Origin of the sequence: Azohydromonas caseinilytica, from assembly GCF_012927045.1 — a bacterium.
Taxonomy (GTDB): domain Bacteria; phylum Pseudomonadota; class Gammaproteobacteria; order Burkholderiales; family Burkholderiaceae_C; genus Azohydromonas; species Azohydromonas caseinilytica.
Window position 1 is genome coordinate 54,985 of the sequence record NZ_JABBFW010000020.1, and the last position, 41,875, is coordinate 96,859.

41 protein-coding genes (1 of these 41 cut by a window edge) are annotated in these 41,875 nt (G+C 72.9%); 16 read left to right on the plus strand and 25 right to left on the minus strand.

All coding sequences use genetic code 11. From position 1 onward, the window contains the following. The 7 genes from HHL10_RS21880 to ssuE form a co-directional block, all read right to left on the minus strand. A protein-coding gene (locus tag HHL10_RS21880) for an RBBP9/YdeN family alpha/beta hydrolase (protein ID WP_169162525.1) crosses the window boundary here: on the minus strand, positions 1 to 178 show its beginning. 404 nt of this gene lie to the left of the window's left edge; 178 of the gene's 582 nt are visible here — the first part of the coding sequence; the start codon lies at positions 176 to 178; its stop codon lies off the left edge, out of view. Next, entirely contained in the window at positions 175 to 393 is a 219-nt protein-coding gene (locus HHL10_RS21885; protein WP_169162526.1) for a TOBE domain-containing protein, read from the minus strand. Before HHL10_RS21885 ends, HHL10_RS21880 begins: the two co-directional genes overlap by 4 nt. A gap of 30 nt (positions 394 to 423) precedes the next feature. Further along, positions 424 to 1,263, minus strand: coding sequence for an ATP-binding cassette domain-containing protein (locus tag HHL10_RS21890; RefSeq protein WP_169162527.1), 840 nt, complete (start codon positions 1,261 to 1,263; stop codon positions 424 to 426). 30 nt (positions 1,264 to 1,293) lie between these two features. Then, positions 1,294 to 2,100, minus strand: a complete 807-nt coding sequence (gene ssuC / locus HHL10_RS21895; protein WP_375138972.1) for an aliphatic sulfonate ABC transporter permease SsuC — start codon at positions 2,098 to 2,100, stop codon at positions 1,294 to 1,296. A 58-nt stretch (positions 2,101 to 2,158) separates the two neighbouring features. Next, on the minus strand, positions 2,159 to 2,578 hold the full coding sequence (locus tag HHL10_RS21900; protein ID WP_169162529.1) for a VOC family protein: 420 nt from the start codon (positions 2,576 to 2,578) through the stop codon (positions 2,159 to 2,161). 26 nt (positions 2,579 to 2,604) lie between these two features. Further along, entirely contained in the window at positions 2,605 to 3,582 is a 978-nt protein-coding gene (locus tag HHL10_RS21905; protein ID WP_169162530.1) for a sulfonate ABC transporter substrate-binding protein, read from the minus strand. 104 nt (positions 3,583 to 3,686) lie between these two features. Continuing rightward, entirely contained in the window at positions 3,687 to 4,247 is a 561-nt protein-coding gene (gene ssuE, locus HHL10_RS21910; RefSeq protein ID WP_169162531.1) for an NADPH-dependent FMN reductase, read from the minus strand. A 284-nt stretch (positions 4,248 to 4,531) separates the two neighbouring features. Between ssuE and HHL10_RS21915 the strand changes: the two genes are divergently transcribed. The 4 genes from HHL10_RS21915 (at position 4,532) to HHL10_RS21930 (ending at position 10,738) form a co-directional block, all read left to right on the plus strand. Next, positions 4,532 to 7,447: a molybdopterin oxidoreductase family protein gene (locus HHL10_RS21915; protein ID WP_235971713.1), complete on the plus strand. Its 2,916-nt coding sequence runs from the start codon at positions 4,532 to 4,534 to the stop codon at positions 7,445 to 7,447. Positions 7,448 to 7,578: 131 nt separating this feature from the next. Further along, positions 7,579 to 8,247 carry a 4Fe-4S dicluster domain-containing protein gene (locus tag HHL10_RS21920; protein ID WP_375138973.1) on the plus strand — a complete coding sequence of 223 codons (669 nt, stop codon included), beginning with the start codon at positions 7,579 to 7,581 and terminating at the stop codon, positions 8,245 to 8,247. Next, positions 8,244 to 9,182 (plus strand): dimethyl sulfoxide reductase anchor subunit family protein, encoded by a 939-nt coding sequence (locus HHL10_RS21925; protein WP_169162534.1) that lies wholly within the window; start codon positions 8,244 to 8,246, stop codon positions 9,180 to 9,182. The genes HHL10_RS21920 and HHL10_RS21925 overlap by 4 nt, the downstream gene beginning before the upstream one ends. Before the next feature lie 269 nt (positions 9,183 to 9,451). Next, a complete protein-coding gene (locus HHL10_RS21930; protein WP_235971714.1) occupies positions 9,452 to 10,738 on the plus strand; it encodes an acetate kinase in 1,287 nt (428 codons plus the stop codon). Positions 10,739 to 10,807: 69 nt separating this feature from the next. On the opposite strand, the gene HHL10_RS21935 is transcribed toward HHL10_RS21930, so the two are convergent. From HHL10_RS21935 to HHL10_RS21955, 5 genes are all read right to left on the minus strand, one after another. Continuing rightward, the gene (locus tag HHL10_RS21935; RefSeq protein ID WP_169162535.1) at positions 10,808 to 11,779 is read right to left on the minus strand and encodes a hypothetical protein; all 972 of its coding nucleotides are present in this window, start codon (positions 11,777 to 11,779) and stop codon (positions 10,808 to 10,810) included. Between the two features lie 18 nt (positions 11,780 to 11,797). Beyond that, a complete protein-coding gene (locus tag HHL10_RS21940; RefSeq protein WP_169162536.1) occupies positions 11,798 to 12,508 on the minus strand; it encodes a C39 family peptidase in 711 nt (236 codons plus the stop codon). Beyond that, entirely contained in the window at positions 12,505 to 12,915 is a 411-nt protein-coding gene (locus HHL10_RS21945) for a hypothetical protein (RefSeq protein WP_169162537.1), read from the minus strand. The genes HHL10_RS21940 and HHL10_RS21945 overlap by 4 nt, the downstream gene beginning before the upstream one ends. Positions 12,916 to 12,978: 63 nt before the next feature. Next, the gene (locus tag HHL10_RS21950) at positions 12,979 to 14,763 is read right to left on the minus strand and encodes a serine-rich family protein (protein WP_169162538.1); all 1,785 of its coding nucleotides are present in this window, start codon (positions 14,761 to 14,763) and stop codon (positions 12,979 to 12,981) included. A 532-nt stretch (positions 14,764 to 15,295) separates the two neighbouring features. Next, entirely contained in the window at positions 15,296 to 16,630 is a 1,335-nt protein-coding gene (locus tag HHL10_RS21955; RefSeq protein WP_169162539.1) for a sigma-54 dependent transcriptional regulator, read from the minus strand. A 308-nt stretch (positions 16,631 to 16,938) separates the two neighbouring features. On the opposite strand from HHL10_RS21955, the gene HHL10_RS21960 reads away from it, so the two are divergent. From HHL10_RS21960 to HHL10_RS21970, 3 genes are all read left to right on the plus strand, one after another. Further along, the gene (locus HHL10_RS21960; protein WP_235971715.1) at positions 16,939 to 17,637 is read left to right on the plus strand and encodes a Crp/Fnr family transcriptional regulator; all 699 of its coding nucleotides are present in this window, start codon (positions 16,939 to 16,941) and stop codon (positions 17,635 to 17,637) included. Positions 17,638 to 17,728: 91 nt separating this feature from the next. After that, the gene (locus HHL10_RS21965; protein ID WP_169162540.1) at positions 17,729 to 17,920 is read left to right on the plus strand and encodes a YgaP family membrane protein; all 192 of its coding nucleotides are present in this window, start codon (positions 17,729 to 17,731) and stop codon (positions 17,918 to 17,920) included. 125 nt (positions 17,921 to 18,045) lie between these two features. Next, positions 18,046 to 18,816 carry a 5'-methylthioadenosine/adenosylhomocysteine nucleosidase gene (locus tag HHL10_RS21970; RefSeq protein WP_169162541.1) on the plus strand — a complete coding sequence of 257 codons (771 nt, stop codon included), beginning with the start codon at positions 18,046 to 18,048 and terminating at the stop codon, positions 18,814 to 18,816. A gap of 8 nt (positions 18,817 to 18,824) precedes the next feature. Here HHL10_RS21970 and HHL10_RS21975 read toward each other — a convergent pair whose 3' ends face one another. Further along, the gene (locus HHL10_RS21975; RefSeq protein WP_169162542.1) at positions 18,825 to 19,178 is read right to left on the minus strand and encodes a DUF2917 domain-containing protein; all 354 of its coding nucleotides are present in this window, start codon (positions 19,176 to 19,178) and stop codon (positions 18,825 to 18,827) included. Positions 19,179 to 19,287: 109 nt separating this feature from the next. After that, positions 19,288 to 19,614: a DUF2917 domain-containing protein gene (locus tag HHL10_RS21980; protein WP_169162543.1), complete on the minus strand. Its 327-nt coding sequence runs from the start codon at positions 19,612 to 19,614 to the stop codon at positions 19,288 to 19,290. A 151-nt stretch (positions 19,615 to 19,765) separates the two neighbouring features. Between HHL10_RS21980 and HHL10_RS21985 the strand changes: the two genes are divergently transcribed. The 3 genes from HHL10_RS21985 (at position 19,766) to HHL10_RS21995 (ending at position 23,077) form a co-directional block, all read left to right on the plus strand. After that, a complete protein-coding gene (locus HHL10_RS21985; RefSeq protein WP_169162544.1) occupies positions 19,766 to 21,211 on the plus strand; it encodes an aminotransferase-like domain-containing protein in 1,446 nt (481 codons plus the stop codon). Between the two features lie 25 nt (positions 21,212 to 21,236). Continuing rightward, a complete protein-coding gene (locus HHL10_RS21990; RefSeq protein WP_169162545.1) occupies positions 21,237 to 22,682 on the plus strand; it encodes an aminotransferase-like domain-containing protein in 1,446 nt (481 codons plus the stop codon). Between the two features lie 131 nt (positions 22,683 to 22,813). Continuing rightward, a complete protein-coding gene (locus tag HHL10_RS21995; RefSeq protein WP_169162546.1) occupies positions 22,814 to 23,077 on the plus strand; it encodes a hypothetical protein in 264 nt (87 codons plus the stop codon). 36 nt (positions 23,078 to 23,113) lie between these two features. Here HHL10_RS21995 and HHL10_RS22000 read toward each other — a convergent pair whose 3' ends face one another. The 3 genes from HHL10_RS22000 to HHL10_RS22010 form a co-directional block, all read right to left on the minus strand. Further along, on the minus strand, positions 23,114 to 23,329 hold the full coding sequence (locus tag HHL10_RS22000; protein WP_169162547.1) for a hypothetical protein: 216 nt from the start codon (positions 23,327 to 23,329) through the stop codon (positions 23,114 to 23,116). Positions 23,330 to 24,153: 824 nt separating this feature from the next. Beyond that, the gene (locus HHL10_RS22005; RefSeq protein ID WP_169162548.1) at positions 24,154 to 25,128 is read right to left on the minus strand and encodes a metallophosphoesterase; all 975 of its coding nucleotides are present in this window, start codon (positions 25,126 to 25,128) and stop codon (positions 24,154 to 24,156) included. Positions 25,129 to 25,222: 94 nt separating this feature from the next. Next, the gene (locus HHL10_RS22010) at positions 25,223 to 25,759 is read right to left on the minus strand and encodes a DUF2244 domain-containing protein (protein WP_169162549.1); all 537 of its coding nucleotides are present in this window, start codon (positions 25,757 to 25,759) and stop codon (positions 25,223 to 25,225) included. Between the two features lie 352 nt (positions 25,760 to 26,111). On the opposite strand from HHL10_RS22010, the gene ppsA reads away from it, so the two are divergent. From ppsA to HHL10_RS22030, 4 genes are all read left to right on the plus strand, one after another. Further along, on the plus strand, positions 26,112 to 28,547 hold the full coding sequence (ppsA, locus tag HHL10_RS22015; RefSeq protein WP_169162550.1) for a phosphoenolpyruvate synthase: 2,436 nt from the start codon (positions 26,112 to 26,114) through the stop codon (positions 28,545 to 28,547). Further along, on the plus strand, positions 28,544 to 28,954 hold the full coding sequence (locus HHL10_RS22020) for a CBS domain-containing protein (RefSeq protein ID WP_169162551.1): 411 nt from the start codon (positions 28,544 to 28,546) through the stop codon (positions 28,952 to 28,954). The genes ppsA and HHL10_RS22020 overlap by 4 nt, the downstream gene beginning before the upstream one ends. Before the next feature lie 438 nt (positions 28,955 to 29,392). After that, positions 29,393 to 30,124 (plus strand): winged helix-turn-helix domain-containing protein, encoded by a 732-nt coding sequence (locus tag HHL10_RS22025; RefSeq protein ID WP_169162552.1) that lies wholly within the window; start codon positions 29,393 to 29,395, stop codon positions 30,122 to 30,124. 28 nt (positions 30,125 to 30,152) lie between these two features. Continuing rightward, complete coding sequence (locus tag HHL10_RS22030; protein WP_169162553.1) at positions 30,153 to 32,219, plus strand: ATP-binding protein; 2,067 nt, start codon at positions 30,153 to 30,155, stop codon at positions 32,217 to 32,219. Positions 32,220 to 32,226: 7 nt separating this feature from the next. On the opposite strand, the gene HHL10_RS22035 is transcribed toward HHL10_RS22030, so the two are convergent. Together HHL10_RS22035 and HHL10_RS22040 are read right to left on the minus strand one after the other, a co-directional pair. Further along, on the minus strand, positions 32,227 to 33,024 hold the full coding sequence (locus HHL10_RS22035; protein WP_169162554.1) for a Crp/Fnr family transcriptional regulator: 798 nt from the start codon (positions 33,022 to 33,024) through the stop codon (positions 32,227 to 32,229). 131 nt (positions 33,025 to 33,155) lie between these two features. Then, on the minus strand, positions 33,156 to 33,668 hold the full coding sequence (locus tag HHL10_RS22040) for a Rossmann-fold NAD(P)-binding domain-containing protein (protein WP_169162555.1): 513 nt from the start codon (positions 33,666 to 33,668) through the stop codon (positions 33,156 to 33,158). A 210-nt stretch (positions 33,669 to 33,878) separates the two neighbouring features. Here HHL10_RS22040 and HHL10_RS22045 point away from each other — a divergent pair, with 210 nt between their 5' ends. Continuing rightward, positions 33,879 to 35,441: a L,D-transpeptidase family protein gene (locus HHL10_RS22045; RefSeq protein WP_169162556.1), complete on the plus strand. Its 1,563-nt coding sequence runs from the start codon at positions 33,879 to 33,881 to the stop codon at positions 35,439 to 35,441. Further along, entirely contained in the window at positions 35,438 to 35,989 is a 552-nt protein-coding gene (gene mepK, locus HHL10_RS22050; RefSeq protein WP_169162557.1) for a peptidoglycan L,D-endopeptidase MepK, read from the plus strand. The genes HHL10_RS22045 and mepK overlap by 4 nt, the downstream gene beginning before the upstream one ends. Before the next feature lie 101 nt (positions 35,990 to 36,090). Here the strand turns inward: mepK and HHL10_RS22055 are convergent, their stop codons facing one another. The 6 genes from HHL10_RS22055 to HHL10_RS22080 form a co-directional block, all read right to left on the minus strand. Next, positions 36,091 to 36,549, minus strand: coding sequence for a universal stress protein (locus HHL10_RS22055; protein WP_169162558.1), 459 nt, complete (start codon positions 36,547 to 36,549; stop codon positions 36,091 to 36,093). A gap of 123 nt (positions 36,550 to 36,672) precedes the next feature. Beyond that, a complete protein-coding gene (locus HHL10_RS22060; RefSeq protein ID WP_169162559.1) occupies positions 36,673 to 37,128 on the minus strand; it encodes a universal stress protein in 456 nt (151 codons plus the stop codon). 143 nt (positions 37,129 to 37,271) lie between these two features. Further along, positions 37,272 to 39,797: a magnesium-translocating P-type ATPase gene (gene mgtA, locus HHL10_RS22065; protein ID WP_169162560.1), complete on the minus strand. Its 2,526-nt coding sequence runs from the start codon at positions 39,795 to 39,797 to the stop codon at positions 37,272 to 37,274. Positions 39,798 to 39,910: 113 nt separating this feature from the next. Continuing rightward, positions 39,911 to 40,750 (minus strand): universal stress protein, encoded by an 840-nt coding sequence (locus tag HHL10_RS22070; protein ID WP_169162561.1) that lies wholly within the window; start codon positions 40,748 to 40,750, stop codon positions 39,911 to 39,913. 15 nt (positions 40,751 to 40,765) lie between these two features. Beyond that, positions 40,766 to 41,194, minus strand: a complete 429-nt coding sequence (locus HHL10_RS22075; protein WP_169162562.1) for a hypothetical protein — start codon at positions 41,192 to 41,194, stop codon at positions 40,766 to 40,768. Then, positions 41,191 to 41,709 carry a hypothetical protein gene (locus HHL10_RS22080; protein WP_169162563.1) on the minus strand — a complete coding sequence of 173 codons (519 nt, stop codon included), beginning with the start codon at positions 41,707 to 41,709 and terminating at the stop codon, positions 41,191 to 41,193. The genes HHL10_RS22075 and HHL10_RS22080 overlap by 4 nt, the downstream gene beginning before the upstream one ends. Between the last annotated feature and the right edge of the window lie 166 nt (positions 41,710 to 41,875).

Genomic DNA, 41,875 nt, shown 5'->3' on the forward strand with positions numbered 1-41,875 from the left:
GGCCGGCCTGCCGCAGCGTCGCCGCGATGGTGTCGGCCCAGCGCTCCAGTTGCGGGTCGTCCCAGTCGGCCTGCCGCACGCGCAGCGCGCCGCGATGGCGCGACTGCAGCCAGCTCTGCCAGTGGCCCGGGCCGCTGTCGTGCAGGCCCGGCACGATCAACAGGCGAGCGGCGCTCATAGCGTGGCAATCGACACTTCGGTGGACTTCACCAGCGCGATGACCTCCTTGCCCGGCACCAGGCCCAGCTCCTTGACGGAGCGGCTGGTGATGACGGAGGTGACGATCAGCCCGCCGGGCGTCTCGATATCGACCTCGGACACGACCGGCCCGGCAATGACCTCGATCACCTTGTCGCGGAACTGGTTGCGCACGTTGATGGCGGCGATGGACATGCTTCTCCTCCTGAAAACGGGGCCGCCGGCTCAGACGGCGGTGGCTTCGGCCAACGCCCGGGCGGGCGACGGGCGCAGCAGCCGCTGCAGCACGCGGTCCTCGAAGGCGGCGAAGGCGGGGTCGGCGCGCGAGCGCGGGCGCGGCAGCGGCACGTGCTCGTCGAAGGCGATGCGGTGATCCTCGATCAGCACCACGCGGTCGGCCAGCGCCACGGCTTCGGTCACATCGTGCGTGACCAGCAGCGCCGTGAAGCCGTGCTCGTGCCACAGCGCCTCGATGAGCTGCTGCATCTCGATGCGCGTGAGCGCGTCCAGCGCGCCCAGCGGCTCGTCCAGCAGCAGCAGCCGCGGCTCGTGCACCAGCGCGCGCGCCAGCGCCACGCGCTGGCGCTGGCCGCCGGAGAGCACCGAGGGCCACTCCAGCGCGCGCTTGACCAGCCCCACCTGCGCCAGGGCGCGGCGCGCGCGCTGGCGGCCCTCGCGCTGCGGCAGCCCCAGGGCGACGTTGTCGAGCACGCTCTTCCAGGGCAGCAGCCGCGCGTCCTGGAACATGATGCGCGTGCCCTGGCCGTCGGCGTCGCCCGCCACGCGCAGCGTGCCGGCGTCGGGCTGCTCCAGCCCGGCGACATGGCGCAGCAGCGTGCTCTTGCCGCAGCCGCTGCGCCCGACGATGGCGACGAACTCGCCCGGGGCCAGGCGCAGCGTCACGTCCTGCAGCACGGGGCGCCCGCCGTAGCTCTTGCCCAGGTCCTGCACGATCACTTCCGCGCCGCGCGCCGAGGCGGGGCGCGCGTCGTGCCCGCCGGCCGGCTGCTGCGCAACGAAGGCGGCGCGCGGCACGGCGCCGAAGGGAATGGCTTCGAGTTGCATGGGAAGTCCGTTCGGAAAAAGAGGTGCGGATCAGCGCTGCTGGTGGGCCGGGTGCCAGCGCAACCACCAGCGCTCCAGGCCGCGGGCGGCCAGGTCGGCGGCCTTGCCCAGCAGGGCGTAGAGCACGATGCCCACCAGCACCACGTCGGTCTGCAGGAACTCGCGCGCGTTCATGGTCATGTAGCCGATGCCCGACTGCGCCGACAGCGTCTCGGCCACGATCAGCAGCACCCACATCAGGCCCAGCGAGAAGCGCAGGCCCACCAGGATCGACGGCAGCGCGCCGGGCAGGATCACGTGGCGGTACAGCGGCCAGCCGCTGAGGCCGTAGCTGCGCGCCATCTCGATGAGGCCGCGGTCCACCGAGCGGATGCCGTGGAAGGTGTTGAGGTAGATCGGGAAGAACACCGCCACCGCCACGAGGAACAGCTTGGCGCCCTCGCCGATGCCGAACCACAGGATCACCAGCGGGATCAGCGCCAGCGGCGGGATGTTGCGCAGCATCTGGAAGGTGGTGTCCAGCAGCGTCTCGGCGCGCCGGAAGCTGCCGGTGAGCAGCCCGAACAGCAGTCCCAGGCTGCCGCCGATGGCCAGGCCGGCGAAGGCGCGCCCGGTGCTCACCACCACGTGCTCGCCCAACTCGCCCGACAGCAGTAGCGTCCAGAACGCCGTGAGCACCGCCCAGGGCTCGGGCAGCACCCGGCTGGACAGCCAGCCGCTGCGCGAGGCCAGCTCCCAGGCCACGACGATGAACAAAGGCACCAGCCACGGCAGCGCGTGGCGCCAGGCCGGGTGGCTCCCACTCTTGCGCGACGTGCCGGCTGTGGACTGGAGCACCCGGTCGCCAGCGGGCTGGGGCCGGACCGCCGGCTCCTGGGGCTGCGCGGGCGGGACTTCAGAGGGAAATGCGCAGTTGCGTGACATGGTGTTCTTTGACGTGCAGAAGGGGTTCGGGCGGCAGCGCGATCAGCTCCAGCCGGTTGCCGAAAGGGTCCTCGGTGCTGGCGCGGCCCTCGTCGGCCAGCGCCCAGGCGTCCACCGGGTGGCCGCCGGCGCGCAGCCGCTCCAGCACCGCGGGCAGCTCGCGCAGGCGCAGCGCCAGGTGCGCCTGCGGCGCGACACCGGTGTAGCGGCCCTCGCTCAGGTCCCGGGTCAGGCCTTCGAGCCCGAAGCGCAGCACGCGCGCGGGTTCGGCCTGGGCGGTGTTGAGCTCGTGCAGGCCCAGCACGTCGCGGTAGAAGCGCCGCGCCTGCGCGGCGCCGCCGGGCGGCACGGGCAGCTGCACGTGGTCCAGGAAAGGGCGGCTTGGGATCATGGTCGCTCCGTACCCGGTGCGAGGTTTCAGAGCGCGCCGCGTGCCGCCACCGCATCCGCGATGCGGATGGGCTTCGGGATCAGCCTGAGCGCGTGAAAGGTGTCGGCGATGCGCTGCTGGCGCGCCACCACGTCGGGCGTGAGCGGCGCGACCTTGAACTCGTAGCGCTGGATGCTGGTCTTGACCACCTCGCGGTCCAGGCCCTGCAGCGGCGCGATCAGGGTGGCAGCCTCGTCCACGTGGCTCTTGAGCCATTGGCCGCGTTCCACCAGGTCCTCGAACAGCGCCTGGATCACCTTGGGGTTGTGCTCCACGAACTTGCGCTCGGCCAGGTAGAAGTTGAAGTTGTCCACCACGCCGCGACCGTCGGCCAGGCTGCGCGCGCCGATCTGCTTCTCGGCGGCGGCCAGGAACGGGTCCCAGATCACCCAGGCGTCCACCGCGCCGCGCTCGAAGGCGGCGCGCGCGTCGGCCGGGGCCAGGAACACCGGCTGGATGTCGCTGTACTTCAGGCCGTGCTTCTCCAGCACCTTGACCAGCAGGTAGTGCACGTTGGAGCCCTTGTTGAGCGCCACCCTGCGCCCGCGCAGCTCGGCCACGCTCTTGATGGGCGAGTCCTTGGGCACGACCAGCGCCTCGGCCGTGGGCGAGGCCGGGTCGTTGCCGATGTAGATGAAGTTGGCGCCGGCGGCCTGGGCGAAGATGGGCGGCGCCTCGCCCACGTAGCCCACGTCCACCGAGCCCACGTTCAGGCCTTCGAGCAGCTGCGGACCGGCCGGGAACTCCACCCACTGCACGCCCGCGCCCAGCGCGGCCAGGCGCTTCTCCAGCGTGCCCTGCGCCTTCTGCAGCACGAACAGGCTGGCGGACTTCTGGTAGCCCACGCGCAGCGTGACGGCAGGTTGCGCGCGCAGCCACTTGGGGTTCATGCCCAGCACCAGGGCGGCGAGGGCGCCGCGCTGCAGGATGCGGCGTCGATGGGAGGACTTGAGTTCGGGAAGCATGGTCGGGTCCTGGGAGTTATGAGGGTGTGGCGCCGCGGCCGCCGGGCCGCGGGCGGGGAAGAGGGGCGTGGGCGCGGCGAGGCGCCTTCAGGGGCAGGCGAGGCTCAACAGGACGCCACGCTCGCCGGCTCGGCCCGGCGCTGCGCCGCCGCTTCCAGCAAGGGGCCCAGCGAGCGGGTGAGGCGGGCAACGATCTCCGCGTCGGGCACGTAGCCCAGGTCGGGGTGCTTCTGGAACTGGCCGTCGGTGGCGAACACGGCATCGAGCACCTGGCGCGCGCCCAGGGCGTGCAACACCGGGCGCAGGGCGTAGTCCAGCGCCAGCAGGTGCGCCAGGCTGCCGCCGGTGGCCAGCGGCAGCACCTGCTTGCCGCGCAGGCCGTCCTGCGGCAGCAGGTCCAGGAACACCTTGAGCAGGCCGCTGTAGGCCGCCTTGTAGATGGGCGTGGATAGCAGCACCACGTCGGCCTGCGCCACGCGCTGCAGCGCGTCCTGCAGACCGGGGTGGGCGAAGTCCGCCTGCAGCAGCGCCGTGGCCGGCAGCTCGCGCAGCGCGATGGAGTGGATGGATCGGGCGCTCGCCGCCAGCTGCACTTCACACCAGCGCAGCAGCGACGCCGAGCGTGAAGAGGCGCTGGGACTTCCGGAGAGGGTGACGATGTTCATGGGCTGCACGATAGGCAGCACCGCTGCAACGCGGAACGAATGAGTGCGGCTATGGATATCCGCGAGCTGCATATGAAGCCCCCCGGGGCAGCGTCCGGGCATGGCGCGCAGGCTGCGTTGCGGACGCAATCACTTGAAGCCGGCAAGGCTGCCCGGCGCGCTTTTACTGCTTGCATATGCGCATCCGTGATTTGCGCCGCGCCAGGCCAGCTTCCTACGATGGCCTGCCCCGCCGCGCGGCGCCCTTACGGGCAGCGCGTGGCGGTGTTCACAAGGAGAGCCGGTTGAACGATCCCGCCTGTGCCGCCGTACCGCACGCGCCCGAAGATCCCCTCGCTTCTTCCGAGATCAGGACGACCACCTGCTGCATGTGCGCCTGCCGTTGCGGCATCCGCGTGCACCTGCGCGACGGGCGGCCGCTCTACATCGACGGCAATCCCCGACACCCCTTGAACCGGGGCGTGATCTGCGCCAAGGGCAGCGCCGGTCTCATGAAGCAGTTCTCGCCGGCCCGGCTGACGCAGCCGCTGCGGCGCAAGGCCGGCGCGGAGCGCGGCGCCGGCGAGTTTGAGCCCATTTCATGGGACGAGGCGTTGGCGCTGCTCACCGAGCGGCTGGGCCGCATCCGGCGCACCGACCCCAAGCAGTTCGCCTTCTTCACCGGGCGCGACCAGATGCAGGCATTGACTGCCCTGTTCGCGCGCCAGTTCGGCACGCCCAACTACGCCGCGCATGGCGGGCTGTGCTCGGTGAACATGGCGGCGGGCATGATCTACAGCATTGGCGGCAGCTTCTGGGAGTTCGGCGGGCCGGACCTGGAACGCGCCCGGCTGTTTGTGATGATCGGCACCGCCGAGGACCATCACAGCAACCCGCTGAAGATCGCGCTGGGGCGTTTCCGTCAGCGCGGCGGGCGCTTCATCGCCATCAACCCGGTGCGCAGCGGCTATGCCGCCATCGCCGATGAGTGGATTCCCATTCGCCCAGGCAGCGACGGCGCGCTGTTCATGGCGCTGCTGCACGAGCTGCTGGGCGCGGAGCTGATCGACCGCGCCTTCTTACAGCGCTGCACCAACGCGCCGCAGCTGGTGGTGCTGGACGAGGGCGAGCGCGAGGGGCTGTTCGCCTTCGACCCCGCGGCCGGCCGGGCGCCGGACGGGCGCCATCCACACAACAAGCTGGCCTGGGACAAGCTCACTCAGAGCGTGGTGGCCGCGTACCCGCAAGGCGTCGAGGCCGCGCGCGACCTGGCGCTGGAAGGGCATTTCAATCTGCCCGACGGCACGCGCGTGGCGCCCTCGTTCCAGCTGCTGCGCGAGCGCGTGGCGGACACCACGCCGGAATGGGCGGAAGCGCTTACCGGCATCCCGGCGGCGCGCATCCGCCGCCTGGCGCGCGAGTTGGGCCAGACCGCGTTGATGCACGACGACAGCCTGCCCATTCCCTGGACCGACGCCTGGGGCCACGCGCATGCCGGCGTGCCGCTGCGGCCGGTGGCCTTCCATGCCATGCGCGGGCTGGCGGCGCATTCCAACGGCTTCCAGACCGTGCGCGCGCTGTCGGTGCTGATGAGCGTGCTGGGCACCATCGACGCGCCCGGCGGCTTCAGGCACAAGGCGCCGTACCCGCGCCACATCGTGCCCAACTACCGGGCCTTCAACGACCCGGACAAGCTCAAGCCCGACACGCCGCTTGACGCGCAGCCGCTGGGCTTTCCGGCCAGCCCCGAGGAGCTGGCGGTGCAGGCCGACGGCACGCCGCTGCGCATCGACCATGCCTTCTCCTGGGCCTACCCGCTGGCGGTGCACGGGCTGATGCACAACGTCATCGCCAACGCCGCGCGCGGCGATCCCTACCGCATCGACACGCTGCTGATCTACATGGCCAACATGGCCTGGAACTCCAGCATGGACCCGCTGGCGGTGCGCGAAGCGCTCAATGCCCGGGACGAGCACGGCGAGCACAAGATCCCCTTCGTCGTGGTCTGCGATGCTTTCCAGAGCGAGACCGTGGCCTACGCCGACCTGGTGCTGCCCGACACGACGTACCTGGAGCGCCACGACGCGATGAGCCTGCTCGATAGGCCCATCTCCGAGTTCGACGGGCCCATGGACTCGGTGCGCGTGCCGGTGCTGCCGCCCATGGGCCAGTGCCGGCCGTTCCAGGACGTGCTGGTGGAGCTGGCCTCGCGGCTGCGCTTCCCGGCTTTCACCCACGCCGACGGCACGCGCAAGTACGCCGATTACGCGGACTTCGTTGTGCGCTACGAGCACCAGCCGGGCATCGGCTTCCTGATGGGCTGGCGCGGCGAGCAGGGGAACGAGTTGCGCGGCGCGCCCAACCCGAAGCAGTGGGAGGCTTACGCGCGCAACGACTGCGTGTTCCACCACCGCCTGCCCGAGGGCCTGCAGTACCGGCGCAACTGGAACCGCGCCTACCTGGACTTCGCCAAGGCCATGGGCTGGCGCCAGCGCGACTGCCCGATCCAGCTCTCCGTTTACGCCGACACGCTGCAGACCTTCCGCCTGGCCGCGCAGGGCAAGCGCCCGGGGCGCCAGCCGCCTGAAGCGTTGCGCGAGCGCGTGGTGGCCTGGTTCGACCCGCTGCCGTTCTGGGCGCCGCCGCTGGAGGACGGCGTGACCGACGCGCAGGCCTATCCGCTGCATGCCGTGACGCAGCGGCCGATGGCCATGTACCACTCCTGGGACTCGCAGAACGCCTGGCTGCGCCAGCTGCACAGCCACAACGCGCTGCACGTGCACCCGGCCACGGCGCGCGCCGCCGGGGTGGAGGATGGCGCGATGTGCTGGGTGGAGAGCCGCTGGGGGCGGGTGCGATGTCGCATCCGCTGCAGCGAGGCCGTGGAGCCGGGCACGGTCTGGACCTGGAACGCCATCGGCAAGGCGCCCGGCGCCTGGCAACTGCCCGCGGAGGCCGACGAGAGCCGCAAGGGTTTCCTGCTGAACCACCTGCTCAGCGCCACGCTGCCTTGGGGCGAGGGCCACATTGCCAATGCCGACCCGGTCACGGGCCAGGCGGGCTGGTACGACGTGCGGGTGCGACTGCGCCCCTGCGAGCCCGGCGAGCCGGATGAGCCCTTCCCGCGGGTGGAGACCGTGCCGGCGCCGCCGGGCGTGCTGGGCATCGGCGCCGCACTGCGGCTGGTGGTGGCGCGGCTGACGGGCGGGAGGCGGTCATGAAGCTGGGCCTGGCGCTCGAAAGCTGGTGGTCGGGGCTGTGGCGGGAGAGCGGCGAGGCGCCGCGGCAGCCCCTGGCGCGGCCCGTCGCGGCGGAGCCGCAGAAGTCCGGGGCCGCCGCCCGGAGTGACACCCTGGCGCGCCAGCTGGCGCTGGTGATCGACCTGGACGCGTGCGTGGGTTGCCAAGCTTGCGTGGTGTCGTGCAAGCAGTGGAACAGCAGCGGCAGCGCCGGGCTGCCGCCCGATCCCGGCGCCTGGGAGGCCTCGCCGCACGGCACCTTCTTCAACCGCGTGCAGACCTGGGAGGCGGGCCGCTTCCCGCACACGCAGACGCTGCACCTGCCCAAGAGCTGCCTGCATTGCCAGGACCCGCCCTGCGTGCCGGTGTGTCCGACCGGCGCAAGCACCAAGCGCGCCGAGGACGGCATCGTGCTCATCGATGCGGACAAGTGCATCGGCTGCAAGTACTGCAGCTGGGCTTGCCCTTACGGCGCGCGCGAGTACGACGAGGCGCGCGGCGTGATGACCAAGTGCACGCTGTGCGTGGACCGCATCCATGACACGCAGCTGCCGGCGGAGGACCGCCAGCCCGCCTGTGTGAAGGCCTGCCCGACCGGGGCGCGGCTGTTCGGCGACGTCAACGATCCGGGTTCCGAGGTGTCGCGCGCCGTGGCCAAGCGCGGCGGCTACGCGCTGATGCCGGAATGGGACACCCGGCCCGCCAACCGCTACCTGCCGCGGCGCGGCCCGGCTGCCGCCGGCGAGGCCAGCCAGCCCGAGGGCGAGGAGGGCGCTGAATGAACCCGTCCTTCGCCATCGTGCTGTTCACCACGCTGGCCGGGAGCGCCCAGGGGTTGAGTGTGGCGCTGGCGTTCGCGGCGCTGGCCGGCGTGGCGCCGGCGCCGGGCGTGCTGCTGCTCGCGCTCGGGGTGGCGCAAGCGCTGCTGCTGGTCGCGCTGGCTTCGGCCTTCGCGCACCTGGGCCGCCCGGAGCGGGCCTGGCGCGCGGCGGCGATGTGGCGCACGTCGTGGATGTCGCGCGAGGTCATCGTGTTGCCCGCCTTCATGGCCGCCGTGGCGGGCTGGGCGTTGGCAGTGTGGTGCCAGGCGCCGGCCGGTGCGCAGGCGCTGCTGGCGGCGGGGGTGCTGGCCCTGGCGGCGCTGCTGTGGCTGTGCACGGGGATGATCTATGCCTGCCTGCGCATGGTGCGGGAGTGGGCGCATCCGCTGACGGTGCTGAACTACGCGCTGATGGGCCTGTGCTCCGGCGCGGTGCTGGCCGGGGCGCTGGCGGCAGCCGCGGGCGAGGGCGCCTTCGCCAGGCGCCTGCAGCCCTGGGCGCTGGCCCTGACGCTGCTGGCCTGGGCCGGGCGGGCGCTGGCGCTGCGGCGCAATGCGGCGCTGGTGCCGCGCTCCACGCCGCAGTCCGCCACGGGGCTGCGCGGCGTGCGCGTGGTGCAGCTGTCCAGGGGCTTCACCGGCGGCAGCCACAACACGCGGGAGTTCTTCCATGGCGCTTCGCCTTGGGCCGTGCGGCAGGTGAAACCGCTGTTCCTGATGCTGGCCTTCAAGCTGCCCGCGCTGCTGCTGGCGCTGCCGTGGATAGGTGTGTGGGACAGCACCTGGATCTGGGGGCTGGCTGTGCTGCTGCAGACCCTGGGGCTGCTGGCCGAGCGCTGGTTCTTCTTCGCCCACGTGCGCCACCCGCAGAACCTGTACTACCAGGCGGTGGCCTGAGCCCGTGCCGCGGCGAGCTCCCCGATGGCGGAGCTTGCCGCGCCGCGCCTGCGCGCGGGGCTCAAACGTGGGGTCCACAGGAGCCGGTACAGCCGGGATAGTTGAAGAAGACAACGATCAGCACTCGTGCCTGATCCTGTCCGGGTGCCTGTCAGGGGAGACTGGCCGCAACGCAGCCTGTCAACGGCCAGGGGCCGGGTTCCTGGCGAGCGGCTGCGCGGGCCCTTCACCTCAGCGGCACCCCTTCAGCAAATCACCAAGGGAAGTCGATGACCAAGCCGCGTATCGCGCAATTGTCGTGGCCTGCCGTGTCGCTCTGCCTGCTGGCCGGTGCGGCCGCCTCGGCCGGCGAGCCGGAGGGCGAGGCCCAGTCCAGGCTGGACGCGCTGCAGCGCCAGATCAACCAGCAAATGGAGCAGCTGCAGGTGCTGCAACGGACCATGGCCCAGGAGCAGCGCCGCCTCAACGAGATCAAGGAGGCGCTGGGCCTCACGGCGCTGGACGCCCAGCGCGGTGCCGGGACGGCGGCCGGTGCCGCGCAGCCCCAGCAGACGGCCCAGGCCGCGCAGGCCCAGCCCGCCGAGCCCGTGGGCCAGGCGCCGCAGGCCGACAACCGTGCCGCCCAGGTGGCGCAGATCTTCGAGCAACCGGGCGTGCTCACCCCACGCGGCAAGATGGTGCTGGAGCCCTCGCTGCAGTACGCCTACTCATCGAACAACCGCGTGGCGCTGGTGGGCTACACCATCATCCCGGCCATCACCATCGGCGTGATCGACGTGCGCGAGGTCAAGCGCAGCACCTTCACCGCGGCGCTCACCGGGCGCTACGGCATCACCAACCGGCTGGAGCTGGAGGCGCGCGTGCCCTACACCTACCGCACCGACGACAGCATCGTCAGCGAGATCACGCCGCGCACCGAAAGCCTGCCCTTCAGCGCCTCGGGCCACGGCATCGGCGACGTCGAGCTCACCGCGCGATACCAGCTTACCGACGGCGGGGTCAACAAGCCCTACTACATCGGCAGCCTGCGCTACAAGTCGCGCACCGGCAAGGACCCCTTCGAGGTCGTCACCACGCCGGGCCAGACCCGCTACTTCTCCGGCTACCAGAACGAGCTGCCCACGGGCTCGGGCTTCCATGGCCTGCAGCCCGCGCTCACCGTGCTGTACCCGTCCGATCCGGCGGTCTTCTTCGGCTCGATCAGCTACCTCTACAGCCTCCCGCGCAACAACATCACGGCCCACTACAGCGACGGGCCGGTGATGATCGACCGTGTCGCTCCGGGCGGCGTGTTCGGCTTCAACTTCGGCATGGGCTTGGCGCTCAACGAGAAGTCGTCGTTCAGCCTGGGCTATGACCACAGCTCGGTGGGCCGGACCAAGACCACGGTGGGCGGCGTGACCAGCGAATCGCTGCGCACGCAGCTCGGCACGCTGATACTGGGCTACTCGTACCGGCTCAGCCCGGAGCGCAGCCTCAACGTTTCGCTCGGTGTGGGCGTCACGCGCGACACGCCGGACGTCACTCTGACGGTGCGCATGCCGATGACCTTCTGAACGAGCGGTCGGGCCCGAGGCCCGACCGTCGTGTGGCGCGCCGGCGCGCTGCAGACTTGGCCCGCGGCTTCAGCGCCGCAGCGCGTCGGTGATGGCGCCGCGCACGTTGCGCTCCAGGTCCAATGACTTCAGCACGCTCAGGCTGTTGGCCGTGGCGTTGATTACGGTCATGGTCTGGATCTTCTGGCCGTTGAGCGTGTTCTGGATCACGGTGCCGATGGCCGCCGGCCCCAGGTTGTTGAGCACCGTGTTGCCGGCGCCGCTCTGGATCAGCGCGATGCGCGTGCCGGCATCGGCCAAGTCCAGCGAAGCGCCCTTGCCCGCTGACAGGGCGCCCAGCTCGGACAGGTTCAGGCTGGTCGTGGTGACGAGGTTGCCGTTGACGTACACGGCCCGTTCGATGCCGAAGGAAATCTTCAGCCCACCGTCGCCGATGAAGCCGCCGCGCATGGTGTCGAGCGTGCTTTCATCGAGGGCCGCCACGACTTGGGCGCCTGTACGGAAGCCCGCCGGTGCCGCTGGCGCGCGGGCCGCGTCGATCGGGGCGGGTACGGTGGGCGTGGCGGCCAGGGCCGCCTGCCTGGAAGGCGCTGCCGCGGCATCGGAGAGCACGGGAGGCTGCGCCGTCGGCGATACGGTCGCCGGCCCTGGCGCCGATACCTGTGCAACCGGCTCGCTGCCCGGCGGCTGGCGTTGTGCCTTCTCAGGGGCCGATGCAAGCCCGGCGGAGCTGAAGGCCACTGTGGGCTCTTGCGAGAAGCCCATGATGTTGCGGACCTGCCGTTCTTCCTTTGATGCCGGCTCGGCACTGCGCATGTCCGTGGGCGCCGCCGTGGCCATCGCGGCCGCTGGCCGCGGTACGGAGGGCGCGGGCGTGCCGCCCAAACCCAGTGCCTGGCGCACGGCTTCGGCGGCGTCGCGCGGGAGCTGTTGCGTCAGGCCCTGGCCGGCCTGCTGGGCATGGGCCCGCAGGCCCGGCATGGCGCAGGCCGCCCCCAGTGCCGTACTCAACAGCAGGGTCCGGCTCAAACATCGTTTCATGGCGTGAGCGGTCCTGCGTCAGAAGTCCGAGGGGCCCAGGCGCGGCAGCACGATGCCGCCCAGCCCGTCGCGTTGCACACCATCGCCCAGCGAAGCCACGGGCGCGACGCGCCAGTCTTCGGGCGCGTTGAAGCGGGCGGCTTCCTGCCGGTTGCTGATGACGAACAGGATGCGGTTGACCCAGATCGTCTCGAAGTCCGATTGCGCCATCGAGCGCGTGCCACCCGAAGGGTCGCCGATCAGGATGCGGCCTTCCTGCAGCCCCTTGACGACCACGAAGTGGTTGTAGCCGTTGTCGTTGATCAGCACGATGGCCGGGATGCCGGCCTGACGCAGGGCGTCCAGCGGCGCCTCGAAGCCGTTGGCCTCGAAACCATGGTGTTCGAGGTAGCGCTTCATGTCGAGCAGCGAGAAGCCCTGCTGCCGGATCTTGGCCTGGTCACCCTGACGGAACATCTCCTCGAACGCCGTCTGCTCCGACACCGCCACGCCGTAGTGGTAGGTCAGGAGCGTGGACAGCGCGGCCGAGCCGCAGCTGAAGTCAAACTGCTGGCGCATCGTGGTGCTGAAGCGGGCTTCCTGCAGGCTGCGTGTCGGTACCGCAAAGGCGCCGCCGATCTGCACGGGCAGCTCGACGGAGCCCGCATGCGCGGTACCCGCGCCGGCCAGGACCAGTGCGGCGGCGAGGCCGGCGAGCCGGCCTCGGGCAAGGCGCGGGGAAAGGCTCATTTCAGCTGTACGTTCACGATGGTGGCGTTCTGGATGAGCACGTTGTTGCCGCTGTTCTGGACCACCATGGGCAGCCCCGCGGCGTTGGCGAAGGCGCCGTCGCTGATGGCGTTGTTGCCGGTGGCGAGGTTGCTGGCTTGGTTGCCGCTCACGACGCCATTGAGCTTCATGTCATTGATGGCGGTGCCGCCTCGATTCGCGGCCAGCACGTCGGCCGCGACAGGCTTGCTCCCGAGCGGGCCCGGGCGGGCGGCGGGCGGCGTGGCCGCCGTGGCGGCTGCGGCCAAAGGCGGGTCGGATGGCGGCGCTTCAGCCGGCGCATCCGACGCCTGGGCCGACCCTGCCCACTGCAGCAGCGCCAGCAGGGCCAGGGCGGCGCCGGGCGCCTGCCGGAAACCGTTGAGCATGTAGCCTCCTTGGGTGGTTCGGTGGAAAAGGGCTGTCAGGGGGCCCTGACAGCCCCCGCAGGCTCAGCGGCCCAGCCTCATGTTGGCCTGGACGTTGACGCTCTGCTGCACCAGCGCACCGATGCCCGAGTTCTGGCTCAGCACCATGATGCCGGCGGCGTTCTGCGCCGTACCGCTCATGTTGTTGGACATGTTGAACGCGCCGGTGGTCACCGAGTGGTTGCCGCTGCTGCCGCCCGCGCCGCCCATGGCGCCGTTGCCCGCGCCCGCCGTCGCCATGCCGCCAACGCCGTTGCCGCCGCCGCCGTTGCCGCCGCTGGCGCCGTTGCCGCCGTCGCCACCCGCGGCGCCGCTGCCGCCGCTGGTGCTGCCGGTGGACGCGGTCGAGGTCACTGCGCCACTGCCGGCGTCACCGCTGGTGGCCGTGCCGCCCGCCGCACCGTTGCCGGCCGTGTTGGTGGCCGCGCCTCCGGCGCCCGCGGTGGCGGTGTTGCCGCCGGTGGTGGCGGTGCCCGTGGCCGTGCCGGCGCCGGCGGTGGACGTGGCCGCGCCATTGCTGCCCGCGCCGGCCGTGCTGGTGGCCGAGCCGCTGGTGCTGCCTGAGGAAGCGGTGGAGGTATTGGTGCCGGCCCCGCCGGTGGCGGTGCCCGTGCCGGTGGCGGCACCCGCGGTGCTGGTGCCGGTACCCGCGCCGGCCGTGCTCGTGGCGCGGCCGGTGCCCGTGGCAGCGCCGGCCGTGCTGGTGGCCGTGCCCGCGCCCGCCGTGCCGGTGGCCCGGCCGTCCGCAGTGCCTGCACCGCCGGTGCTGGTGCCGCGGCCCGCGCCGGCCGTGGCGGTTGCCGTGGAGGTGTTGCCGCTGGCGTCGCTGGTGGAGCGGTTGCCGGAGCCGCCGGCCGTGGGCGTGGCGCTGGCCGTGGAGCTGCTGTAGCCGCCGCGGCCCGTGGCGGTGGAGGCGCCGCCGGTGGACGAGGTGTCGGCGGTGGTGGTGTTGGCGCCGCCCCGGCCGGTGGCCGTGGACGCGCCACCCGTGCTGCCCTGGGTGGCGGTGGCGGTGCTGGTGCCGCCGGTGCCCGTGGCGCTGGAGCGTCCGCCCGTGGAGGTGTTGCTGGCGGTGGCCTCGCCGCCGGTGCCCGTGCCGCTGGCAGTGGCCCTGCCGCCGGTGCTGGTCTGCGTGGCGGTGGAGGCGCCGCCGCGGGCGGTGCTGGTCAGCGAGGAATCACCGCCCGTGGCCGTGGTGGTCTGGTTGGCATTGCCGCCGGAGGTGGTGGCCGAGCCGCCGTTGGCGCCCGTGGCCGCCCCGGTGGAGCCACCGGCGCCGCCCGCGCCGGCCGTGGCGGTGCTCCTGCCGCCGGTGGAGCTGGCGTCGCCCGTGCTGGCCGCGCCGCCGCTGGCGGTGCCGCCCGCGCCGCCGCCGCCGCCGGCGCCGCCGGCGCCGCCCGCCGCGCCGTCGCCCCGCCCGCCCGTGCCCGATCCGCCGTTGGCCGTGCCTCCCGTGCCGGCACCGCCGGCGCCGCCGGCGCCGCCGGTGGAGGTGCCCTCGTTGGTGGCGTAGTTGCCGATGTTGGAGATCCGCAGCCCGGTCACGGTGCCGTTGAGCGTGCTCCTGGCCACGGCCGTGCTGGTGTTGAAGGCGTTGCTCACGTTCGAGGTGGCGGTCGCGCCGTTGAGGGCCGCCGCAGCGCCGGCAGCCGAGGCCGTGGCGGTGCCGCTGTTGCTGCGGGAGGAGGTCGCCGTCTGCGTCACTCTCGACTCGCCTTGCGTCGTGCCCGTGCTCGTGGAGGGCTCATCCGCGAATGCCGGTACGGCGAAGGCCACGCCCAGGGCGGCAGCCAGGATTGTCTTTCTCATCAGTTCACTCCTTGAACAGTCTCAAGCGGAGGCGGTCCGGCCCCATCGCCGGCTCACTCCGGACGGGAGCATCGCAACTTCGATGTCTTCTCGACAAATCATCAACAAGTAACTGTCGCGACTGAAGTTTTTCAGGTTCTGGCGGCCGACGGCGAGGGCAACCCAAACGGGTGTCGAGGCGCCGTCTGTCACATCGGTGAAACGCCTCCAACGTGCCCAAGTCGTTGCCAGGACAACCTTTGCAGAGTGAAATGGTGACCGATACCGGCATACCGGCTCCATGGCGCAGGCGTCACGCGGATGTGACACCTGCGTCCCAGTCGCCGGCGGTCGGACAGGACTGCGGCGGCTGCAAGGCCGTGGGAGCGCATGCAGCCGTCCACCTGATCCGGGGAGGGGCTTTGTTGCGGCCAGGGAAGGGAAGTGGCTGCACACGCCCTCAGGCCGCCCCCTGCACGGCAGGGCGGCGGCGTGGTGGCTTCGGTCTTCAGGCCGGCGGGCGGATGCGCTGAGAAGGCGCCGCCGGCGGTGTTCAGTGGCGGATGCCGTGCTTGGCCATGAGCCGGTACAGCGTCATGCGCGAGATGCCCAGCTCCCGTGCCGCCTGGGTCACGTTGCTGCCCGCGCGCCGCAGGCTGGCAAGGATGGCGTTGCGCTCGGCGGCCGTGCGCGCCATGTCGAGCGCGTCGGCCGGGTCAAGGGACGGTGCCTGTTCGAAGCCGAGATCCTCGGGCCGGATCAGCCGGCGGCTGGCCATCACCACGGCACGGCGAATGCGGTTGTTGAGCTCGCGCACGTTGCCGGGCCAGGCATGCGCCTGCAGACTGGCCAGCGCCCCGCGGCTGAAGCCGCGCAGGCCCGGGCGCCGCTCATGGGCATACAGCGCGTAGAAATGCTGCGCCAGCAGGGCGATGTCCTGCGGGCGCTCGCGCAGCGGCGGCATCTGCAGGTGCAGCACGCTCAGCCGGTAGTAGAGGTCCTGGCGGAAGCGGCCGGCACGGGCGGCCTCCTCCAGCTGCACGTGCGTGGCGGCGATGACGCGCACGTCCACCTCGATGTCCTGGGCGGAGCCCGGCCGGTGGATGCTGCGCTCCTGCAGCAGGCGCAACAGCGCAATCTGCAGGCCCGGCGGCAGGTCCGCCACCTCGTCGAGGAACAGCGTGCCGCCATTGGCCGCCTGCAGGTGGCCGCCCAGGTGCTGGAGCCCGGCCGCGGCCTCGCCCCGGAGCGGACCTGCGGGCTCGGCGGGGAACAGCGGGCTTTGGAGGCTGCCGCAGTCCAGCGCCACGAAGGGGCCGTCCCGCCGCGGCGAGCACAAGTGGATGGCGTGGGCGGCGAGCTCCTTGCCGGTGCCGCTCTCGCCCTGCACCAGCACGGGCGCGTCCACCCGGGCCACGCGCCGGATCTGGGCCAGCAGCTGCCGGGTGGCCGGGCTGCGCCCGACGATGCCCACGTCGGCCTGCTCGCTGGCCAGGTTGCGCCGCTCCTGCCTCAAGGCGGCCAGCCCGTGGGCATGGCCCAGCGTCGCCAGCAGCCGCGGCATGTCGGGGGGCAGATGGTGATGGTCGAACAGGCCGCCGAGCACAAGGTCCAGACAGGCCGGCTGCCTCAGGGCCTGGCGCTGCAGCAGCGCCACCCACACCAGCTCGGTGGCCTGCACGAACTCGCCCGCGCGCGCCCATGCCGCCTCGTCCTCGGACGTGGACACGAGCAGGCCCACCGTGATGCTCGTGTCGCGCAGCGTGCGCTCGGCCGCGGCGAAGTCCGGGACGCTGTACACCTGCCAGCCCGCCTGGGCCAGGCCGGCCTGCAGCGCTTCCAGACGCTGACCGACACACAACAGCCGGCGCGGCGGGCCGCTGTCCATGCGCTGCTTCAAGGGTGTTTGCCGGCCTGCGGCGCCCGGGCTCTCGCCATCGCCGCCGGCTTTCAGCCTCGCGGGCAGCGATATGGCCTCGTCGTCCATTGGTTCTCCCACTTTCTTATTTGTTTCGCCAGCCCAGGTACAGCCACTGCACTGCCTGACGACGGGAGGTTGAACTTAGCCCGGACACCCTCTGGCGGCGTACGCGGACTTTGGGGGATCGGCTGCCAGGGCGCCGCCGCAGCCGGGTGGGCGGCCGGGTCCGGCGTGGGCCGGCGGGTCCGGCTGTGACAGTTGTTTACAGTTGCTGCATGAGCAATATCAATAACGATCCGACGGGTGCCTTGAGCCTGATGGGCCGCCTGGCAACGTGCTATCCCGAGCTGCCGCTGCCGCCCGAGGCCGGCCAGGCCGGGACGCCCTTCGCGCTGCCGGCGCCGGTGACGGTGCCCGCCGGCGTGGTGCTGTTCGACGAGGCTGCCCCCTGCGGCGGCTTCCCGCTGGTGCTCGATGGCGAGGTGCGCGTGGCGCGCGGCACGCCGCGGGGCCGCTCCATCGAGCTGTACCGCGTCGGGCCCGGCGAGATCTGCGTGGTGTCCACCGCGTCGCTGTTCGGCTCCGCACCCATGCCGGCCCATGGCGTGACGGCCGTGCCGACCCAGCTGCTGCTGCTGTCGCCGGCCACCTTCGAGGCCTGGACCGGCCACCTGCCTTTCCGCCGCCACGTGTTCGGCCTGTTCGCGGAGCGGCTGTCCGACGTCATTGCGCTGGCCGAGGCCGTCGCGTTCCAGCGCCTGGACCAGCGCCTGGCCGCCGCGCTGCTGGGCCATGGTGCCGTGGTGGCGCTGACGCACCAGGGCCTGGCCGACGAGCTGGGCACCGTGCGCGAGATGGTGACCCGGCTGCTGCGCCGCTTCGAGCGCGCCGGCTGGGTGGCGCTGGGGCGCGAGCGCATCGAGGTGGCCGACGCCGCGGCGCTGCGCCGCGTGGCCGAGGGCGAGCCGGCCTGAGCCTTGGTGACTGCGGTCACAGACGGCGGGCCTCTCCTGGACCAACATTGCCGGCATCCGGCTGCGGGCCGGCATGTCACAGGAGGCTCAAATGACGAAGAACGAAGGTTCCCTGGATCGCGCCCTGCGCGCGCTGGCCGGCGTGACGCTGATCGGCCTGGCCGCCATCGGCACCATCGGGGCCTGGGGCTGGATCGGCGTGGTGCCGCTGGCCACGGCGGCCATCGGCTGGTGTCCGCTCTACCGGCTGCTGGGCATCAACACCTGCGGGCTCAGGCGCTGAGCGCCGCGCCGGGCGGCCTGCCGCGCGTGGCCGATACTCCCGCCCGCGCCGGCCCGGTGGCGGCGCGGGACGGTCGTCCCTTCATCCATCGATTGACGCGGGACAGCCGCGGGAAGGTTCGAGTTATGGGACGCCTGGCCATCGTGAGCGCCATGGAATCGGAACTGCGCGGGCTGCTGGCCTCGCTGCCGCAGGCCGAATGCGTGCGGCGCGCGGGGCGCGAGTTCTGGGTGGGGTCGCTGGGCGGCCACGAGGTGGTGCTGGTGCGCTCGCTCATCGGCAAGGTGGCCGCGGCCACCACCGCGGCGGTGCTGCTGGAGCATTTCGGCGTGGAATCGCTGCTGTTCACCGGCGTGGCCGGCGGATTGGGCGCCGACGTCCGCATCGGCGACATCGTCGTCGCCGGCGACCTGCTGCAGCACGACATGGATGCCTCGCCCATCTTCCCGCGCTTCGAGGTGCCGCTGTACGGCACCGACCGCTTCACGGCCGACGCGGCGCTGTCGGCGCGGCTGCACGCCGCCTGCGAGGAGGTGCTGACGGCCATCGAGGCCGGGCGCTGCGAGGAGCTGTCGCGCGCGCAACTGGAAGACTGCGGCGTGCGCCACGCGCCGCGCGTGCACCGCGGGCTGATCCTCAGCGGCGACCGCTTCGTCAGCAGCGCGGCCGAGGCGCGCGCGCTGCAGGCTGACCACCCGGCGGCGCTGGCCGTGGAGATGGAAGGCGCGGCGCTGGCGCAGGTGGCCCACGACTTCGGCGTGCCCTGCGCCGTGATGCGCACCATCTCCGACCGCGCCGACGACTCGGCGCACGTGGACTTCAACCGCTTCATCGCCGACGTGGCCAGCCGCTACACGCACGCGGTGGCGATGTCGCTGCTGGGCATGGCGGGCTGAGAAGCGGCTCAGCCGTTGCAGCCCCCGTCCAGCGCCTTGAGGTCCGGCGCCGCCGGGCGCAGCACCGGCCAGCGGGGCAGCCGCCGCGCCAGTGCCGCCAGGGCGCGGCCGGCCCGCGCGAACCAGCCGGCCTCGACCGGTTCCAGCCGCAACCGGGCGGCCACCGGGCCGTCGCACTCGATCACCGCGCCCGGCCCCAGCCGCAGGGCGTGGCCGGCGCTGACGAAGAGGTCCTCGCCGTAGCCGCTGCAGGTCAGCCACACCCGGCCCCGCAGCACGAAGAGTTCGCGGCCGTCGGCATGGTCCAGGCGCCGGGCGGTGCCGGGCGCCAGCTCGAAGCAGGAAGCGGCGATGGTGTCCATGGTGTTCTCCAGGCTCGGGGCGGCGGGATGCCGCGCGGGGAAGGGGGCCCTGCCGGTGCAGTGCCGGGCCGCCCGGTCGTGCTCTGTTGCGGCCGGCCCGGTTTGGGGTTCAAACCCGGCGCGGTGCGGGCGCCAGTTGCACGCCCTGCAGCCGAAGCGCCAGCCGGGCCAGCGCCCGGGCGGTCAGCGCGGCGGCCCACCACAGCCGGCCATGCGCGGGCAGCAATTGCAGCCGCGCGGCGCCGGGGCTGTCGCATTCGATGACGGCGCCGGGGCCCAGGCGCAGGCGGTCGCCGGCGCTCAGGAACAGGTCCTGCGAGCCGCCGTCGCAGGTCACCCAGAGGCGGCCGCTGAACACCAGCAGTTCGCGGCCGGCGGCGTGGGACAACCCCAGCGCGCTGCCGGGGGCCAGATCGAAGGTGGAGGTGGTGTCCATGGCAACCAATGTCGGCGCCGCGGCCCGACCCGCACAGATGCAGATCGCGACCAATACAGCAAGGACAGCGCCGTGCCGGGCGCGACTGTGCCGGTCGGCTGCAGCGGTATCTGTACTGCTCCGGATGTGAGGGACCGGTACAGAATCGGGCATGGACCGTACCCCCGACACCCTGTACCTGCGCATCGCCGACCAGCTGGCCGGCTCCATCCGCTCCGGCACGCTGGCGCGCGGCGAGCGCATCGCCTCCGTGCGCGAGCTGGCGCGCCAGCAGGGCGTGTCGATGGCCACGGTGGTGCAGGCCTACCGCACGCTGGAGGACGCGCGGCTCATCGAGGCCCGGCCGCGCTCGGGCTACTTCGTGGCCGGGCGCGCGGGGCGGCGCCCGCCCGAGCCCGACACCACGCCGCTGCCGGCGCAGTCGCACGCCGTGGCGGTGAGCTCGATGGGCGCGCGCGTGTTCCGCATGGCGCAGGACCCCGAGTTCGTGTCTTTCGGCGCCGCCACGCCCGGGGAGGCGCTGTTTCCGCACGAGCGCATCCGCCGCGCCGTCAGCCGCGCGGCGCAGCGGCATCGCGCGTCGATGAGCCACTACCCGCTGGGCACGGGCACGGCCGAGCTGCGCCGCGCCATCGCGCGCCAGGCGCTGACCATGGGCTGCCAGCTCGACCTGCGCGACATCCTGGTCACCAACAGCTGCCTGGAATCCGTGAGCCTGTGCCTGCGCGCCGTGACCAAGCCCGGCGACGTGGTGGCGCTGGAGTCGCCCACCTACTTCGGCTTCCTGGAGATCCTGGAGAGCATGCACCTGCGCGCGCTGGAGATTCCCACGCACCCGCGCCAGGGCATGTCCGTGGACGCGCTGTCCCTGGCACTGGATACCCAGCCGGTGAAGGCGGTGCTGGCGGTGCCGACGCTGTCCAACCCGCTGGGCTCGTGCATGCCGCTGGCCGAGCGCCGGCGCCTGGCGCAGCTGGTGGCGCAGCGCGGCGTGCCGCTGATCGAGGACGTGATCTACAACGCCCTGTGCGAGCACGACGAGCAGCGCCGCGCCGTGCGCAGCTACGACGACACCGGGCACGTGATGATCTGCGGCTCCTTCTCCAAGACCGTGGCGCCGGGGCTGCGCGTGGGCTACGTGGACGCCGGGCGCTGGTCCGAGCCGGTGCAGCGCCTCAAGGCCGTGCACTCGGGCAGCCACACCGAGTTCCTGGAGCAGGCCGTGGCCGACCTGCTGACGCAGCCCGGCACCGAGAGCGCCTACCGCCAGCTGCGCAACACGGTGGCCGCGCGCGTGGACGAGGCGCGCGACATCGTCGCCGAGAGCTTCCCCAGGGGCACGCGCGTCACCGACCCGCCCGGCGGCTACATCCTGTGGGTCGAGCTGCCGGCGGGCAGCGACTCGATGGCGCTGTTCGAGGCCTGCCTGCGCGAGCGCATCTGCATCGCGCCGGGCACGATGTTCAGCACCACCGGGCGCTACCGGCACTGCATCCGCCTGGGCCTGGGCGGACGCTGGGATGACGCCGCGCGCGCCGCGCTGCGCCGCGTGGGCGAGCTGGCGCACCGGCCGGACGTGGCCGGCGGCGCGGACTGACGCGGCATCGGACGAAGAGCTCCCCATGGACCGTGCCCCCGACACCCTGTACCTGCACCTGGCCGACCAGCTCGCCGGCTCGATCCGCGCCGGCACGCTGGCGCGCGGCGAGCGCCTGGCCTCCGTGCGCGAGCTGGCGCGCCAGCGCGGCGTGTCGGTGTCCACGGTGGTGCAGGCCTACCGCACGCTGGAGGACGCACGGCTGATCGAGGCCCGGCCGCGCTCGGGCTACTTCGTGGCCGGGCGTGCCGGGCGGCGTCCGGCCGAGCCCGACACCACGCCGTTGCCGGCGCAGGCGCAGCTCGTGGCCGTGAGTTCGCTCGCCGCCAAGGTGATGGCGCTGGCGAACGATCCGGACGTGCTCTCCTTCGGCGCCGTGTGCCCCGACGCCGAGCTGTTCCAGCAGGAGCGCGTGCGCCGCGCCGTGAGCCGCGCCGCGCAGCGGCACCGGGCCTCGCTGTGCCGCTATCCCTCGGGCAGCGGCGCGCTGGAGTTCCGCCGCGCCGTGGCGCGCCAGGCGCTGGCCCTGGGCTGCCAGCTCGACCCGGAACGCATCGTCTCCACCACCGGCTGCCAGGCCGCCATCAGCCTGTGCCTGCGCGCCGTGACCCAGCCCGGCGACGTGGTGGCGCTGGAGTCGCCCACCTCCTTCGGCTTCCTGGAGCTGCTGGAGAGCCTGCACCTGCGCGCCCTGGAGATTCCGACACACCCGCGCCAAGGCATGTCGGTGGACGCGCTGTCGCTGGCGCTGGACACGCAGCCGGTCAAGGCGGTGCTGGCCGTGCCCACGCTGTCGAACCCGCTGGGCTCTTGCATGCCGGTGGGCGAGCGCCGGCGCCTGGCGCAACTGGTGGCGCAGCGCGGCGTGCCGCTGATCGAGGACGTGATCTACAACCCCTTGTGCGGGCCCGAGCACCGCCGCGCGGTGCGCAGCTTCGACGGCAGCGGGCACGTCATGCTGTGCGGCTCCTACTCCAAGACCATGACGCCGGGCGTGCGCGTGGGCTACGTCGAGGCCGGGCGCTGGACGCCGGAGGTGCGGCGCCTGAAGACCGTGCACTCGGGCAGCTTCACCGAGCTGATGGAGCTGGCGCTGGCGGACCTGCTGTTGCAGCCCGGGCTGGAGAGCGGCTTCCGGCAGCTGCGCACCGCCGTGGCGGCGCGGGTGGACGAGGCGCGCGGGATCGTGGCCGAGAGTTTCCCGAAGGGCACGCGCGTCACCGACCCGCCCGGCGGCTTCATCCTGTGGGTGGAGCTGCCCCCGGGCAGCGACGCGATGGCGCTGTTCGAAGCCTGCCTGTGCGAGCGCATCTGCATTGCCCCGGGCGCGATCTTCAGCACCACCGGCCGCTACCGGCACTGCCTGCGCCTGGGCCTGGGTGGACGCTGGGACGAGGCGCAGCGCCGCGCGCTGCGGCGCGTCGGGGAGTTGGCGCACCGGGTGCTGCCCGAGGCCGTGAGCACCGGCTGAACCAAGGGCAAACCCAGCCCGGGCACGACCCGGGCGCGGCCTGCGTCGCGGGCCGGGTGGTTCCCCGGGCCGTGAGGGACGACCATGGCAGACCCGTCCCTCCACCAGGCCCGCCCGGCCCGGAAGCACCCATGCAAACCCGCCTCGTCGATGCCGCCCCGTCCACCGATGACCTGCTGATCGAGAAGCTGCAGTCCCTGCGCTGGCCGCTGCAGCCGGGCGAAACCATCCGTGTCGGCATCGAGGACGCGCAGGGACGGCTGTACCGCGTCATCGAAACCAGCAGCGTGGTCGAGGCGGTGCACGTGTTCGAGCTGCTGCACGAGCTGGGGCTGGTGGCGCGGGAGCCGGGCGGCGATGGATCGCTGACGCGGATTTACCGAGGCGAGGGGTGATTTGGGTTTCTTCGAAAGACCGCGGGCGCGAACATCTCACTCGCTGACTGCCTGAATCATTTTCCTGGTGTCGGCGTATTCGCTCAGCGAGCCCGTGGCGGCGGAAACCTTGGGATCGACGCTGAGTTCCTGCATGGCAAGCCGTCCGACATGCTCAAAGCCGGTTCTGATGGCCTGCTCACCGCCATTGTGAAATCCGATCGCCGCACCAAATCTTTTCGGTCCTTGCCCGCTGTGGAATCGGCGACGCACCGGCCGCCGCCAGAATCAAAGCCAAAAACGTTGGCTCACGAATATCCCCCGGGGGTTGGACGGAAAAGGCAGTTTAACGATGAGACCCTATGGCCGGGAAGAGCGCAAATTTTTGCTGGTCAGTCGTGGAATGGCGAATCGAATATGGCCTACTGCCCAGGCGCACCTGGTTTTTCACATCGCGCATCCTTGTAAGGGCCACTGATCCTTTTCCATCCGTCCCCAAGGGATGTCTGGGCGCAGAATTCCTTGCCATCGAGCTTGCTGCGCCACAGGTACCAAGGGGCCGGCGCAGCGGTGACGGAAATGCAGAGCAGGGCCGATGCGGCCGCAATGGCAATTCTCCACTTCATATTTCTTTTCTGAACCATACTCAACGTCCGTAATCAACGGTCTACTCGGCTCGTGGCGCAAGCCGACGGACCCCTAACCCCCGCCGTTGATCGGGCCTGCCGAGCTTTCCAAGCCTGATGCGACCCAAATCATTCAACCGCGCCATCATCCCCCAGACGCGGTGTCCAGACAAGATTGTCCCGTTTGGTTTTCCATCCGGGCTTGAGTTTGATTCGCCCGATCGCTTGGAAAAAGGGTGCAAGGCAGCGACGCAGATGCCGGTATCCGCTGCCTGGATGCCCTGGCGTTTGATCTGGATAGCAATCAATTGGACCTGGCGGACGGTTTTTCGGCCGCGAAGCCAAGCCCGATATCTGAATGAGTTGGCGTGAAATGCATCACGCAATCACTGTCCGGATCGTCGGTGAATCGAATCCTTTTGCCGTAGCACAAAGCCGAGCCAAGGTGGCGCAGTGGTTTCTTCACGCCGCCTATGCCCCGCCTCCCGCCCGCACCAGCCGATGCACCGTGACCTCCGGCCGGCAGTTGAAGCGCACGTCCAGGATGGAGGAGCCGCAGCCCACCGAGGTGTAGCCGCGCATGCGCCCGTAGCGCCAGGGCCCGCGCGCCAGGGCGCGGGGCGCGTCGGAGTCGGTGAGGATCGGGATGCCGCCGGGCAGGCAGATCTGCCCGCCATGGGTGTGGCCGCAGAGCATGAGGGCGAAGCCGCAGTGCGCCGCCTGCCGGTACGGCTCCGGCGTGTGCGACAGCAGCACCGTGCAGGCCTCGGCCGGGATGCCGTCGGCGGCCTTGTGCAGCCCGTGCGCGCGGAAGTAGTGGGCGTCGTCGATGCCGGCGATGTAGACCGCCTCGCCGCCGCGCTCCAGGCGCGCCGATTCGTTCATCAGCACCTGGATGCCCAGCGCCTCCATCGGCGGCACCATGCGCACCGTGTCGTGGTTGCCCAGCACCGCGAACACCCGCGGCCCCAGGTGCGGCCGCAGCGCCGCCAGCGCCGCCATGGCGGGCTGGTGCGGCCCGGAGGTGCGGAAGCGGAAGTCCCCGGTGAGCACGCAGGCGTCGTGCTCCACGCCGCGCACGCGCTCGATCAAGGCCGCCACGAAGGGCTGGCCCACGTCCAGGTGCAGGTCGCTCAGGTGCAGCAGCCTGAAGCCGTCGAAGGCCGCGGGCAGCCGCTCCAGCGCCACCTCGTGCCGGCGCAGCTCGATGCGCAGCGTGTTGCCGCGTCCGCGCCCGCGCAGGCCCAGCAGCGTCAGCAGCCCGTGCAGCACGGCCGGCAGTGCCAGCCAGTTCTCCAGGTGCGGAAAGTGCGTGCGCCGGCGCCGCACCCGCGCCTCGTCCTCGCCTTCCAGCCCCAGGCGCTGGAGCAGGTGCGCCCGCCCGATGCGCAGGCGCAGGCGCTCCAGCGCCGCCTGCTCCTCGTCGCTCAGCTCGGACCACTTCATGGCCGCTCGCCGGCCGCGGGCGGCATGGCTGTCGTCAGGCGGGCGGGATCGCGGCGGGCCTCGCGGCCCCAGCCGCCTGCCGGGCCGCGGCGGCTCACGGCGCCGGCGTGCCGCCCGGCGGCCGGTGCGCCAGCGCCAGCGCGCGCCGCAACTCGCGCGCCATGAGCGGCCGCTGGGCCGGGCACAGGTGCCGGCCCACGCACACGCTGACGCTGCCCGCGCTCAGGCGCAGCAGCGCCGCCGGGCTGTCGCCATCGGGCTGCACGCGCACCCAGGCAGCGGGCAGCTCGACGCGGCACACCCGGGTGCCGCAGTGCTGCTCCACGCACAGGCAGTCCGCCGCCAGGGTGATGGTTTCGCGGTCGCAGGCGTGGCGCGCATGGACGAGCAGCGCCACGCCCAGCGCCAGCACCTCCAGCCCGGCGAACAGGCCCACCAGCGGAAAGCCCGCCGCCCAGAAGGCCAGCGCCAGCAGCGCCTGGAACACGCACACCGCCGCGAAGCTCGCGCCCAGCTGGGCCGGGGTGAGGCGGCAGTTGCGGCGCAGCTGCCAGCACAGCGCGCCACCGCAGGCCTGCGGCACGCACGCGGGCTGCACGGGCGCGGGCAGGTGGTCGGGCAGGGTGGCCATGGCGCCGGACATCGGCCGGGGGGTCAGCCCGGCGGACAACGTGGACGCCGCCCCGGCGCGAACGGCCTGGTGAAGGAAGTGCCGGCGCTGGGCACGCCGGCGCCACCGGTGGAGCTCGGCGGCCGTGCGGGTGCGTGCATGGTGGCGGTGTCCTGACGGGTACTGGCAACGGCGGTGGCGGCGCTGAGGCCGCGGCGCAAGGGATGGCCGCAGTTGAGCAAATCCATCGCCCGTCCGGGGTCCGGCGGCGCGGCTTGTTGCAGTTGATGCCGATCAAGAACGCGATCCGCCGCCGGTCCATGCTCGCTTTCGTGGTGCCGCCTGCCGGGCGCGGGCCGTGGAGGAGCCGTCCATGAAGTACATCCGCTGGTTTGCCGAGATCGGCAACGACGACGTGCCGCTGGTGGGCGGCAAGAACGCGTCGCTGGGGGAGATGGTGCGCGAGCTGGCCCCGCGCGGCGTGCGCGTGCCCAACGGCTTTGCCGTCACCGCCGAGGCCTACCGGCATGTGCTGGACCAGGCCGGGGCCTGGCCCCGGCTGCGCGAGGCGCTGGCGGGGCTGAACCCCGACGATGTCGAGGACCTGGCGCGGCGCGCCCGGCGCGCGCGGGAGATCGTGCTGGGCGCGCCGCTGCCCGCCGACCTCGTGAGCGAGATCGGCGCCGGCCACGCCGGCCTGCGCCGCGAGTACGGCGAGCATGTGGAGATGGCCGTGCGTAGCTCCGCCACCGCCGAGGACCTGCCCGGTGCGAGCTTCGCCGGCCAGCACGACACCTACCTCAACATCAGCGGCGAGGGCTCGCTGCTGGACGCCCTGCGCCGCTGCTTCGCCAGCCTGTTCACCGACCGCGCCATCCGCTACCGCATCGACAAGGGCTTCGACCACTTCAAGGTGTTCCAGTCGGTGGGCGTAATGAAGATGGTGCGCGCCGACCGCGCCGCCAGCGGCGTGATCTTCACGCTCGACACCGAGTCGGGCTTCCGCGACGTGGTGTTCATCACCGGCGCCTACGGCCTGGGCGAGAACGTGGTGCAGGGCACCGTGGACCCGGACGAGTTCTACGTCTTCAAGCCCACGCTGCGCCAGGGCCGGCGCGCGGTGCTGCGGCGCAAGCTCGGCGGCAAGGAGATCCGCATGGTCTACGCCTACGGCGCCGGGCGCGACACCACGCGCAACGTGCCCACGCCGAAGGAGGAGCAGATGCGCTTCTGCATCGGCGATGACGAAGTGCTGGCGCTGGCGGACGCGGCGGTGGTGGTGGAAGACCACTACAGCCGCCGCGCGGGGCGGCCCACGCCCATGGACATCGAGTGGGCCAAGGACGGGCTGGACGGGCAGCTCTACGTCGTGCAGGCCCGGCCCGAGACGGTGGCCTCGCAGCGGCCGGTCGGGCTGGTGGACGAGTACCGCCTGGGCGCCAAGGGCCAGGTGCTGGCCAGCGGGCGGGCCGTGGGCAGCCGCGTCGCGACCGGGCCGGCGCGCGTGGTCACCGACGTGGCGCAGCTGGGCGCCTTCAAGCCCGGCGAGGTGCTGGTGGCCGACACCACCATGCCCGACTGGGGCACCGTCATGAAGACCGCCGCCGCGCTGGTCACCAACCGCGGCGGGCGCACCTGCCACGCCGCCATCGTCGCGCGCGAGCTGGGCATCCCGGCGGTGGTGGGCTGCGACGACGCGACCACGCGGCTGCGCACCGGCGCCGAGGTCACCGTGTCGTGCGCCGAGGGCGCCACGGGCCGGGTCTACGAGGGTGCGCTGCCGTTCACGCGCACCCGCACCGATCTGTCCACGCTGCCGCGCCCGCGCACGGAAGTGATGGTCAACGTCGGCAATCCCGACACCGCCTTCCAGACCGCGCTGCTGCCGGCGGACGGCGTGGGCCTGGCGCGCATGGAGTTCATCGTGGCCGAGCACATCCGCGCCCATCCGATGGCGCTGGCGCATCCCGAGCGGGTGCAGGACGCGGCCGAGCGCGAGCAGCTCCAGCGCCTGACGCGCGGCTTCGAGCGCCCGGGCGACTTCTTCGTGCGCCAGCTCTCCGAGGGCGTGGGCACCATCGCCGCCGCCTTCCACCCGCGGCCGGTGATCGTGCGCCTGTCGGACTTCAAGACCAACGAGTACGCGCAGCTGCTGGGCGGGCGCTGGTTCGAGCCGCACGAGGAGAACCCCATGCTCGGCCTGCGCGGCGCCTCGCGCTACACGCACCCGTCCTACGCCGACGGCTTCGCGCTGGAGTGCGCGGCCATGCGGCGCGTGCGCGGCGAGATGGGCCTGACCAACGTGAAGCTCATGGTCCCGTTCTGCCGCCGCGTCGAGGAGGCCGAGCGCGTGCTGCAGGCGATGGCCGCGCAGGGGCTGGAGCGCGGGCGCGACGGCCTGGAGGTGTACGTGATGTGCGAGATCCCGAACAACGTCATCCAGATCGACGCCTTCGCGCGGCTGTTCGACGGCTTCTCCATCGGCTCCAACGACCTGACGCAGCTGGTGCTGGGCGTGGACCGCGACTCCGGGCTGGTGGCCTTCGACTTCGACGAGCGCGACGAGGGCGTCAAGACCATGATCCGCATGGCCGTGGAGGGCGCGCGGCGCAACGGGCGCCACATCGGCATCTGCGGGCAGGCACCGTCGGACTATCCGGACATGGCGCGCTACCTGGTGGAGCTGGGCATCGACTCGCTCAGCGTCACGCCCGACACGCTGCTCGACGTCACGCGCGAGGTGCTGGCCGTGGAGGAGCGGCTGGGCCACGCACCGCGCGGTGCCGCGACGCGGGAGGCCCGGCCATGAACCGCCCCGTTTCCTCGCTGATGCAGCGCTGGGTGTGCAGCGTGGACATGGACACGGCGCTGGCCGATGTCGAGGGCCTGTTCGCGCGCGAAGGCCTGTCCTGGGTGCCGGTGCTCGACGAGGCGCGCACGCCGGTGGGCGTGATCAGCGCCGCCGACCTGCTGCGCGCCCGGGCCGCGGGGCGCGACGCGGCTGCAACGCCGGCGTGGCAGCTGTGCAGCTACAGGCCGGTGACGGTGGCGCCGCAGCTGCCCGTGGGCGAGGCGGCGCGGCTGATGGTGGAGCGCGACATCCACCACCTGATCGTGCTGGAGGAAGGCCGCATCGCCGGCGTGGTGTCCGCGCTGGACCTGGTGCGCTGCCTCATCACCGAGCCCGCGTCCGATCCGCCTGCCGGCACGCGCTGAGCGCGACGCCGCGCCGCAGTGGCGCGGCGCCGGCGTTGAGGCCGCAACTGCGTGCAGAAGCCTGCTGTTTCGTCACGGCAAACATCGCTTACTTTGCTTGCCGCTTGTCGAGGTTTGTGAGGGATCGACATGCATGCCGCTCGCACACTCCGATAGGAGGCGATGCCGGGTGCGCGCCCATGCGATGGCCGATGGGGATGGGCCATTGACCACCGAGGCTTGACCGGGAAGCAGTACACCGCCATAGGCCATGGGCCACGGCCCGCCGGCCCGCTTGTCACGAGCGGCCCGGCGGCGCTGGAAGGGGAAGGGGGAAGACATGCAGGATGAACGGAGCGCGCGCAGGGCCGGATCTGCTGCGCTGGTGGTGCACGTGACGCGCTTTCGGCCGCCAGGCCGGCGCGGCTTTGAACTTCGGCCCGCCGCCGGCCTGAACCCGTGAGCGCGGCCCATCTGGCAGTTCTCGACGACGACCCGGAAGTCACCCTGCTGCTGAACCATTACCTGACGGCGCAGGGCTTCCGCGTGAGCCGGCTGCATAACGGCGCGGCGCTGATGGCGCTGATGCTGGCCGACCCGCCGCAGCTGGTGCTGCTGGACCTGGGCCTGCCCGGCGAGGACGGCTTCGCCATCGCGCGCCGGCTGCGCGAGCACTGGCATTGCGGGCTCGTCATCGTCAGCGGACGCGGCGACGCCGTGGACAAGGTCGTGGGGCTGGAGATCGGCGCCGACGACTACGTGACGAAGCCCTTCGACCTGCGCGAGCTGCTGGCGCGCATCAAGGCCGTGCTGCGGCGCCTGGCGCCCGCGGCGGACACGGCCCTGCCGGGTGCGCCGGCCGCGCCGTCGCGCACCCGCTATCGCTTCCTGGGCTGGGAGCTCGACACGGCCGCGCGCCGGCTCACCGGGCCCGACCGGCGCGAGGTCGCGCTCACCACCGGCGAGTTCGAGCTGCTGACGGTGTTCGTGCACCACCCGGGGCGTGTGCTGTCGCGCGATTTCCTGCTGGAGCACACGCGCCGGCGCGAGGCGGCGCCCTTCGACCGCACCATCGACGTGCAGATCGGCCGTCTGCGCCGCAAGCTCGAAGCCGAGCCCGAGGAGCCGCGGATCATCAAGTCGGTACGCGGCGCGGGCTACATCCTGGTGCCCGTGGTGGAAGTGGCCTGAGCCGCGCCCGCCCCTGGAGCCGTCTGCCATGAGCATCCACCGCGTCGAGACGTCCGCGCCGGGCCCGGACGCCGGGTCGCTGTACCGCTCGCTGTTCATGGCGTCCCCGGACGCGCTGCTGCTGGTCGATGTCGCCGGCCGCATCGTGCTGGCCAGTCCCGCCGCGGAGCGGCTGCTGGGCTATGCGCCCGACATGCTGGTCGGCCTGAGCGTGGACGCGCTGGTGCCCGACGGCATCCGCCCCCGCCACGCCGCCTACCGGGCCGGCTATGCCCACCACCCTCGGCCGCGGCCCATGGGCGTGCAGCAGGAGCTGGTGGCGCTGCGCCGCGACGGCACGCAGGTGCGCGTGGAGATCGCGCTGAGCCCGCTGCATGGCCAAGGCCTGCCCTACGTGCTGGCCGCGGTGCGCGACGTGGGCGACTACCCGCGGGTGCGCCAGGCGCTGCAGCGCGCGCGCTACAGCGAGACCGTCGCGCAGCTCAGCCGCCTGGCGGTGGACGCGCTCGATCCGCGGCCGCTGCTGGAGCGCGTGCCGCTGGCCGCGGCGCAGGCGCTGGAGTCCGACGAGGCGGCCGTGCTGCTGCTGGAGCCCGACGGGCAGCACCTGCGCATCGCCGGCTGCCGCGGCACGCTGGCCGGCGTCGGCGCCGACCCGGACGGCTGCCTGCCGCTGGACGCCGAGGCGCAGCTCGTGCTCGCGCGCGGCGAGCCGCTGAGCGTGAGCGACTACGCGCGGGAAAAGCGCTTCGCGGTGCCGCTGGCGCTGCTCGATGCCGGACGGGCCAGCGCGCTGGCCGTGCCGCTGCTGGATCGGGGCCGGGCCATCGGGCTGCTGCAGGTGCGCTGCGCGCAGCCGGGCCGTTTCGGCGAGGACGAACTGCATTTCCTGCAGTCGCTGTCGAACCTGCTGGCCAGCAGCCTGCAGCGCGCGCAGGGCGAGGAGGCGCTGCGGCACGCCCAGCGGCTGGAGAGCGTGGGCCAGCTCACCGGCGGCATCGCCCATGACTTCAACAACCTGCTCACCGTCATCCACGGCAACCTGCAGGTGCTGCAGGAACTGCCGTCCATGGCCGGGGACGCCTGCGCGCAGCAGCTCCTGGCCTCGGCCCTGCGCGCCAGCCGGCGCGGGGCCGAGCTGACGGCCAAGCTGCTGGCCTTCTCGCGGCGCCAGGTGCTGCAGCCGCGCCCGGTGGACGTGCCGCAGCTGCTGGCCTCGCTGACGGACATGCTGCGCCGCACGCTGGACCCGCGCATCGAGATCGCGCTCGATGCGCCGAGCTGTCCGCGGGTGCTGGTGGACCCGGGGCAGCTGGAATCGGCGCTGCTCAACATCGCCATCAATGCGCGCGACGCCATGCCCGAGGGCGGCCGGCTGGCCTTCCGGTGCCGCGCCCGCGACCGGCTGCCGCCCGGCCCGGCGCGCAAGGCCGCGCCGCCCGCGGCCGGCAGCTACGTCGCGATCTCGGTGAGCGACACCGGTGTGGGCATGCCGGAGGCGGTGCGGGAGCGTGCCTTCGAGCCGTTCTTCACCACCAAGGAGACGGGGCGCGGCACCGGGCTGGGCCTGAGCACGGTGTACGGCTTCGCCACCCAGTCGCACGGCACGGTGACGCTGGACTCCGCGCCCGGCGCAGGCACGACGGTGACGCTATTCCTGCCGCACGCCGAGGCCGACGCGCCGCAGGCCCTGGCGGCGGACCCGGCCGCGGCTTCGCTGCCGCCGGGGCTGCACGTGCTGCTGGTGGAGGACGACGCCGAAGTGAGCGAGGTGCTGCGCGGCTTCCTGGCCGGCTTCGGCTGCCGGGTCACCGCCTGTGCCAGCGGCGAACAGGCGCTGGCCGGTCCCGAGCCGGCGCAGGGCTTCGACCTGTTGCTGAGCGACGTGGCCCTGGGGGCCGGCATGCGCGGCACCGAGCTGGCGCGGCGCGCGACGGCGCGCTGGAGCGACCTGGCGGTGCTGCTGATCTCGGGCTACCCCGAGGAGCTGGCCGGGCCGCGGGGTTCGGCGCAGCGGCCCTGGCCGCTGCTGCACAAGCCCTGCAGCCGCAAGCAGCTGCTGCGGGCGCTGGTGCGGGCGCTGGGCCCCGGCTGACAGCCGCTCACTGCACGGCCGTGCCCGGCTCCAGGCTGCGCTCGATGCACGCGCCCAGCGCACGCGGGTCCGGGATCTCCACGTGGCGCCGCCCCTTCTCGGCGAAGCGGATCACGCGCGCCTTGGCCAGCCTGGACAGCGCACGGCTGACGCTCTCCAGCGTCATGCCGAGGTAGTTGCCGATCTCGGCGCGGCTCAGGCACAGCGTGATGCGGTCGGTGCGCAGCCCGCGCTGCTCCAGGGCCTCGACCCATTGGCGCAGGAAGTCCGCGACGCGGGCGTCGGCCGAGAGCGTGCACAGCGACAGCATCGAGGCGCGGTCGCGCGCGATCTCGCGGCTCATGGCGGCGTGCAGCAGCCCCAGCAGCTCGGGCCGGTCCAGCGCCGCCGCGATGAGCGTGTCGTAGCGCACCGACCAGACCTCGCCCGTGTCCAGCGCCACCGCGTCGCAGCCGTAGCACCTGCCGGCAATGCCGTCGAAGCCGAGCCAGTCGCCCTTGAAATGCAGCCCCACCACCTGCTCGCGCCCGTCGCTGCTGGTGGCGACGGTCTTGACGATGCCGGCGTGCAGCAGGTGCAGGTCGGTGAAGGCGTCGCCGCTGCGGTAGATCACGTCCCCGTCATGCACCAGGCGCCGGCGCAGCGGCAGCCCGCACTGCTGCAGCAACCGGGGCAGCTCGGTGCCCGGGTGCTCCTGCGGCCCTGGCGCCGACCCGCGCTGCCACGGGGCTTCGGTGGTGCTGCCTGCAGCGGACGGGGAGGAGCACGGGTGCTGGACGGCGGCAGGGGCGAGGGCCTGGAGCATGGTGGGCTTCCCGTGGTGCAGAAGGCCTGCAGCTTCGCCCCGCGGTGGCAACGCCATGCCAATGGCGTGCACCGCTCGGTAACGCCGGGTGAACGGACGGTGACGGGCGTGTGAACGGCCTGCGGTGGGGGCTACAGCAGCGTGCGCACCAGCAGCGCCTGCAGCAGGAAGCAGTGGTTGTCCTCGGGTGCGCTGCCCGCCGGATCGGTCGCGCCGGCCAGGCAGGGCAGCAGCAGCGCGACGGGGTGGTCCATGCGGCCCAGACCCTCGTACACCGGCACGCCGCAGTCCTCGCGCAGCCGCAGCAGCACCGCCGCGGGCAGGTCCTCGCAGTCCAGGGCGTCGTACAGCAGGCCCAGCATGCGGCCGGTGTCCTGCGCCCTGGCGCCTTCGCCCTGGACGGCCAGGGCGGAGAGCCGGGCCACGCGCGCTCCCAGCCGTCGCGCGGCCGTTTCCACGCGGTCCTGCGAGCTGCTGGGCACGCTGGCGCTGACCAGCGCCAGATGCTTGCCGCGCAGGAAGGGCGATTCGGTGCCGGCCTGCGCCAGGGAGCGCAGCATCAGCGCCGTGCGCAGCACGGCCTCGCCGTCGCCGGTCGGGACGGCGCCGGCCGTGAACAGGGGCGCGGAAGGCAGGGGCTTCATCAAGGGCAGGGCGTCCGGTTGCCGGGCACCTGCGGCACAGCCTAGGAGGCCGGCGGCGGCATGACTTGCGCGCCGTCAACTCCGGGGCCGCGATACGCATGTGCCGGTGAGGCGCACGGCCGCGGCGCATCGCGCCAAGGTGCCGCAGTGAGGCGCCGCCCTTGACCCTCGCCAACCGGTGCCCTCGACGCGCTGGACCACAATCCGCGGATGAGCAGTATCTGGACGCACACCGCGCGTGTACTGGGCGCGGCGCTGCTGGCCGTGGGCGGCGCGGCCTGGGCCGCACCCTGGCAGGACGGAGGCCGCCCCCTGCCCGAGGCCCGCGAGGCCGTGGCCCTGCTGGACGACGCGGCCAGCCACGGCCTGCAGCCGCGGGACTACGGCGCCCCGGCGCTGCGCCGCACGCTGGAGCAACTGGAACAGGCCCCCGACGCCGCCACGGCACAGGCCTTCGAGGCGTCGCTGGACGAGGCCTTCAGGCGCTTCCTGCGCGAGCTGCACGCGGGCCGCCTGCAGCCCGCGACCCTGTACCGAGGCTGGAAGCCAGCGCCGGCGGACGGCTTCGATCCCGACACCGTGCTGGCCGAAGCCCTGGCCCGGCACCGATTGCACGCCGCCGTGGACGCTGCCGTGCCGCCCCTGCCGCAGTACCAGCGCCTGCGCGAGGCGCTGGCGCGCTACCAGGCGCTGGATGGCCATCCGGCCTGGGCCGAGCCGCTGCCGGCGCTGCCGGCGCGCCCGGGTGGCGGGGCGCCGCGCCTGGAGCCGGGCCAGGCCTGGAGCGGGCTGGCGCTGCTGGCGCAGCGGCTGCAGGCGCTGGGCGACCTGGATGAGGCCGCCACGCTGCCGCCGCGCCACGCGGGCGTGCTGGTCGAGGCGCTGCGGCGCTTCCAGGAGCGCCATGGGCTGCAGGCCGACGGCGTGCTGGGCCGCGACACCCGCGCCGCGCTGGACGTGAGCCCGGGCCGGCGCGCCCGCCAGATCGTGCTGGCGCTGGAGCGGCTGCGCTGGACGCCGCTGACGCGCGCGCCGCGCATGATCGTGGTCAACCTGCCGGAGTTCGTGCTGCGCGCCTACGAGGTGCGCGACGGCCGCATCGAGCTGCGCCAGGAGATGAAGGTCATCGTCGGCAAGGCGCTGGACACGCGCACGCCGCTGCTCGACGAGCAGATGCGCTCCATCGAGTTCAGCCCCTACTGGAACGTGCCGCCCTCGATCGCGCGCGGCGAGCTCGTGCCGCGGCTGCGGCGCGATCCGGGCTACTGGAGCCGCGAGGGCTTCGAGTTCGTGGCGCCGGACGGCAGCGTGCAGACGGGGCTGTCCGCCACGCGGCTGGACGCGGTGCTGGCCGGCCAGCTGCGCATCCGCCAGCGCCCCGGGCCGCGCAACGCGCTGGGCGATATCAAGTTCGTCTTCCCCAACAGCGACAACATCTACCTGCACCACACGCCTTCGACCGGGCTGTTCGAGCGCGCGCGGCGCGACTTCAGCCACGGCTGCATCCGCGTCGAGCAGCCGCAGGCGCTGGCCGCCTTCGTGCTGGAAGGCCAGCCCGGCTGGGACCTGCCGCGCATCCGCGAGGCCATGGCGCGCGGCGAATCGAACAGCGTGCGCCTGGAGCGTCCGCTGCCGGTGCTCATCGCCTACGGCACGGCGCTGGTGAAGGACGGCCGTGTCCACTTTTTCGAAGACCTCTATGGCCATGACCGCGCGCTTGATGCCGCGTTGCGCGCGCGCGTGGCCGCACCGCTGCCGGAGTCGCCCCGATGAACCCCTCGCATCCCGTCCCGCGCCGCCGCGCGTTCCTGCGCCGGGCCGGCGCCCTGGCCGCGACGCTGCCGCTGTGGAGCCCGGCCCGTGCCGCCGTGCCGCAGCCGCGCGCGCTGGCCTTTGCCCACACGCACACCGGCGAGCGGCTGCAGACCGTCTTCGCCCTGGGCGAGAGCTACCGCCCCGAGGCCCTGGGCCAGCTCAACCGCTTCCTGCGCGACCACTACACCGGCCAGGTCGGGGTGATGGACCCGCCGCTGTTCGACCTGCTGTACCGGGTGCAGGCGCTGCTGGGCTGCGAAGGCCCCTACGAGGTCATCTCCGGCTACCGCTGCCCGGACACCAACGAGCGGCTGCGCCTGAAGGGCGGCGGCGGCGTGGCCCGGCGCAGCCTGCACATGGACGGCAAGGCCATCGATGTGCGCCTGCCCGGCGTGCCGCTGGCCGAGCTGCGCGACGCGGCCCTGGAGCTGGGCCGCGGCGGCGTGGGCTACTACGCGCGCGAGCAGTTCGTGCACCTGGACACGGGCCGGGTGCGCAGCTGGTGAGGGGTGCGCCGCGCGCGTGACGGCTCGTCACCGCAACCCCGGCCCGGGAGCTGGCGCAGCCGCGGGCGGCCATGCCGGCACCGGGCTCATCGCCATGGCCTTCAGCTTGCGCTGGCGTGCGGGTTGCGCACCAGCAGCACCGGCGCGGGCGCGCCGCGCACCACCAGCTCGGCGTCGCTGCCCATGGCCAGCCGCGACAGCCCGCGCCGGCCGTGCGTGCCCATCACGATGAGGTCGCACCGGCGCGTCCGGGCCTCCTCGATGATCGCGTCGGCCGCGCGCCCGGAAGGCACCTCGCGCAGCACCACCTCGCACTGCACACCGGCGGCCTGCACCTGCTCGCGGCCCTGGGCCAGCACCTCCGCGCCGTTCTTGCGCAGCTCCTCCAGCACCTCGGCGTAGTTCACGGCCGCGGCCATCTCCATGAGCACGGGGAAGTCGTTGACGACGTTGAGCAGCACCAGCCCGGCCTTCAGGCCCCGGGCCAGCCCGATGGCTTCGGCCAGGCCCCGCGCCGCCGTGGCGCTGCCGTCGATGGGAACGAGGATGCTCGAGTACATGGTGGAACTCCCGAAAGCCAGTCCCATCTTCAGCCGCCGTCCGGGCCATCGGTTGCGCTGCGTCAAGCCGCGCCCTTGCGGGTGAGCAGGCGCCGCGCCGCCCGCGACGCCGCGTGTCGGGCCTCAGGGTTCCGGCGCCTCGGCGCACACCAGCAGCACGGGGATGCGGGCGCCGCGCAGCACATGCTCCGTGTCGGTGCCCAGGGCCAGCCGGGTGCGGCCATTGCGGCCGTGCATGCCCATCACGATGAGATCGCATTGGCGGGTCCGGGCTTCCTCCAGGATGGCGCTGGAGATGCGGCTGGACAGCACCTCGCGCAGCACCACCTCGCAGGACACGCCGGCGGCATCGACGACCTGGCGGTGCTGCTCCAGCAGCGCCTTGCCGTGCTCCAGCATGGCCAGCCGCGCCGCGTCGAAGCCGGTCTGCGTGTCGCTGCCCAGCAGCAGGTTGTAGGCGTCCACCACGTGCAGCAGCACCAGCATGGCGCCCAGGTGGCGGGCCAGTTCCAGCGCCTCGCGCAGGGCGCGCCCGGACGCGGCACTGCCGTCGATGGGGACCAGGACTCGTGCATACATGGCGTCCTCCGCCGCAGGCTCGAACGCCCGATCGGCCCTTGCATTCTTGGCCGGGCCGGGCCTGCGCTCTTGAGAAATCGCAATCCAGCCGTGCCGCCGGTGCCGGACCCGGCCGGGCCGGGGGGCCTTGCGCAGGCAGGGCCTCAGCGCGGCCCCGGGGCCCGCCGGCGCCTGCGCCGGGGCGCGCTGCGGTGGAACAGGCGCTTGAGCGCCTCGGCCGCCACCAGGTAGGCCGCGGTCAGCGTGCCCACCATCACCAGGGCGGAAGCCGGCAGCGGCACGAAGCCGAAGGCCCGCCCCGGCGGCAGGTAGGGCAGCGCCAGCGCCAGCGCGGCCACGCCCAGGCTGGCCGCCGCCACCCAGGGCGAGGGCCGGTCGCGCCAGGCCGTGCCGGGCGTGCGGATCACGAACACCACCAGCACCTGCGTGGCCAGCGACTGCACGAACCACGCGCTCTGGAACACCGGCTCGGTGGCGCGCAGCACGCCCAGCAGCAGCGCGAAGGCGGCCAGGTCGAACACCGAGCTCAAGGGGCCGAACCACAGCATGAAGCGGCGGATGCGGGCAATGTCCCAGCGCCGGGGCTTGAGCATCTCGGACTCGCGCACGCGGTCCAGCGGCAGCGCCAGCTCCGACAGGTCGTAGAGCAGGTTGTTCAACAGGATCTGCGCCGGGCGCATCGGCAGGAAGGGCAGCCACAGCGCCGCCGCGGCCATGCTGACCATGTTGCCGAAGTTGGAGCTGGTGGCCATGAACAGGTACTTGTCGACGTTGAGCACCGTGCGCCGGCCCTCGCGCACGCCCTGCTGCAGCACGCCCAGGTCATGCTCCAGCAGCACCAGGTCGGCGGCCTGGCGCGCCACATCGACGGCGCCGTCCACCGAGATGCCCACGTCGGCCGAGTGCAGCGGCGCGGCGTCGTTGGCGCCGTCGCCCAGGTAGCCCACCACATGCCCGCGCGCGCGCAGCGCCAGCACGATGCGGTTCTTCTGCTCGGGCGTGACGCGGCAGAACAGGTTGTGGCGCGTGACGGCCGCGCGCAGGCCGTGGTCGTCGAGCTGCGCGATGCGCTCGCCGGTGAGCACGCCCTGCACGCGCAGGCCCAGCGCCTGGCACAGGTGGCGCGTCACCAGCTCGTTGTCGCCGGTGATGATCTTCAGCGCGATGCCGTGCGCGTGCAGCTCGCGCAGCGCCGCCGCGGTGGAGGCCTTGGGTGGATCGGCGAAGGCGACGAAGCCGGCGAAGACGAAGTCGTGCTCGTCGGCGGCCGAGACGTCCACCGTGCCGGCGTCCACCCGGCGCCGCGCCACGGCCAGCAGGCGCAGCCCCTGGGCACTGTGCGCCTCGAACAGCGCGGCGATGCGCGCGCGCGCCGCGGCGTCCAGCGCCGGCTCGGCCTGGCCGTCGTCCCAGGCCGCGCTCAGGCGCAGCACGTCCTCCGGCGCGCCCTTGCAGATCAGCAGCCGCTCGTCGCCACGCTGCAGCAGCACCGACACGCGCCGGCGCTCGAAGTCGAAAGGCACCTCGTCGAGCTTGCGCCAGGGCACCGCCCCGGGCGTGCGGCGGGCCAGGATGGCGTCGTCCAGCGCCGACTTCACGCCGCTCTCGAAGTGGCTGTTGAGCCAGGCCAGCTCGAACACCGCCTCGCAGTCCAGGCCCTGCGCATCGACGGCCCGCTCCACGCGCAGCGTGGCCTCGGTGAGCGTGCCGGTCTTGTCGGTGCACAGCACGTCCATGGCGCCCAGGTCCTGCACCGCCGAGAGCCGGCGCACGACCACGCGGCTGCGCGCCAGCCGCATGGCGCCGCGCGCCAGCGTCACCGACACGATCATCGGCAGCAGCTCCGGCGTCAGGCCCACTGCCAGCGCCACGGCGAACAGGAAGGACTCCAGCGGCGGGCGCTGGTAGAGCACGTTGAGCAGCAGCACCGCCAGCACCAGCGCCACGGTGGCGCGGGTGAGCATCATCCCGAAGCGGCGCGTGCCGCGCTCGAACTCGGTGGGCGGCTCGGGCTGCCGCAGGCTTTGCGCCATGCGGCCGAACTCGGTGCGCGCGCCGGTGGCGTCCACGCGCATCAGCGCCGAGCCCGACACCACCGAGCTGCCCATGAACAGCGCCCGCGCCTCCTGCAGCGTGGCCTCGGCCGGTGCGGCCGAGCCGGCCGGGGCGCCGGGGGCGGCGTGCTTTTCCACCGGCACGGCCTCGCCGGTGAGCAAGGCCTGGTTGACGAAGAAGTCGGTGGCCTGCAGCACCGTGCCGTCGGCGGGCACCAGGCTGCCGGCGCCGAGCTGCACCAGGTCGCCGGGCACCAGCTCGGGCGCGGGGCGCTCCACGCACTGCCCGTCGCGCCAGACGCGCACGCGCAGCGCCACGGCCTGCTGCAGCGACTCGATGGCGCGGTCCGCGCGCTGCTCCTGCACCAGGTCCAGCACCACGCTGGCCAGGATCACGGCCAGCACGATGCCGAAGCTCAGCGCGTCGCCGGTGAGCGCCGCGATGGCCGAGGCGGCCAGCAGCACCAGCAGCAGCGGGTTGGCCAGCCGCGCCACGAAGCGCCGCGCCAGCGACCGCGGTGCCGCGGGCTGGATCTCGTTGGGACCGTGCTCGGCCAAGCCCGCGCGGGCCTGGTGCTCCGACAGGCCGATGCCGGCGACGACGGGGGCTTCCATGGCCGCAGCGTGCACCGGCCGTGGCGCGGCCACCCTTGCGCGGCCTCAACCCGCGCCGGGGCGCGGGTCGGGGCCATGGCGGCCATCCGGCATCGGGCGAATGAGCGCCTCCCTCAATGCGCCATGAGCACTGGCAGCGGCGCCTCGTGCAGCACCGTGCGCGAGGCGCCGCCCAGCACCAGCTCGCGGGCGCGGGTATGGCCGTAGCAGCCCATGACCAGCAGGTCCGCGCCCAGGCCCTCGGCCAGCACCAGCAGCGCCTCGCCGGTGTTGGCCGGCGCAGGGCCCTCGTGGCGCGCGATGCCCTCCACGGCATGCAGGCGCAGGAACTCGCTCACCGCGTCCAGGCACTCGCCCTGCGTCGCGGCGTCCTCGGACCAGTTCACCAGGTGCACCTCCTGCGCCCGCTGCAGCAGGGGCAGGGCGCCCTTGAGCGCGTTGGCGGCCTCGCGCGTGGGGCGCCAGGCGACCAGGATGCAGGCGGCTTCGCCAAACCCGGCGTCGCCGCGCGGCGTGACGATGGCGGGCGTGCCGCTGGCCAGGAGCACGGACTCGGCGAAGTCGCGCGGCACGTCGCGCGCGGCCGCGTCCTGCGGATCGTGCCGGCCCAGCACCATCAGGTCGGCGTGCAGGCCATGGCGCGCGAAGGCGGCCACCGGGTCGCCGTTGACGACCTCCTCCCACTGCAGCGGCCAGCCCGAGGCGCCGGCCAGCCGGTCGAAGCAGGCGCGGGCGCGCCGGCGCGCGGCCGGGTCGATCTCGTCGAGCAGCGGTGCCGCCGGCAGGCCCAGCCCGGGAACGGGGACGGGCACCGGCACGAAATGCGGCGCCACCGCGAACAGCGCCGACAGTCTCGCCTCGAAGCGCGCGGCCAGGGCCCGCGCCAGCGTGAGCCGGGCCGCGGCGTGGCTGCCGCCGTCGATGTGCACCAGCACGGAGCGCAGCTCTTCCATGGCCGTCCCTTCGCGTCAGTCCGCCGGCGGCACGGCGGCATCGTCCACATAGAACACCAGCGCCACCGGTTCGCCCAGCACGATGGCCACGGGCTGGCGCTGCACCTGCCCGCGGGCCGAGGCTTCCACTTCGTAGCGGCCGGCCGGCAGGTTGAGCAGCAGCCAGGGCCCGGACAGCACGCGCGTGAAGGCCGGGCGGCCGCCATCGGCGCTGACGCGCACCCGCATGTTCAGCACCGGCTCGGCGGAGACGCGCCCGGCGCTCATCACCAGCAGGTTGTATTGCGCGCGGCGCGCCTGCAGCACCAGCTCGTCCTGCGGCGCCGGCCCGCCTTCGACGTAAGCCCAGCCGGCCGGCGTGACGCCGGCGGTGGCGGCCCAGGCCATGTCCAGCGCGAGCAGGACGCCGGCCAGCGCCGACACCAGGCGCCGGCGCGAGCTCATTGCGCCGCCTCGGGCCGGGTTTGCCACAGCGCCCACAGCGACTGCCACTGGCGCCAGGCCGCGTCGCCCGGGGCCTGCGCGCCTTGCGCTCCAGGCAGCGGCGCAGGCGCTTCCAGCCCAGGTCCGGAGGCCACCCCGGCCATGGCCGCCCACTCCTGCAGGGCCGCGGTGGCCTGTTCGCTCCAGGCCCCGGCCAGGTCGTGGTGCAAGGCATACCAGGCGTCGAGCGTCTCGGTCTGCCAGCGCGACAGCGCTTCGAGCCCGATGGCCAGCAGCGTGTCACGCACTTCCAGCAGCTTGCGGGCTTCGGTGGTGTTCACCGCCTGGTCCGCGGCCGCCTGCAGCGCCTGCGTGCAGGTCTTGAAGGCCGACACCTGCGCGGCCAGGCTCCGTTCCAGCCACTGCAAGGCCGGTTCGCCGGCCGCCTGCAGCGCCGGCGTGCCGTGGCGGGCCTCGTCACGGACCGGCGCGGGCAGATGCCGGTCGCTGGGCTGGGCAAGGGGTTCGCGAGGCATGCCTCACTCCTTCCTGTTGATCGGGCTGATGCATCCAGCCTAGGAGCGTGGGCGGCAGAGTTTTCGGAGGCTACCCAGCGCGCCGAGGTTCAAGTCCTGCCGCGGTATCGCAATGAACGCGGTCTTGGCTGCGTCTGACGGCGATCGGTGAAGGACTGCGCTGGTG

Excerpts from the sequence above, each read along its gene's own strand:
- HHL10_RS21970 (WP_169162541.1), top strand. The coding sequence starts at position 18,046 with ATGGGACGCCTGGCCATCGTGAGCGCCATGGAATCGGAACTGCGCGGG.
- ppsA (WP_169162550.1), top strand. The coding sequence starts at position 26,112 with ATGAAGTACATCCGCTGGTTTGCCGAGATCGGCAACGACGACGTGCCG.
- HHL10_RS21965 (WP_169162540.1), top strand. The coding sequence starts at position 17,729 with ATGACGAAGAACGAAGGTTCCCTGGATCGCGCCCTGCGCGCGCTGGCC.
- HHL10_RS22070 (WP_169162561.1), bottom strand. The coding sequence starts at position 40,750 with ATGGAAGAGCTGCGCTCCGTGCTGGTGCACATCGACGGCGGCAGCCAC.
- mepK (WP_169162557.1), top strand. The coding sequence starts at position 35,438 with ATGAACCCCTCGCATCCCGTCCCGCGCCGCCGCGCGTTCCTGCGCCGG.
- HHL10_RS21950 (WP_169162538.1), bottom strand. The coding sequence starts at position 14,763 with ATGAGAAAGACAATCCTGGCTGCCGCCCTGGGCGTGGCCTTCGCCGTA.
- HHL10_RS22075 (WP_169162562.1), bottom strand. The coding sequence starts at position 41,194 with ATGAGCTCGCGCCGGCGCCTGGTGTCGGCGCTGGCCGGCGTCCTGCTC.
- HHL10_RS22055 (WP_169162558.1), bottom strand. The coding sequence starts at position 36,549 with ATGTACTCGAGCATCCTCGTTCCCATCGACGGCAGCGCCACGGCGGCG.
- HHL10_RS21995 (WP_169162546.1), top strand. The coding sequence starts at position 22,814 with ATGCAAACCCGCCTCGTCGATGCCGCCCCGTCCACCGATGACCTGCTG.
- HHL10_RS22020 (WP_169162551.1), top strand. The coding sequence starts at position 28,544 with ATGAACCGCCCCGTTTCCTCGCTGATGCAGCGCTGGGTGTGCAGCGTG.
- HHL10_RS22035 (WP_169162554.1), bottom strand. The coding sequence starts at position 33,024 with ATGCTCCAGGCCCTCGCCCCTGCCGCCGTCCAGCACCCGTGCTCCTCC.
- HHL10_RS21985 (WP_169162544.1), top strand. The coding sequence starts at position 19,766 with ATGGACCGTACCCCCGACACCCTGTACCTGCGCATCGCCGACCAGCTG.
- HHL10_RS21980 (WP_169162543.1), bottom strand. The coding sequence starts at position 19,614 with ATGGACACCACCTCCACCTTCGATCTGGCCCCCGGCAGCGCGCTGGGG.
- HHL10_RS22005 (WP_169162548.1), bottom strand. The coding sequence starts at position 25,128 with ATGAAGTGGTCCGAGCTGAGCGACGAGGAGCAGGCGGCGCTGGAGCGC.
- HHL10_RS22080 (WP_169162563.1), bottom strand. The coding sequence starts at position 41,709 with ATGCCTCGCGAACCCCTTGCCCAGCCCAGCGACCGGCATCTGCCCGCG.
- HHL10_RS21925 (WP_169162534.1), top strand. The coding sequence starts at position 8,244 with ATGAACCCGTCCTTCGCCATCGTGCTGTTCACCACGCTGGCCGGGAGC.
- HHL10_RS21890 (WP_169162527.1), bottom strand. The coding sequence starts at position 1,263 with ATGCAACTCGAAGCCATTCCCTTCGGCGCCGTGCCGCGCGCCGCCTTC.
- HHL10_RS21935 (WP_169162535.1), bottom strand. The coding sequence starts at position 11,779 with ATGAAACGATGTTTGAGCCGGACCCTGCTGTTGAGTACGGCACTGGGG.
- HHL10_RS22060 (WP_169162559.1), bottom strand. The coding sequence starts at position 37,128 with ATGTATGCACGAGTCCTGGTCCCCATCGACGGCAGTGCCGCGTCCGGG.
- HHL10_RS21955 (WP_169162539.1), bottom strand. The coding sequence starts at position 16,630 with ATGGACAGCGGCCCGCCGCGCCGGCTGTTGTGTGTCGGTCAGCGTCTG.
- HHL10_RS21990 (WP_169162545.1), top strand. The coding sequence starts at position 21,237 with ATGGACCGTGCCCCCGACACCCTGTACCTGCACCTGGCCGACCAGCTC.
- HHL10_RS21960 (WP_235971715.1), top strand. The coding sequence starts at position 16,939 with ATGAGCAATATCAATAACGATCCGACGGGTGCCTTGAGCCTGATGGGC.
- HHL10_RS21945 (WP_169162537.1), bottom strand. The coding sequence starts at position 12,915 with ATGCTCAACGGTTTCCGGCAGGCGCCCGGCGCCGCCCTGGCCCTGCTG.
- HHL10_RS22010 (WP_169162549.1), bottom strand. The coding sequence starts at position 25,759 with ATGGCCACCCTGCCCGACCACCTGCCCGCGCCCGTGCAGCCCGCGTGC.
- mgtA (WP_169162560.1), bottom strand. The coding sequence starts at position 39,797 with ATGGAAGCCCCCGTCGTCGCCGGCATCGGCCTGTCGGAGCACCAGGCC.
- HHL10_RS21900 (WP_169162529.1), bottom strand. The coding sequence starts at position 2,578 with ATGATCCCAAGCCGCCCTTTCCTGGACCACGTGCAGCTGCCCGTGCCG.
- HHL10_RS21930 (WP_235971714.1), top strand. The coding sequence starts at position 9,452 with ATGACCAAGCCGCGTATCGCGCAATTGTCGTGGCCTGCCGTGTCGCTC.
- ssuE (WP_169162531.1), bottom strand. The coding sequence starts at position 4,247 with ATGAACATCGTCACCCTCTCCGGAAGTCCCAGCGCCTCTTCACGCTCG.
- HHL10_RS21975 (WP_169162542.1), bottom strand. The coding sequence starts at position 19,178 with ATGGACACCATCGCCGCTTCCTGCTTCGAGCTGGCGCCCGGCACCGCC.
- HHL10_RS21905 (WP_169162530.1), bottom strand. The coding sequence starts at position 3,582 with ATGCTTCCCGAACTCAAGTCCTCCCATCGACGCCGCATCCTGCAGCGC.
- HHL10_RS21885 (WP_169162526.1), bottom strand. The coding sequence starts at position 393 with ATGTCCATCGCCGCCATCAACGTGCGCAACCAGTTCCGCGACAAGGTG.
- HHL10_RS21940 (WP_169162536.1), bottom strand. The coding sequence starts at position 12,508 with ATGAGCCTTTCCCCGCGCCTTGCCCGAGGCCGGCTCGCCGGCCTCGCC.
- HHL10_RS22030 (WP_169162553.1), top strand. The coding sequence starts at position 30,153 with ATGAGCATCCACCGCGTCGAGACGTCCGCGCCGGGCCCGGACGCCGGG.
- HHL10_RS22040 (WP_169162555.1), bottom strand. The coding sequence starts at position 33,668 with ATGAAGCCCCTGCCTTCCGCGCCCCTGTTCACGGCCGGCGCCGTCCCG.
- HHL10_RS22045 (WP_169162556.1), top strand. The coding sequence starts at position 33,879 with ATGAGCAGTATCTGGACGCACACCGCGCGTGTACTGGGCGCGGCGCTG.